The sequence below is a fragment of the Actinospineispora acaciae DSM 45401 genome (genome assembly GCF_000620785.1).
Classification (GTDB): Bacteria; Actinomycetota; Actinomycetes; order Mycobacteriales; family Pseudonocardiaceae; genus Pseudonocardia; species Pseudonocardia acaciae.
The window spans coordinates 55,559-101,225 of record NZ_JIAI01000019.1 but is presented as its reverse complement, the minus strand read 5'-3'; the positions used below and the strand labels follow the sequence as shown (position 1 = coordinate 101,225).

The window sequence follows — 45,667 nt, the reverse complement described above, 5'->3', positions numbered from 1 at the left end:
GGCGCACCCGTCGCCGAGGACGACGACGCATCGCTGGTGGCCGCCGCACCGACACCGGGGATCGAGGCGTTCGTGCCCGGAGCCTTCGACGTGGTCGTGCCGCTGCCGTTGCCGATGAACTCGCCCACCGCGCCGTTGATCGCCGACACCGTGCCCGCCACCGGGGCGTACAACACGGAGTTGTCGACATCCTTCTGCGCCAGCGCCACAGACGCCCGCGCCTGAGCGACCACCGCCGCCGCCGCGTCGGTGTCCGAGGGCTTGTCGTTCTCCGCGGTGTCCAGGTTGTTCTGCGCCTCCACCACCGCCTTGCGGGCGGTCTCGATATCGATGCGGCCCTTGCTGGCGTCCACGTCCTTCTGGTGCTTGGCCTTCTCGTACTCCGTACGCGAGACCACGGCCTGCCGCTTCGCGTTGATGCACGCCTGCTTCTTCTGGTCCCCGTTCGGGTCTTGCATCGCGGAGCCGGCGGCGCCACCCAGCGAACCGAGCAACCCGCCACCGCCGGACGACCCACCGTTGCCGAACCCGCCGCCGGAACCGGAGCCGAAGCCCGAGTCCGAACCTGAGCCGGAACCAGCGGAAGACGCGCCACCAGCGCCGGCCATGTCCTTATCGCTCATGCCGCCACAGATCTTCCGCGCGGCGCGAAGGTCGAACTCCAACTGCTTGCGAGCCCGGTCCACCAGCTCCTCGTCGAGGTGGATCTGCTCGTCCACGTTCGACTTGGTGGCGTCCAGGATCTCCTTCGCCTGGTTCAGCGAGTCCTTCGCACCGCCGATCGCGGGGTTACCCGAGGCCTTGTCCAACCGCGCCTGCGCCTCGTCCAGCTTCGCCTGCTCCTGGTTGAGCGCCTGCCGCCACGCGAAGTCATCGATCCGCGCCAACACCTGACCAGGCTGCACCCGGTCACCGACCTTGACGTTCACCTCTTTGAGCTGCGCGCCCTTCGAGAAGCCCAGGTTCTGCGAGGTCACCGCCGCCAACGCACCCGACGCGGACACCTTCGTAGCAACCATGCCGCGCTCGACCCGAGCGGTGGGCGCGGAGGGGGTACCGCCCCCACATCCCGCGGCCACCGCCGACACGACCAAGGCCAGTGACACCGCGGCGGCCATGCGCACCCCCGTACTGCCGCGGATCGTCGTTGTGGTCATCAACAGTCCTGCCTTTCACGTGCAGTGGTGAACCGGTGAGTTTCGGGGAGCACCGGTCCGCTCACTGTGTCGTCATTTCGGGGGAAGGGGTCCATCGCAACTGGTGTGCCGTGCCCACCTCATTCCTCGTGTCGGTCCGGACCCCCACTGGCGTGGGTTACTACTGGTATCTGAGCGCTTCGATCGGCCGCAGCCGGGATGCCCGGTTGGCGGGGTACCCACCGGCGACCACGCCGATCGCAAGGCTGACCACGAAGGCGATCACGATAGCCATCACGGACAGCTGCGGCGCGCCGAAGTCCGGCGCCACCTTCGGAATCACGATCGCGCCCGCGATCGTGATGCTGACTCCGATCAAGATGCCGACGCAGCCGCCCAGCCCGGCCAGCACCGTCGACTCGATCAAGAATTGTTTCATGATCGCACTACGCCTGGCCCCGATGGCCTTGCGGATGCCGATCTCCCTGGTCCGCTCGGTCACCGAGACCAGCATGATGTTCGCGACCCCGATGCCGCCGACGATCAGCGAGATCGCCGCCACCGCGACGGTGAACAGCGTCAGGAAGGTCAGGAACTGGTTGAACTGGTCGAGCAGGCTCTGCAGCGCGGTGACCTCGAAGTCCCGCTTGGACGGGTCGGTGATGTTGTGCCGCTCGGACAGGATCTTGGTGACCTGGTCCAGCGCGGGCTGAACCTGCGGCACGCTGGCCGCCTTCACGACGATCGTGTTCACCGTGTCGGCGCCGCCGCCGCCCTTCACGAACGCCCGGGCGGCACCCAGCGGCATGATCGCCACGTCATCGTCCTGGCCGTTGCTCTTGACCACGCCGATGACCCGGAACGTGCTCCGGTCGATGCGCACGTCCTTGCCGATCGCCGCGCCGGCGTCGCCACCGAACAGGTTGGCCACCGGGTTCGGGCCGAGCACGACCACCTTGGCCCTGGACTTCTCCTGGGAGTCGGTGAAGAACGACCCGACCACCAGCGAGCGGTTGTTCATGTCCAGGTACTCGGTGGTGGAGCCGGCCAGCGAGGCGCGGAACTGCGCCTGGTTGTACGTGATCAGCGAGTTGCCCGTGACCACCGGCATGACCTGGCCGACGTCCGGCGCCTGGTTCGGGTTGCGCAGCGCGGTGACGTCGGAGTCCTTGAGGTCCTTCGCCGCGCCGCCACCGGGCACGCTGCCGCTGGTCTTGGTGATGATGATCTGGGTGCCCAGCTTGCCGAACGACTCGTTGAAGCCGGCCTTCATGCCATCACCGAGACCGACCAGCACGATCACGGCGGACACGCCGATCACGATGCCCAGCGTGGTCAGCGCCGAGCGCAGGCGGTTCGCGCGCATGCTGCGCAGCGCGATGGTGAACGCCTCTTTCAGGTTCATGCTGTCCCCGACACAACTCTCATCCGCTGACCCCGCTCCTGTTCCGCTGGACCTCGTCCCGGATGACCTGGCCATCCCGGAGCGTGACCACGCGTTTCGCGAACGAAGCGACCTCATCCTCGTGCGTGATCAGCACGACGGTGCGGCCGGAGTCGTTCAGCTCGGTCAGCAGCTTCATGATCTCCACGGTGGAGGCGGTGTCTAGGTTTCCTGTCGGTTCGTCGGCCAGGATCATTACCGGATCGGTAACAATCGCCCTGGCGATCGCGACGCGCTGCTGCTGACCACCGGAGAGCTCGTTGGGCAGGTGCTTGGTCCGGGTGCCGAGGCCGACCTTCTCCAGCGCCTCGGTGGCCTTCGCCCTGCGGTTGCCGATCCCGGCGTAGACCATGGGGAGCTCGACGTTGCGCACCGCGCTGGTGCGGGGGATCAGGTTGAACGCCTGGAACACGAACCCGATCTTGCGGTTGCGGATCTCGGCGAGCTGGTTGTCCCGCAGCGTGCCGACGTCGATCCCGTCCAGCCGGTACGTGCCGTCGGTGGGAATGTCCAGACAGCCCAGGATGTTCATCATGGTGCTCTTGCCGGAACCCGAGGGACCCATGATCGCGACGAGGTCGCCTGTCTCGATGGTCAGGCTGACGTTGTTCAGGGCGCGCAGTTCGATGTCGCCCATCTGGTAGATCTTCGTGACGTTCTCGAGCTCGATCATCTTCCCCCCGGGTACGGGTTGGCCGCTGCCCAGGATGTCAGGAAGCGCCCTACTGACGGCACGTCAATTCCGACGTAATCCCTAGCAATGCGAACCACTTGGGTAACGACGTTCGTAGCAACCACGTTACGCGATGAGGTGATCGTCACCGAGACGGGTGTGACTTGGCCGTCTGGGGCCTCAATCGCCGAAAAGAGCTGGCAAAGTCGCACTCCATGCGGTAGCAAGCACCTCTTGCTCCAGGGTACCGACGCCGGCCACGGCCAGGCCGTTCTCCGCTGCGGTGACCGACCCGAGCTCGGTGCAGGGGACCGAGGCGTCGGCGCAGCGCGCGGTGAACTCCGCCAGGCGGTCGGGCGGTACCGAGACCAGGGCGCGCGCCGTCGACTCGGAGAAGAGGGCGACGAACGGGTCGTGGTTCTTTGGTAGTACTACGTCCGCGCCCCGGCCGCCGATCAGGCAGGCCTCGACCAGCGCCTGGGCCAGGCCGCCGTCGGAGAGGTCGTGGGCGGAGGACAGCTCGCCGGTGGGGGCGGCGGCAATGAGTACGGACGCGAGCGCCCGCTCGGCGGTGAGGTCGACCCGGGGCGGGCGTCCGCCGAGGTGACCGTGCACGACGTGCGCCCACTCGCCGCCGTCCAGTTCCTCGCGGGTATCGCCGAGGAGGAGTACGCGGTCGCCGAGGGTGGCGAAGCCGGTGGGGACGCGGTGGGCGACGTCGTCGATCACGCCGAGCACGCCGACGACCGGGGTGGGGTGGATCGCGGTGTCGCCGGTCTGGTTGTAGAAGCTGACGTTCCCGCCGGTGACCGGGATGCCGAGGGCGGCGCAACCGTCCGCGAGCCCGCGCACCGCCTGCTGGAACTGCCACATCACGCCCGGGTCCTCGGGGGAGCCGAAGTTCAGGCAGTCCGTGACCGCGACCGGCCGCGTCCCGCTGACCGCCACGTTGCGGTAGGCCTCGGCGAGCGCGAGCTGGGCGCCGGCGTAGGGGTCGAGGGCGCAGAACCGGGCGTTGCAGTCGGTGGCGACGGCGATGCCCCGGTCCGCTCGCGCGCGCGTTCCTTCTTTTTGGGGGGTCCCCCCCGCCCCCTCCCCCACCCCCGCCTCGATTCGGATCATGCCGGCGTCGGCGGGCTGCGCCGAGACCGTATTGCCGCGCACGTAGCGGTCGTACTGGTCGGTGACCCAGGCGCGGCTGCACAGGTTCGGGCTGGCCGCCATCGTCAGGATGGTCTCGCGCAGCTCGTCCGGCGTGTTCGGGCGGCGCAGCGTCTTGGTGCCGTTCGCGGCCAGCGCGTCCTGGGAGTCCGGGCGGGCGATCGGGCGCTGGTAGACCGGGCCCTCGTGCGCGACCGTGCGCGGTGGCACGTCCACCACCGTCTCGCCCCGCCAGGTGATCACCAGCCGGTCGCCGTCGGTCACCTCGCCGATCACGGTGGCCAGCACGCCCCACTTGCGGCACACGTCGAGGAACCGGTCCACGTTCGCGGGCGTGACCACCGCGCACATGCGCTCCTGCGACTCACTGGACAGGATCTCGGCCGGCGTCATGTCCCTGGCGCGCAGGGGGACCGCGTCCAGCTCGACTCGCATGCCACCGTCGCCGGCGCTGGCCAGCTCCGACGTCGCGCAGGACAGGCCGGCGCCGCCGAGGTCCTGGATGCCGACCACCAGGCCGGCGTTGAAGAGCTCGAGACAACATTCGATCAGTACCTTCTCGGTAAACGGGTCGCCTACCTGTACTGACGGAAGCTTCTTGCGTCCGGTTCCGCTCTCGTCGCCATCAAATGTTTCGGATGCCAGCACCGAGACGCCGCCGATGCCGTCCAGCCCGGTGCGGGCGCCGAATAAGATGATCTTGTTGCCGGCGCCGGAGGCGTGCGCGAGGTGCAGGTCCTCTTTCCTGAGCAGGCCCACGCACAGGGCGTTGACCAGTGGGTTTCCCGCGTAGCCTGGGTCGAAGACCAGCTCACCGCCGATGTTCGGCAGGCCGAGGCAGTTGCCGTAGGAGCCGATCCCGGACACCACGCCGGGCAGCACCCGCGCGGTGTCCGGCGCGTCCGCGGGGCCGAACCGCAGCGGGTCGGCGACCGCGATCGGCCGCGCGCCCATGGCCATGATGTCGCGCACGATGCCGCCGACGCCGGTGGCCGCGCCCTGGTGCGGCTCCACGTAGGACGGATGGTTGTGCGACTCCACCTTGAAGGTGACCGCCCAGCCGTCGCCGATGTCCACCACGCCGGCGTTCTCCCCGATGCCGGCCAGCATCTTCGCGCGCATCTCCGGCGTGGTGGTCTCGCCGAAGTAGCGCAGGTGCACCTTCGAGGACTTGTACGAGCAGTGCTCGCTCCACATCACGCTGTACATGGCGAGCTCGGCGTCGGTCGGCCGGCGGCCCAGGATCTCCCGGATCCGCCCGTACTCGGCGTCCCGCAGCCCCAGCTCCGCGTACGGCTGCGGCTGGTCCGGGGTGGCCGCCGCGTTCTCGGTCGTGTCGATGCTCGACCCCGCGAGCGGGTCTTCGGTGCCGACGCTCGCCTCGCGGCGCTGGTCCTCGGGCTCGATCACGGCTGCCAGCCTACGTGGCGGGCGCGTCGGTCACTGGTACCGCAGCGCCTCGATGGGTCGCAGCTTGGCGGCACGGAACGCCGGGTAACCGCCCGCGATGAGGCCGATGGCGAGGCTCACCACGAACGCCACGACGATCGCCGGGGCCGACACCTGGGGCGCGCCGAAGTCGGGCGCCACGTTCGGGATGACCGCCGCGCCGACCAGCGTGATCCCCACGCCGAGCACCACGCCGACCAGCCCGCCGAGCCCGGCCAGCACCGTCGACTCGATCAGGAACTGTTTCATGATCGCGCGGCGGGGGGCGCCGATGGCCTTGCGGATGCCGATCTCCCTGGTCCGCTCGGTCACCGAGACCAGCATGATGTTCGCGACCCCGACCCCGCCGACGACCAGCGAGATGCCGGCCACCGCGACGATGAACAGGCTCAGGAAGAAGATGAACTGGTTGATCTGGTCCAGCTGGCCCTGCAGCGCGGTGACGTCGAAGTCGCGCTTCGACTGGTCCTTGATGTTGTGCCGGTCGGACAGGATCTTGGTGATCTGGTCGACGGCGGCCGGGACGGTGGCCACGCTGGTCGCCTTGATGGCCATCGTCGTGATCGAGTCGCCGCCCTTGAGGTTCGCCCTGGCGGTCTGCAGCGGCATCAGCGCGATGTCGTCGTTGTTGCCGTCCGTCTTGAGCACCCCGATGACCTTGAACGTGGCCCGGTCCAGCCGTATGTCCGAGCCGATCGCCTTGCCGGCGTCGCCGCCGTAGAGGCTGGCCACCGGGTTCGGGCCGAGCAGCACCACCTTGGCGGAGGTGCGCGCCTGCTCCTCGGTGAACATCGAGCCGGCCACGATCTCGCGGTTGTTCACGCTGAGGTAGTCGGTGGTCGAGCCGGCCACGCTGGTCCGGAACGTGGTGGAGTCGCGGGTCGCCAGCGCGTCGCCGCCGATGACCGGGATGACGGTGGCCACGTCCGGGGCCTTGGTCTTGTCGCTGAGCGCGTTGACGTCGGCCATCTTGAGGTCGCGGGCCTTCCCGCCGCCAGGGACCGAGCCCTCCACCTTCTTGACGATGATCGCGGTGGCCAGCTCGCCGAAGCTCTTGTTGAACCCGGCCTTCATGCCGTCGCCCAGGCCGACGAGGACGATCACCGCCGTCACGCCGATCACGATGCCGAGCGTGGTGAGCGCGGACCGCAGGCGGTTCGCACGCAGGCCGCGCATGGCAATAGTGAGTGCTTCTTTGAGGTTCATCGGATCCGTCCGTCGAGTGTCGGCACCTCTAGCATCGGGGAGCCAGAGGGCCGCTAGCACGTGTAATTCGAGTTGCCTGCGCCACTTCGCGCCGGCGGACGGATACGTCCCCGGCTCAGCTGGCGACCAGCCCGGCGAGCACCGAGGTGAAGATCCCCAGGCCGTCGGCGGACGGCCCGGTCGCCGGGTCGATGGCGTGCTCCGGGTGCGGCATCAGGCCGACCACCCGCCCGTTCGCCGAGGCCACGCCGGCGATGTCCCGGCTCGCGCCGTTGGGCGCCCCCGCTTCGTAACGGAACACGACCCGCCGTTGTTCCTCCAGCTCGTCCAGGGTGCGCGGGTCGGCGACGTAGCGGCCCTCGCCGGACTTCAGCGGCACCAGGATGCGCTGGCCTTCGCGGTAGCCGCTGGTCCACGCGGTGTCCGCGCGCTCGACGCGCAGCCACAGGTCTTGGCAGATGAAGCGCAGCCGCGCGTTGCGGGTCAGCGCGCCGGGCAGCAGGCCGGCCTCGCAGAGGATCTGGAATCCGTTGCAGATGCCCAGCACCGGCATCCCGGTGCCCGCCGCGTCCAACACCGGACCCATGACCGGGGCGAACCGGGCGATCGCGCCGGCGCGCAGGTAGTCGCCGTAGGAGAAGCCGCCGGGCACGATCACCGCGTCCACCCCGCGCAGGTCGGCGTCGGCGTGCCACAGCGGCACCGGCTCCGCGCCGGCGTGGCGCACCGCGCGCGCGGCATCCACGTCGTCCAGCGTGCCAGGGAAGGTGATCACACCGACGCGGGCGGTCACGGGGTGACCCTGGTCACGCGCCAGTCCTCGATCACCGGGTTGGCCAGCAGCGTGCCGGCCAGCTTATGCAGTGTCTCGTCGTCGATGGAGTCGTCCACGTCGAGCTCGAAGTGCTTGCCCTGCCGCACCTCGCTCACCCCGGCGAAGCCGAGCCTGGCCAGCGCGCCGGCCACCGCCTGCCCCTGCGGATCGAGGATCTCCGGCTTGGGCATCACGTCCACCACCACACGAGCCATGCCCGCAGCCTAATGTCTCCGTCCGGGTCGGGTTGTCCCTCGAGGCCGGCCTGTGGACAACTTCCGCGCCGCGCGCCCCCGTTCTGGGACAGTTGGCTCATGAGAGTTCTGGTGCTGGGCGGCACTGTGTTCCTGTCCCGCGCGGTCGCGGCGGCGGCGCTGGCGCGCGGGCACGAGGTGTGGTGCGTGGCGCGCGGGGCCTCGGGCTCGGCGCCGGACGGAGCGCGGCTGGTGGTGGCCGACCGTGACCGACCCGGCGCGCTCGACGAGCTGCGCGGCGAGCGGTTCGACGCGGTGGTGGACGTGGCGACCATGTCGCTGCCCTGGGTCGCCGACGCGTTGGACGCGCTCGCCGAGAAGGCCGGGCACTGGACGTTCGTGTCCACCATCAACGTCTACGCGGACGCCGCCACCCGCGGCCAGCGCGCCGACGCGCCGCTGCTCGCGCCGCGCACCGAGCCCACCGAGCGGTCCGACACTCCGGATCCCGACGTCTACGGCGGGGTCAAGGTGGCCAGCGAGAACGCGGTGCGCGCTGCGCTGGGCGAGCGGGCGTTCGTGGTGCGGGGCGGGCTGCTCGCCGGCCCCGGCGACCCGCACGACAGGTTCGGCTACTGGCCGGCGCGGATGGCCACCGGCGGCCGGGTGGTCGTCCCGGACGTGCCCGACCAGCCGTTCCAGTACGCCGACGCGCGCGACCTGGCCGACTGGATCGTCTCCGCCGGCGAGCGCGGCCTGGCCGGCACGTTCGACGGCACCGGCCCGCGCGGCACGCTGGCCGCCGTGCTGGAGGGCATCGCCTCCTCGGTGGGCGCCGCCGACCTGTCGTTGGTCCCGGTGCCGCCGGAGGACCTGCTCGCCGCCGGAGTCAGACCGTGGGCCGGGCCGAAGTCGCTGCCGCTGTGGCTGCCGACCACCCACTACGGCATGGCCGACCGGGACACCGAGGCGTCGCTGGCCGCCGGCCTGGAGATCCGTCCGCTCGCCGACACCGCCGCCGACGTGCTGGCCGACGAACGCTCGCTCGGCCCGAACCGTCCCCGCAAGGCCGGCCTCACCCCCGAGGAGGAGGCGCCCCTGCTCCAGTAATCGGTGCCGGCGTCGGGCTCGGCTCGGGCGACCTGTAGGTGGCCGGCAGCGCGCCGGCGGCCAGCGCGGCGTCGACCGCGTCCATCAGCGCCGCGCGGGAGGCGGGACGGCGCAGGTCGGACGCCGTCGCCGCGATCCGCACCAGGCCGCCCCGGCGCGCGACCCGGGTGGCCGCGCCGACCAGCGAACCGGCCGGTGTGCGGTGCGCCTTAGCCTTGTCCGCTTCCAGGTCCGCTGCATGGTCCGTGCCCACCGCGCGCGCCGCACCCAGCCCGCGCGCCCGACCGCCGCGCAGAACACGACTCCGCGGCCCCAGCCCGCCGCCGCGCCCGCCGCTCACGTCGAGCACCCGCCCGCGTAACAGCCGGCCGCCATCCGCCCCGGCGTCCAGCAGCCGCACGCCCACGCTGTCCGCGCACACCCGGAACCCGCGCCGGCGCAGCGCCACCAGCGTGCCGGCCGAGGCCAGCCAGCGCGGCGGCGCGAACACCTCGGACGGCAGGCCTAGCTCGTCCATGGTCCGGGTGGCCGCGATCAGCCGCAGGGTGGCCTCGTGGCAGGGCAGCGAGGCGAACTCCGCGCGCCGGCCCATGCCGGCCACCGGGCTCGTGGCCCACCGGCCGATCGGGTCCACGGTGTGGTCGAAACCGTGCAGGACCAGCGCGTCGCCGACCCGGACCCGGCCCCGCAGCCAGCGGATCACCGGCGCGTCGGGAAGGTGCCGGCCGTCCCGGGGTCGGGGCGGGAGCAGCCAGGACGCCGGCACCAGGCGGGAGTCCAGCTCGGTGGCGAGGTCGGCGGCGTCCGACAGGGTTGGCGCGGACAGCCCGGACAGCGACACGATCAGCGTGGCGGTCACGTGTTCCATGACGCCGCACCGGCATGACGGCCCGCTGACCTCGACGTGGCGGCACCGTGACGATGCCGTGAAAGCGCAGGTGACGTCGCCGCCGTGGTCAGCCGACCCAGTGGTGGCCGGTGATCCGCTCGTACAGCTCGACGTACCGGGACCTGGCCAGCTGCACGATCTCGGCGGGCACCTCCGGCCCGGGCGGGCGCCGGTCCCAGCCGGTGCCGTTGGCCCAGTCCCGGACGATCTGCTTGTCGAACGAGCGCTGCGGGCGACCCGGCTCCCAGTCGACCGCCGGCCAGTACCGGGACGAGTCCGAGGTGAAGATCTCGTCGCCGAGCACCAGCGCCCCGTCCGCCGCCCGGCCGAACTCGAACTTGGTGTCCGCCATCAGGATCCCGTTGGCCGCCGCCAGCTCCGCGCCCCGCCGGTACAGCTCCAGGGTGGCCCGGCGCAGCTCGGCGGCGGTGTCCGCGCCCACGAGCGCGACCACGTCGTCGAAGGTCATGAACTCGTCGTGCTCGCCGACCGGCGCCTTGGTGGTCGGCGTGAAGATCGGCTCGGGCAGCTTCGAGCCCTCCACCAGCCCGTCCGGCAGCCGCACCCCGGAGACCGCGCCGTCGCGCTGGTACTCCTTGAGGCCCAGCCCGGTCAGGTAGCCGCGCGCGATGCACTCGACCGGGAGCATCTCCAGCCGCCGGCACCGGATCGCCCGGCCGGCCACCCCGTCGGGCACGTCCGTCCCGGAGATCACGTGGTTGTCCACCACGTCCGCCGACTTGCCGAACCACCACAGCGAGAGCTGGGTGAGCAGCGCCCCCTTGTCCGGGATCGGGGTGGGCAGCACCACGTCGTAGACCGACACCCGGTCGGAGGCGACCAGCACGATGTCGCCCCGGTCCAGGTAGACCTCGCGCACCTTGCCGGAGTGCAGCAGCTCCATGTTCGGCGTACCTCCCGCTACAGGATCGGTGACGGCGTGTAGCCGGCGGCGTCCGGGTTGGCCTTGGCGACCTCCGCCACGCGCGCGATCACCTCGTCGGTCTGGGCGCGCGCCGCGCCGGTGAACTCCAGCGGGTCGGCCGGCTTCAGCGCGCCGGGCGCCAGCCCGAGCCGGGGGTCGGCGGCCAGCCGGTCCAGCAGGTCGTTGCCGGCCTGGCCCCGCTCGCGCATGGCCAGCGCCACCGCCACCGCGTGCTCCTTGATCACCTCGTGCGCGGTCTCACGGCCGACGCCGGCGCGCACCGCGGCCATCAGCACGCTGGTGGTGGCCAGGAACGGCAGGTAGCGGTCCAGCTCGCGGGCGATCACCGCGGGGTAGGCGCCGAACTCGTCGAGCACCGTCAGGAACGTCTCGATCAGCCCGTCCACGGCGAAGAACGCGTCCGGCAACGCCACCCGGCGCACCACCGAGCAGGACACATCCCCCTCGTTCCACTGGCTGCCGGCCAGCTCGCCGGCCATGCTCGCGTACCCGCGCAGCACCACGGCCAGCCCGTTGACCCGCTCGCAGGAACGGGTGTTCATCTTGTGCGGCATCGCCGACGAGCCGACCTGGCCGGGCCGGAAACCCTCGGTGACCAGCTCCTGCCCGGCCATCAGCCGGATCGTGGTGGCCAGGCTGGACGGCCCGGCGGCCAGCTGCACCAGCGCGGTGATCACCTCGTAGTCCAGCGAGCGTGGGTAGACCTGCCCCACGCTGGTCAGCACGGTGGCGAAGCCGAGGTGGTCGGCCACCCGCCGCTCCAGCTCGGCCAGCTTCGCGGGATCGCCGCCGAGCAGGTCCAGCACGTCCTGCCCGGTGCCGACCGGCCCCTTGATGCCGCGCAGCGGGTACCGCTCGATCAGCTCGGTCAACCGGCCGCGCGCGACCAGCAGCTCGTCGGCCGCGCTGGCGAACCGCTTGCCCAGCGTGGTGGCCTGCGCGGCGACGTTGTGGCTGCGCCCGGCGATCACCAGCTCGCGGTACTCGCCGGCGCGGCGGGCCAGCCTGGCCAGCACCGCGACCGTCCGGTCGGCCAGGTGCACCAGCCCGGCCCGGACCTGCGACTGCTCCACGTTCTCGGTGAGGTCGCGGCTGGTCAGGCCCTTGTGCACGTGCTCGTGGCCGGCCAGCGCGTTGAACTCCTCGATGCGCGCCTTCACGTCGTGGCGGGTGACCCGCTCGCGGGCCGCGATCGAGTCCAGGTCGACGTCCTCGACCACCCGCTCGTAGTCCGCGATCGCCCGCTCCGGGACGTCCACCCCCAGCTCACGCTGTGCGCGCAGCACCGCCAGCCAGAGCCGTCGCTCCAGCACGATCTTGTACTCCGGGGAGAACAGCCGGGTCAGCTCTGGGCTGGCGTACCGGCTGGCCAGCACGTTCGGTATCACGGCTTGCAGCCTACGGCCGGTCGTGAGCGGCGTCCGGCCATAGCGGTGCTCGCCACTCACGACCGCCCGGTCAGTGCCGGCCGGCGAGGTCGGTGGCGATCCGGTTGAGCTGGCCGACGAACGGGGCCTGACCGGGACCGGCCGCGATCACGGTGACGCTCAGCTCGTCACCGGCCCGGGTCTTGCGCGCGGTCGCCAGCGCGTCCGAACCGCTCGCGCCCATGCCCGCCACGCCGGAGCCGGCCGGCGAGAGCACCACCCGCAACGTGCCCCGGACGCCGCCGTCGTCAACGTCCACCTCGACTCCCCTGGCCCCAGGCGGACACCCCTCGGAGTCGGACGGGGCGCGCGGGATGGCGTCCTTCACGGCCGGGAGCACGGCCGCGAGCTGGGCGAACAACTCCGGGTCCGGGCCGGCGCACCCGGCCGGGGCCTCCCGCTGCCTGGCGTCGAACGGCGTGGCCAGGTTCGGCGCCTCCTTCGGTGCGGGCGCCGGCGCGGGCGCTCCCGGCGCACCCGGTGACGCCGCCGCGCCCGGACCGGATCCGTACGGCACCGCCGCCTGCGGCGCTCCTGGCGGGGCGGCCTCGAGCGGGCGCGCGGACCTGGCGTCCGGCGCGAACCCGGGCCGGTCCGGCGCGCTGGCCGGGGCCGGACCCGCGAGCGTGCTGGACGTGCCGGTCGACGAGCCGAACACCCCGGCCCCGGCAAGGCCGACGGCCGCCACCGCGACGGCGGCCACCGCGACACCGCCGGCCACCCGCCGCTGGTGGCGCTGGTGCGCCCGCCGGGAGCCGGCCAGCACGTCGGCATGGTCGAAGGTGGCCGGCGGGGCCTGGCCGGCGGCGTCGTCGGCCGCGTCTCGGAACAGCTCGGCCAGCCTGCGCTCATCCATCTCCGGTCACCTCCCGTCCGGTGTGCGTCCGCGCGTTCATCCGGTCGGCCTCAGGTCGTCCAGCGCGGTGCCCAGCACCGACCGCAGCGCGGCCAGCCCGTGCGCCGTCTGGCTCTTCACCGTGCCCTGCCGACAGCCCAGCGCCCGCGCCGTGGCCGCCACGTCCAGCCCCTCCAGGAACCGCAGCACCAGCACCGCCCGCTGTCGCGGCGGCAGCTCGCGCAGCCCCGCCACCAGCGCGTGCCGGGTCGCCACCCCGTCCGCCGTGCCGTCCGCGACCGCCGACGGCTCCGGCGGCTCGGAGACCGCGCGTTCCCGCCGCCACGGCCGGCGCGTCTCGTCGATGAGCGCCCGTACCAGCGTCCGCCGCAGGTAGGCGTCCACGGCGGCCGGCTCGCGGATGCTGTTCCACTTGCGGTGCAGCGCCACGAACGCCGTCTGCGCCAGGTCGTCGGCGTGGTGCCAGTCGCCGCAGAGCAGGTAGGCGCTGCGGCGCACGGCATCGCGCCGTGTCCGGAAGAACTCCTCGAACGCCCGCTCGCCGGCCTGGTCCACCTCACCCCTTCCCTCGAGCCCGCGTGACACATGATGGGGCCTGCCGCCCGGACGCTCACACACCCGGACGGAACCGCCGCGCCTCCCGGTTGCATGGCTTCGGAAAAACCCGACTTCCGTAATGGATTTGTTACCCCGCCGAGACCTCGGAGCGGAGAGCTGCTTGAATGTCTCAGCGTGCGCCACTCCACACGCCCCGCCGCCCGATCCGGTCGTTCGGCCCGCTCCGGCGGCGACGCCCCGATCGATCTCCGGTCGGACACGGTCACCCAGCCGAGCAAGCAGATGCGCGCGGCGATGGCCACCGCCGAGGTCGGCGACGACGTGCTCGACGGCGACCCGACCATGGCCGAGCTGCAGGAACGCATCGCCGCGCTGCTCGGGGTGCAGGCCGCGCTGTGGGTGCCCAGCGGCTCGATGGGCAACCTGATCGCGCTCACCGCCCACCTACAGCGCGGTGACGCGTTCCTGGCGCCGGCCGGCTCGCACGTGCTGGATGCCGAGCTCGGCACGCCGGCCTGGCTGGCCGGGGGCATGCCGTCCCCGCTGCCGCACGACGCCGGCCCCGGCAAGATCAGCCCGGACGCGGTGATCCGGGCGGCCGGCACTCCGGGGCCGTACTACACGCTGCGCACCACGCTGCTCTGCCTGGAGAACACCCACATGTCCTCCGGCGGCGTGGTCACCGAGGTCGACGAGCACGCCGCACTGGCCGCCGCCGCCCGCCGCAGCGGCCTCAAGGTGCACCTCGACGGGGCCCGGCTGTGGCACGCCTCGGTCGCGCTCGGCCTGCCACCCGCCGCGCTGACCGTCGGCGTCGACACCGTGCAGGTGTGCCTGAGCAAGGGCCTCGGCGCGCCGGTCGGCTCGCTGGTGGCCGGCACGGCGGAGTTCGTCGAGGAGGCCCGCCGTTTGCGCAAGATGCTCGGCGGCGGCGTCCGCCAGGGTGGCGTGCTGGCCGCCGCCGGCCTGGTCGCACTGGACAACATCGACCGCCTCGCCGAGGACCACGACCGCGCCGCCCGACTGGCCGAAGGACTGGCCGAGCTCGGCTGGCCGGTCACCACCCCGGCGACCAACATCGTCTTGCTCACCCCCGCCGACCTGCCCAGCACGCTGCGCCGGCTGGCCCAGGCGAAGGTGCTCGCCGGCCCGATCGGCGGCCGGATCCGGTTCGTCACCCACGGCGACCTGACCGACGCCGACATCGACGCCGCGCTACACCGCATCGGCCCGGCCGAGGCGGACTACGGCCCCTCCCGCCGCCTCGCCTGACCCGGCCTACCGCGCGAGGAACCGCTCCAGCCGGGCGAGGGCCTCGGCGATGTCCTCGCTCGAACCGGCGAAGGACAACCGGATGAAGCGGTTGCCGTGCTCGGTGTCGAAGTCCAGCCCGGGCGCCACCGCGACGCCCGTCTCGGCGAGTACCGTGCGGCAGAACGCCATCGAGTCGTCGGTCAGGTGGCCCACGTCCGCGTACACGTAGAACGCGCCGTCCGCCGGGGCGAGCTTGTCGATCCCCAGCCGGGGCAGCCCGTCCAGCAGCAGCGACCGATTCACCGCGTACCGGGCGACGTGCGACTCGACCTCCGCAATGCTGGCCGGCTCGAACGCGGACAAGGCGGCGACCTGCGGCAACGCCGGCGGGCACACGGTGAAGTTGCCGGTCAGCCGCTCCGCCGCGCGCCGCAGCCGAGGCGGCACCAGCAGCCAGCCGAGCCGCCAGCCGGTCATGGAGAAGTACTTGGAGAACGAGTTGACCACGATCGCCTCGCGCGAGGTCTGCCAGGCGCAGGCGGTCGGCGGCGTGCCCGGGTAGGAGATGCCGTGGTAGATCTCGTCGCTGACCAGCTGGACGCCGTTGTGCTCGCACCAGGCCGCGATCCGGGCCAGCTCGCCGGGCTCCAGCACCGTGCCGGTCGGGTTGGCCGGGCTGGCCAGCACCAGCCCGCGCACCGGACCGCTCGCGGGCAGCCGCTCGAGCATCTCCACGGTCGGCTGGAACCGGGTCCCCGGCCCGCAGTCCAGCTCGACCACCTCGCAGCCCAGCGCGTGCAGGATGTTGCGGTAGCACGGGTAGCCCGGCCGGGCCATCGCAACCCGGTCGCCGGCGTCGAAGGCGGCCAGGAAGCCGAGCAGGAAACCCCCGGACGAACCCGTGGTGACCACCACGTCCTCGGCGGCCACCGAGACCCCGTAGCGCCGCCCGTAGTACGCGGCGATCGCGGTGCGCAGCTCGGGGATGCCCGCGCTCTCGGTGTAGCCGAGCAGGTCGGAGGCCAGCGCCTCGGCGGCCGCCGCCCGCACCGCCGCCGGCGCCGGGGTGGACGGCTGCCCGGCGGACAGGTTCACCAGGTCGCCGTGGCTGCGCTGCCGCTCGGCCGCCGCCGCCAGGACGTCCATGACGTGGAACGGTTCGACGACCGCCGCGCGCCGGGCGACCGCCAGCCTGGCTCCGGACGTGGCCGCTCCGTCGATCGTGCCGCTCATCAGTAGCCACGGTAGCCCTCCCCGGCGGCGAGGCTGACCACCCCGGGCACCCGCGACACCGAGCCGTACCGCGCGATCGCGTACCGCACCCCGGCGATGATGTTGTCCACCGGGTCGAGGATCTGGTCGTGCCCCGGCAGGTGCCAACGCTCGAACGTGGGCGGAATGGTTTGCATGAGCCCGGTGGACGGGATGCCCTTGGCGGCGTTCGAGTCCCAGTTGTTCACCGCCGCCGGGTTGCCGCTGGACTCGTGCTTGATGATCGTCGCAATCGCGTCCGGGTCCATCTGCTCGGGCCGATAGCCGTGCTCGCGCAGGATCGCCGTCGCCCGCTCGATCCAGTCGCGCACCGAGCCGGCCGGCGCGTGTGTCGGCGCCGGCACGGCATGTCGCCTGGGTTCTCGCGGCCGCTCCTTGCGACGCGGCGGCTTCGACCTCGAACTCGGCGCTCGCGCGGGCGGCCGCGCCGGCTCGGGCGGTGGCGGTCTCGCCGGCCGCTCGCCCGGTACCGGGACGTCCGCGATCGCCCGCGTCCCGGCTCGCACCGCGTCCAGGTCGGCCTCCAGGCACCGCTCGGGCCAGGTACCGGCGAACACCCGAGCCGAGTCGGCGGCCGCCCGCAACGCCCGCGCCGCCCGCTCACTGGCCTGGCCGAGCGCCCCGGCCCACTCCTCGTACGCCCGCGCCGCGCTACCGCTCCACGCCGGCCCGAGCCAGGCCTGCCCGGCCGCCGGTCCGCGCCCCACCCGAGCGAGCAACGCGGCCGCCTCGGTCCACCGCCGAACCGCCGACTCCAGCACTCCGCTCACCCCGACCACCGACAGATCCGCTCGGCCAGCGCGGCGTCCGCCGAACGCATGCCCTCCGCACAGGCCACCACCGACTCCGCCGCCGACGCCAACCGTGTCGCCACCGCCGAAAGCGCCTGGTAACACGCCAGGTCAACCTGCGCCACCGCCCCGGCCAACGCCGCGTCCTCACCCGCATCGACCCGTTCCGAAGCCGCCGCCGAACCACCATCGGCCGCCGAATCGAGCCACCCGGCGACCTCGGCCGCCCACCGGCCCAACTCGGCGCCGACCTGCTCCAGGTCGGCCAGCACATAACGCGTCACACTGATGCAGACGGCTCCCGGACCGTCCCGGTTCCACTCGATCTTCGCCGGGATCGCGCGGCCCCGAGCCCGCGGGCAGGTAGGCTGACCCTCCGCACGGGCCTCTAGCTCAATTGGCAGAGCAGCGGACTTTTAATCCGCGGGTTGTGGGTTCGAGTCCCACGGGGCCCACCCTCTGGGCAGCCGTGTCCGCGGAGAGCGCAGACCGGGTCGGGTGGCGATGATGTTGGGGGGTCGACCCCCCCCAAGCCCCCCACGGCGCGAGCTTCTTCCGACCCGGCGTGGTTGCGTTGGGTTTTGACCAGCGCCGGTCTGCGGTTCGTATTGTGGGACCTTTGGCCCACCCTCTGGGCAGCCGTGTCCGCGGAGAGCGCACACCGGCGTGTCATCGGGGTAGCTCGTCGTGGCTGGGCACCTGGCTGGCGTCGATGCGGGCTCGTTCCTCGGCGCTCAGGCCGGCGGCGGCGAGGATCTTCTGGACCATGCCGTTCTTGCCGTGCCCGTATTCGTCGATGTTCGCCGCGTGCGCCCCGACTTGTTTCTTGATCGCGCCGTATTCTGCTCGCAGTGCGCTGTCGGCGCGAAGGGTATCTCGGACGGCCAGGTGATTACGGAGTGACAGGGATCCGGCCACGATTACGTAGGTGTTGGTGCCGGCCAGTCGCGCGGGTTCCTTGAATGCCCACCGCTGGGGAATTCCCAGCTCACCGACGGGGGTGAAACCGAGATCAGTCAGGACGTCGCTGGCCGCGATGACATCGGGTTCAGCAACCACTATGTCGGCATCGATAATTGGCTTCGCGGCAAGGCCTGGAACCGATGTGCTACCAACGTGCTCGATACCGATGATCGGAACACCGGCGGCCTCCAGGGCGCTCGAATACTCGGCTCGGAGCGCTTCGAATCGATCAGGCCAACCTGGGTCATAGTCGACGACGGTGATCACCGGATCGAAGCTACACGGTGCCATGCCCGATCGGCATTTCCTTTGGTGGTGTGAGGCCGGTTAGCTGGTCACGACATGTCGGGCGAACGCGAGGACCCTATGCCCATACCTGATCTGATCGCCGCGAGCTGGACCACCGCGGGTGCCTGCGATCCGTTGTCGGGCGACGACCGTAGTCCGGTGCCGATCCGGGAACGGGTCGAGGCGGCGGCGTGGGCGGGTTTCCGAGGGTTCGGGATCCGGCACGGTGACCTGCTCGCGGTGGAGAACACGATCGGGCTGCACGAGTTCAGGGTGATGCTGGACGCCAACGGGGTTCGGTTCGTCGAGTTGGAGTGCCTCGACGGGTGGTACGGGACGGGGCGGAACGGGCGAGCTCGGATCGGCAGCGGGGCGATCTGCTGCGGGCCGCCGAAGCGCTGGGGGCGCGGAGTATCAAGGCCGGCGGGAACTATTTCGGCGCGGAGTTCGACAGCGACCGAATCGCAGCCGAACTGGCCATGCTCGGCCGGCAGGCGGCCGATGCCGGAACGCGGATCGGTCTGGAACCGGTGCCGTTCGCGGACATTCGGACACCGGAGATGGCCCTCGAAGTCGTCCAGAAAGCGGGCAATCCCGCGGTGGGGGTGTACCTCGACATCTGGCACGTCGCACGGGCCGGTTTCGACTTCGAGAGCCTGAGCGCGATACCGGTCACCGCCATTGTGGGCGTCGAGTTGGACGATGCCGCGCGCGAGGTGCGGGGCAACCTCGTGGAGGACACCGTCAACCGGCGCAGGTTTCCCGGCGAAGGAGAGCTCGACGTTCAGGGGTTTGTCGACGCCGTGCGGCGGGGCGGCTATGCCGGGCCGTGGGGCGTCGAAATGCTGTCCGTCGAGTATCGACAACTGCCGGTGCAGACGGCCGTTCGGGCCGCGTACACGAGCGCCGCGCAGTTCCTGGCGAGGTAGGTCGGGCTCGGGCGCGGCGTCCGCGGGGACGGGCGGGTCGACCGTGCGCCATGCACGCAGGCCGCCGGCGTGCACCCGGTTCGCGTGACGAGCCGCCGTCACCGGACGGACCTCGGTGGCCGCCTTCGCCCGGGGGCCGCGCGAGGTCCTCGCCGGAGCGGGCTGACCAGGCGGTGCCGTCCGGGCGGCCGGGGCACGCCAGATAGGGTGCTGCCGTGACCGCCACCGAAAATATCCGGCGCTGGGCTACTGCGCTGCCCGAGGTCGAAGAGACCAGCCATTTCCGGTTCCATGTTCCTATCTTCAAGGTCCGGGGCCGAACCTTCCTCGGCATGGGGAAGAACGGGACGACGGCAGTGTTCTGCATTAGCGAACAGCAGGCGGAGAATACGGCGGCCGCCGACCCGTCCGCCTGTGAGCCGGTCCGGCGCCGCGACGCGGGGCGGAGCTTTCTCGGGCTTCAGGTCGAGCTCGGCAACATTTCCGAAGATCGAATCCGGTCGCTCGTCGAGGACGCGTGGCGGAACCAGGCGCCGAAACAGCTGGTGGCCGAGCACGATCGCAACGGAGCGACGCCGGCGTAGAAAACCGCCGACAACGGCTCACGGCCCGCGGCATACTCGTTTCATGCGGCTCGCGAGGCTCTGGGCCACCGTGATCGGCTGTGGGTTCGTGGTGGTCGGCGTGCTGAGGTTCGTGCGGCTCGAGGGCGTGTCGGGGTGGGACGTTCCGGAGCCGGTGCACGGGCTGCTGCACCTCGTGTCCGGCGCGCTGTGGCTGGCGGCGGCGTGGGCGTACCGGGGGCGCTACGTCGGCCCGGTGAACCGGTGGTTGGGGTTGTTCTGGCTGGTCATTGGGGTGGTCGGCAACCTCGGGATGCTCGAGAGGGTCGAGGCGCTCTCGTTCGACGACAACGGGGTGCACCTGGTTGTCGGCGTCGTCGGCACGGCGGTGGGATGGGCCGGGTGGGTCATGCGCAGGGTGGGCCGGCCATCGCCGCGGTGAACGGCCCGATTCAGGTCGATGTCGCGGCGACGGCTTCCATTTCCAGTTTCCACGCCGGGTCGAGCAGTTGGCAGCACACGACGGTCAAGGATGGGCGGTGCTCGCCCAGGTACTTGGCGCGCAGCGCGGTATTGGCCGCGCGGTATTTCGGGTCGGCGAGATAGGTACGGGTGGAGATCAGGTCGGTGTAGGTCAGGCCGGCGGCGTTCAGGATCGTGCCCAGGTGTTGCCAGATCTGCTCGGCCTGGTCCTCGAACGACTCCGGCATGGTGGTTCCGTCCGAGCGGTAGCCGTTCAGACCGCTGATGAACAACAGCCGCGAGTCACCGCTCACCTCGATGGCGTGGCTGTAGTTGGTGTACGGCGGGAAGACGTCGTCCGGGTTGAAGCTGGTGATCGGCATGGCACATAACCCTGCCGCACGGGCGGCGGCGAGTCACGACGGTTTCACCGGCCGGTGGCGACCAGGAACCCGACGACGATCGCGGCCAGCAGGAACCAGGCGCCGATGCTGGCCTTCTCGGCTCCGCCGCCCTTCCCGCCGATGCGACGGCGGAAGAACCGCAGCACCAGGTACGCCATGCCGAGCAAGAACACCAACGCCAGGAACGTCCCGGCCCCGTCCCCTCCGGCGCCGACAGCGAGAACCGTCATGGTTCGGCACGATCGCGATGCGCACGGACGCTCGGACCCGGATTGCGCCGAATCGTTCGCGATCGCGAACGTCAGTGTCAGGCAGACTCGTAGCCGTGAGCGACACTTCGACCCACGCGGCCGGCGTCGACAACCAGGACGACCTGGCCAAGGCGCGCAACGGCGACGATGCCGCCTTCACCCGGCTGGTGGAGCCGCTGCGGCGCGAGCTGCACGCGCACTGCTACCGGATGCTCGGCTCCGTGCACGACGCCGACGACGCGCTGCAGGACGCGCTGCTGCGGGCGTGGCGGGGGCTGGCCCGGTTCGAGGGGCGCAGCTCGCTGCGGTCGTGGTTGTACACGGTGGCCACCCGCACCTGCCTGGACACGGTGGAACGCCGGGGCAGGCGCGCGCTGCCGGTCGACCTCGGCCCGGCCAGCGAGCGGGCGGTGCTCGACGACGCGGTGCGCAACGAGGTCGCCTGGCTCGGCCCGTACCCGGACACCGCCCTTGGCGGCGGCCAAGCCGGCCCGGACGCCCGCTACGAGCAGCGTGAGGCCGTCGAGCTCGCGTTCGTGGCCAGCCTGCAGCACCTGCCGGGCAACCAGCGCGCCGCGCTGCTGCTGTTCGAGGTGCTCGGGTTCTCGGTGGCCGAGATCGCCGCCACCATGGACACCTCGACGGCCTCGGTGAACAGCGCCCTGCAGCGGGCGCGCCGGATCGTGTCCGAGAAGGTGCCCGCCCGCACCCAGCAGCGCACGCTGCGTGAGATCGGCGACGCGCGCCTGCGCGAGATCGTCACCGGCTACACCACGGCGCTGGAACGAGGCGACGCCGACGCCCTGATCGCGCTGCTCACCGAGGACGTCACCTGGTCGATGCCGCCGATGCCGCACTGGTACCACGGCCTGGACGCGGTCACCGACTTCGCGCTCAGGGTGCCGCTGAACGACTGCGGCTCATGGCGACACCTCCGAACCGGGGCGAACGGCCAGCCCGCCGTGGCGTCCTACCTGCGCGGCGAGGACGACGCCGGCCCGTACCGAGCCTGGTCGATCAACGTCTTCACGCTGCTCGGCGACCGGATCGCCGAGATCACCTCGTTCCTCGGCCGCGAGCACTTCGCCCGCTTCGACCTGCCCACCGAGCTGTCCGCGGAGCCGAGCGATCAGCCCGGCACGTAGTTCAGCGCCACCACGCCGTTGCCGAACGTCTTCGTCTCGACCAGCTCCAGCTTCAGCCGGCCGGCTTCGACCCCCTCGAACAACCGCCCACCCGAGCCACCCACCACCACCGGGAAGATCAGGAACTGGAACCTGTCGATCAGGTTGTGCTCGATCAGCGTGCGGTCCAGCCCGCTGGTGCCGTACTTGATGAGCGCCTTGCCCGGCTGGGCCTTGAGCTTGGCCACCTCCTCGGCGAGGTCGCCGTCGAGCAGCGTGGCGTTCCAGGTGGTCTCGCGCAGCGTCGTCGACGCGACGTACTTCGACATGCTGTTGATCTTGTCGAGGTACGGGTCCCCCTGGATCGCACCCCACGACGACGCGAACTTCTCGTACGTCACCCGCCCGAGCAGGAACGCGTCGTACTCGTCCAGCTGGGCCAGCGAGTAGTCCTTCACCTCACCGTCGAAGTACCCGCCGGTCCACTCCCAGGGCGCCCCGACGACCCCGTCCAGCGACACCAACGTCGATTCGATCAGCTTCCTCATCACGGTCTCCTTCCGTCTCGCCGGTACAGACCCCTGACGAGACGGAAAGGAATCGCCGCGAGCGCGGCCGATCGGGTGACCCCGATGACGAAGGACACCAGGACCGCGCCGCCCGCGATCCAGACCATGGCATGCAGCGAGAGATGGTCGACCGCGGTACCCCCGACGAGCGCACCGAGCCCGATCGAGAGGTTCCACACCGCCACCCACAGCGCGGTCGCCGCCTCGACGGCCTTCGGTGCGGCGGTGATCATCCAGGTCTGCATGCTGACCGACAGCCCGCCGAAGAACAGGCCCCACAGCAGGATCAGCGCGATGCCCGAGATCGGTTGGAAACCGACGATCGGCAGCACCCCCAACGCCAGCGTGATCACCCCGAGCATGGTGACGACGACGCGCGAGACGCCACGGGCGAGCAGGGCGCCGGCGACGAGGTTCCCGGCCAGGCCGACGAGCCCGTAGGCGAGCAGGGTCGGGCCGACCGAGGAGACCGACATGCCGACGATGTCCCGCAGCATCGGGCCGATGAAGGTGAACGCGGCGAAGTGACCCGCGACGGCGAACAGGGTGACGACAAGCCCGACCGCGACCGTCCGGTTACGAACCTGGGCGACGAGCAGCCGAGGCCGAACCGGCGCCTGCGCGGTCAGCGGCGGCAGCGCCACCAGCAGCGCCACCAGCGACACGACCGCCGAGGCCCCCAGGGCGGCGAACGCCAGCCGCCACCCGAGGGCATCGCCAAGGACCGTGCCCAGCGGAACACCCAGCACGTTGGCCGCGGCGACCCCGGCGAAGATGATCGAGGTCGCCCGAGGCACCTTCGCCGGCGAGACCAGGCTCACCGCCAGCCCGCCGCCGATCGCCCAGAAGCCCCCGATGGCGATGCCGACGAACACCCGCGACACCAGCAGCACGCCGAAGGTCGGCGCCAGCCACGACACCGCGTTCGCCGCGGTCATGATGACCATCAACCCGACCAGCACGACCCTCCGGTCGAGCCGGCCGACCAGCAGCGGAACCACCGGTGCCGCCAGCCCCGCGACGATGCTCGGGACCGTCACGCTCAGCCCGGCGAGGCCCTCGGTCACCTCCAGGGTCGAGCTCAGCGAGGTCAGCAGGCCGACGGGCAACTGTTCGGCGACCACCAGCACGAACACACCCAGCATCGCCGCCCACGCCGCACCCCACCGCTCTGCCTTGACCTCCGTCGACGCCACCCGCGGGCCCCTTTTCCTAGATTTGGTAGCGATCGCTCCCAAATTCCACGCAGGCTAGCATTGGGAGCGATCGCTCCACAACACGTCCCGGAGGGGAGGCCCGATGGCGAGGCCGCGCGAGTTCGACGAGGAGGCCGCCGTCGCCGACGCCGTCACGGTCTTCTGGCGCCTGGGTTACAACGCGACGAGCGTGCGAGACCTCGGCGAGGCGCTCCGGCTCAGCCCCAGCAGCCTGTACCGCACCTTCGGTGACAAGCACCGGCTGTTCCTACGGGCTCTCGACCACTACCGGGATCACGAGAGCACCGAGGGCCTCACCCGATTCCAGGCCGCCGCCCCGACCGTCGACGATCTCGTCGAGTCCCTGATCGCCATCGCCATCGGGGCGGACGCCCAGGCCGACGAGCCGGCCGGCTGCTTCGCGGTCAACACCGCCGCCGAGATCGGCTACACGGACCCCGAGGTCGCCACCCGCACCGAGGCGGCGTTCGACCTCACCCGCACCGGACTGCGCGATCTGCTGTGCAGGCTCCGCGACACCGGGCAGCTGCCGGCCACCGCCGACCCCGACACGCTCACCGACGCGCTGTTCACCCTCATCATCGGCTGGCGGGTCCGCATCCGCGCGGGGCACAGCGCGGCCGAGCTCACCTCGTCGATACAACGAACCGTCGCCGCCTTGACCGGCCGCCCCACCACGGACGTGCGTTAGAACAGCGAGCCGCCCGCCGGGCCCATCATCTGGGCACGGACCAGCGGGATCGGCGGCCCGCCGTAGGACAGGAACCGGTCGTGGAACTCCTTCCACGCCGCCCGGCCGCCCCGGCTCGCCGTCCAGTCCTCGCGCAGCTTGCGGATCATCAGCTTGCCCATCGTGTAGTTCAGGTACGCGGGGTCGTAGGTGCCGCGCGCGGCCTGCTGGCGGGCGTTGCCGGGATCCTGGAAGGCCTGCTCGCGGAACATGGTCTCGCAGCTGGCCTGGCTCATGCCCTGGGTGTGCAGCCCGATCGAGCACAGGAACCGCACGTTGCGCAGCAGCGCCTCGGTGAGCTGGCCGACGTGCGTGGCCGGCGAGCCGTTGCCGAGGCCGGCCTCCCACATCATCTCCTCGGTGTAGTGCGCCCAGCCCTCGGAGTAGGCGTAACCGACGAACAGCTGCCCGAACTCGGATTTCGACCGGTTGGCGTGCAGGAACTGCAGGAAGTGGCCGGGCCAGACCTCGTGCGCGGAGGTGAACAACAGCGACGACTCACCCGGGATGTACGCCTCCTGCTCCTCCTTCGGCCACGACGGATCCGGCGGCGCGATGTAGTAGACCGACGGCATGCCCTTGTCGTAGGGGCCGGGGATGTTGATGAACGCAAAGTTCGAGCGCTGGTACGGCGGGGCCTCGTCGACCTTGGCCTCCTCCGGGCCGGGAATGGTCACCACGTTGTGGTCGACGATGAACTGGCGCAGCGAGACCAGCTGGGTGCGGGCGGCCTCCACCGAGCTGCCCGCCGGCTTGACGGCGGCGTCGGCCGCGACGCAGTCCTGGATCGTCGCGCCCGGCCGGAACTGGGCGCAGGCCTGGCGCAGCGCGTCGAGGTTGCGTGCCAGGTCGGCGCGCCCGACTCGTTCCAGCTCGGGGATCGGGGTGGTCACCCGCTCGGTCTTGTTGAGCATGTCGGCGAACTTCTCCGGGCCGAGCACGAAGTTCTCGCCGGCCTGGGGCATGGCGGCGTTGAGCCAGTCGGCGAGCTCGCGCATGGCGCGGGCGGCCGGCTCGACCGCGGCGGTCAGCTCGCCCCGCAACGCCTGGTCGGTGACGCTCGCGAACACCTTCGGCACGTCGTTTCGGTAGAAGTCCGGATAGCCGCCGAACCCGTCCACGCCGTACTTGATGAAGCTCTTGGGCAACGGCATCCGCAGGTTCGCCCGGATCTGCGCGACGGCGGTCGGAATGGCGCGCGCATAGGTGACGAACGCCTTGAGCCGCGCCTCGGGCGAGGCGTACGGGCGGGTCAGGTAGACGCTCGGGTCCAGCCCGCCGTCCAGGTAGTAGGCCGGGTTCGTGAACGGCTGCTCGACCTCTTCACGCCAGAACAGGTCGGTGTCGATCCGGGACAGCAGGTACTGCCGCTCGAAACGCTGGTCGTCGTTCAGCGAGCGGTCCTCGAACTTCTCGGCCGCCGCGCGCCGCTCGTGCAGCCACTGCGTGTTCGCCCGGATCCCCTCCGGGGTCCAGTCCGGCAGCCGCCCGTCGTACTCGTGGCGGCCCTGCGAGACCGCGAACGGTGGGTTGCGCGCGAAGTAGCCCTCCTGGAAGTCGCGCAGGAAACCGGCCCAGTCCCCGCCGGCCGGCGGCGCGGGCGATGGCGCGGGCGCCGTCGCGCAGCCGGTGACGATCATCAACGGGACGACGACGAAAACAGCGACACGGCCCAACCACCGGTTCATGGATCCCCCCGAGAATCGATGTGCCAGGCGTCACATGGTTCCACCTAGATCGATTCAAGGTCGAGCACCACGCACGACTGTGGACGAAACCGGTCAGCGGCGGAGTATTTCGGTCACGGACGCCGGGGTGGGGGGTGGCGCGGCGGTCGGTTCGCCCACCTCGGTCACCGCCTCCGGCTCCACCCGGTGCGGACGCAGCTCGCCGGACCGGATCACCTCGGCGTAGTGGCAGGCCACGGTGTGCGCCTCCAGCCCGGGATCGGCCCCCGGCAACCGGCGCAACACCGGGCGCTCGTCGGCGCACCGGGTGGGCTGGCGCCACGGGCAGCGGGTGTGGAACCGACAGCCGCTCGGCGGCGCGGCCGGCGAGGGCAGGTCGCCGCTGAGCAGGATCCGCTCCCGGCGGTCCTCCACCTCAGGGTCGGGCACCGGCACCGCGGACAGCAGCGCGCGGGTGTACGGGTGCAGCGGCGTGTCGTACAGCGACCCCGCCGGCCCCTCCTCGACGATGCCGCCCAGGTACATCACGCCGACCCGGTCGGCCACGTGCCGCACCACCGCCAGGTCGTGCGCGATCACCAGGTAGGTCAGCCCGAACTCGTCCTGCAGGTCGTCGAGCAGGTTCAGCACCTGAGCCTGCACCGAGACGTCCAGCGCGGACACCGGCTCGTCGGCCACTATCAGGTCCGGCCGGACCGCGAGCGCCCGCGCGATGCCCAGCCGCTGGCGCTGCCCGCCGGAGAACTCGTGCGGATACCGCCGCAGCGCCCCGGACGGCAGCCCGACCGCGTCCAGCAGCTCGCGCATCCGCGCGTCCGTCGCCTCCTCGCTGGACTCCTCCAGCGCATGCGCGCGCAGCGCCTCCAGCAGCATCGAGCGCACCGACTGGCGCGGGTCCAGGCTGGCCAGCGAGTCCTGGAACACCATCTGCAGCCGCCGACGGATCCGGCGCAGCGCCTCGCCGCGCAGCCCGGCCAGGTCCACCCCGTCGAACACCACCCGCCCCTCGGACGGCTCGGTCAGCCGCAGCAGTGCCCGCCCGAGCGTGGACTTCCCGCACCCGGACTCGCCGACCAGCCCGTACGTCTCGCCGGCGCGGATGCGCAGCGACACCCCGTCCACCGCGTGCACGTGCCCGACCGTGCGGTCCACGAACAGCCCGCGCTTGATCGGGTAGCGCACCGCGAGGTCGTCCACCTCGACCAGCAGCCGATGGGTGGTCATGACGCCGGCACCGGGTTGTGGCAGCGCAACAGCCGGTCCTCCCCGCCCCGCTCCACCGGCGGCGTGACCTCCCGGCAGGAGTCCAGCACCCGCTCGCACCGTGGCGCGAACGCGCACGCGTGCGCCCACGGCAGGTTGTCCGCCACCGAGCCCTTGATCGCGTCCAGCCGCCCGCCGGGGGCGGCGTCCAGCCGAGGGATCGAACCGAGCAGCCCGTGCGTGTACGGGTGCCGAGGCGTGGCGAACAACTCGCGCCGCTCCGAGCGCTCCACCACCCGCCCGCCGTAGAGCACGTTCACCTGGTCACACAGGCCGGCCACCACCCCTAGGTCGTGCGTGATCATGATCAGCGCGGTCTCGGTGTCGGCGACCAGCTCGGCGAGCAGCGCCAGGATCTGCGCCTGGATCGTGACGTCCAGCGCGGTGGTCGGCTCGTCGGCGATGAGCAGCCGGGGCCGGCACGCCAGCGCGATGGCGATCAGCGCGCGCTGGCGCATGCCGCCGGAGAGCTGGTGCGGGTACTCCCGCAGCCGCCGCGCCGGGTCCGGGATGCCGACCCGGTTGAGCAGCGCGACCGCCTCCTCCCGCGCGGCGCCGGCGGACATCGAGCGGTGCCGGCGCAGCACCTCGGTGACCTGGATCCCGATCGGGACCACCGGGTTCAGCGCGGACAGCGGGTCCTGGAACACCATGCTCAGGTCGCACCCGCGCCGGTCGCGCATCTCCGGCTCGGGCAGCGCGAGCAGGTCGGTGCCGTCGAACACCGCCCGCCCGCTGACCCGCACGCCCCGGCGCGGCAGCAGGCCCATCACCGCCAGCGCGGTCACCGACTTGCCGCAGCCGGACTCGCCGACCAGCCCGACCACCTGCCCGGGCTCGACGTCGAAGCTCACGCCGTCCACCGCGACCGTCTCCCGCGCCCCCCGGCGGTGCCCGGAGAAGGCCACCCCCAGCTCGCGCACCTCGAGAAGGGCCATCACGTCACCGCCGGTTCTTCGGGTCGAGTGCCTCGCGCATCGCCTCGCCGAGCAGCGTGAAGCCGAGCGCCACCAGGATGATCGCCACCGCCGGGTAGAACGCCAGCTCGGGGCGGACGTCCAGGTAGGCCTGCGCGTTGGCCAGCATCAGCCCCCACTCCGCCCGCCCCGGGTCGGCGTCGCCGAGGCCCAGGAAGGACAGCGCGGCCGCCTCCAGGATCGAGCTGGCCAGCACCAGGGTGGCCTGCACGATCACCGGGCCGACCGCGTTGGGCAGCATGTGGCGCAGCACGATGTCCTTGCGGCGCACCCCGAGCGCGGTGGCCGCCAGCACGTAGTCGCTGTGCCGCTGCGCGAGCATGCCCGCGCGCAGCAGCCTGGCGAACACCGGCAGGCACACCATGGACACCGCGATGATCACGGTGGTCTGGCTGGGGCGGGCGGCCAGCGCCGCGATGGAGATCGCCAGCAGCAGGCTGGGGAACGCCAGCAGCACGTCGGTGACCCGCATCAGCAGCGCGTCCACCCAGCCGCCGAACGCCCCGGCCAGCACCCCGATCACCGATCCGGCGGACAGCCCGATCAACGTGGCCAGCACGCCGACCAGCAGGGTCTGCTGGGACGCCAGGATCATCCGGGACAGCTCGTCGCGCCCGTTCTGGTCGCTGCCCAGCGGGAACCCCGGGCGCGGGCCGGGTATCGAGTCCGGCCGCAGCGCCGCGCGCAGCTCGTCGAAGCTCTGCGCCCCGTCGTGCGGCGCGAGCAGCGGCGCGAACAGCGCGATCAGCACGAACACCGCGATGATCGCGGCGCCGCTGATCGCCACCGGGTCGCGCCGCAGCCTGACCAGCGCCTCGGCGAGCAGGCTGCGCCCCTCCTGGCCGGCGCCCGCCTCGGCCAGCGAGTCCAGCCGGTCGCGCCGGCGCCGCAGCAACACGTTCATGACACCCGCACCCGGGGGTCGATGACCGCGTACGAGACGTCGACCAGCAGGTTGACCACCACGTACACCAGGGCGCCCATCAGCAGCAGCGCCTGCAGCCGGGGATAGTCATGCCGGTAGATGCCCTCCGAGAGCAGCGTGCCGACCCCGCCCCAGACGTACACCGTCTCGGTGAGCACCGCGCCGGCCAGCAACAACCCGGTCTGCAGCCCGATCACCGTGGACACCGGCAGCAGCGCGTTGCGCAGCACGTGCCGACCCCGGATGGTGACCGGCGCCAGCCCCTTGGCCCGCGCGGTGCGGATGTAGTCCGAGCCGAGCACGTCCAGCACGGACGCCCTGGTGATCCGGACGATCACCGCCAGCGGAATGGTGGCCACCGTGACCGCCGGCAGGATCAGGTGCGCGAACGCGTCCCATGCCGCGTCGAACTCCCTGGTGATCAGCCCGTCGAACACGGCGAACCCGGTGACCCGGGTGGCGTCCAGCCCGATCGACTGCCGGCCGGAGGGCGGCAGCCAACCGAGCTTGACCGCGAACACCGCCTTGAGCAGGTAACCGAGGAAGAACACCGGCACCGCCACCCCGACCAGGCTGGCGATGATGGTGGCGCTGTCCAGCGGCCGCCCGCGCCGGGTCGCCGCCAGGTAGCCCATCGGGATGCCCACCGCTATCGCGATGAGCAGCGCCATCACCGCCAGCTCGATGGTGGCCGGCATCGCCCTGCCGATCTCGGTCATCACCTTGTCCCCGCTGACCAGCGAGCTGCCGAAATCGCCGGTCAGCGCGCGGCCCAGGAACCGCACGTACTGGGTCCAGATCGGCTGGTCCAGGCCCATCACGTGGTTCAGTGAAGCGACCTTCTCCGGGGTCGCCTTGTCCCCGAGCAGCGCGGCCGCCGGCCCGCCCGGCAGCGAGCGCAGCCAGGCGAACACCAACACGGACAGCAACAACAGCGTCGGCACCACCTGGAGGAGCCGCCGCACCACGAACCGCAGCATCGGACTACTCGGCCGCGCCCTTGCTGACCGGCCCGAACACCTCGTAGGTGAGCGGGCTGGGGATCAGCCCGTGCACGTTGTCCCGCACCACGATGAACGCCGGCGCGCTGGCCAGCGGCACCGAGGGCAGGAACTTGGCCATCAGGTCCCTGTTGGCCTGCTGGTAGGCCGCCGTGTGCCCGGCCGGGTCGAGGGTGCCGTCGGCCTTGGTCAGCTCGTCGAACATGGCCGGGTCGTTGACGCCGAACTCCGGCTTCTGGCGGCCGAAGAAGGTGCCCACGAAGTTGCCGGCGTCGTTGTAGTCGCCGGTCCAGCCCAGCAGGTGGATGTCGTGCTTGCCGAGCTTCTGCACGTCGTCCTTGTAGCCGCTGTTCCACGGCTTGGGCACCGGGTTGACGGTCACGCCGATCTGGCGCAGGTCCTCGGCGATCACCGCGAAGATGTCCGTCGGGTTCGGCATGTACGGGCGGGTGACCTCGGTCGGGTAGTAGAAGGTCAGCGTCAGGTTGGACGCGCCCGCCTCGGCGAGCAGCGCCTTGGCCTTGGCCGGGTCGTACGGGTACTGCTGGACGTCCTTGGTCCACCCGGCCATCGCCTCCGGCATGAACTGGGAGGCCACCACCCCGCCCTCCGGGAACTTGTTGCGGACCAGCGCCTCCCGGTTCACCCCGTAGGCCAGCGCCTGGCGCACCCTGATGTCGCGCAGCGCCGGGTTGTTCTTCTGGTTGATGCCCAGGTACAGCAGGTTGAACGGCTTGCGGGCCAGCACCTGGAAGCCGTCCTTGCGCAGGCTGGCCAGGTCGGCGGGCGACGGGTAGTCGTAGCCGTCGATGGTGCCGGCGCGCAGCTCCTGCTTGCGCGCGTTCTCGTCCGGGATGATCTTGAAGATGAGGCGCGCGACCTTGGCCTTCTCGCCCCAGTAGTCGTCGTTGCGGACCATGGTGATGGTGTTGTTGGCCTTGTCGTAGGCCTCGAACTTGAACGGCCCGGTGCCGGTCGGGTGCGCGGTGGCGTACTCGCCGTAGCTGAACGAGTCGCCGCTCTGGGTCACCGCGTCGGCGTTGTACTTCTTCAGCGCCGTCGGGCTGGAGATGGACAGCGAGGTCAGCCCGAACGCGGCCGGCAGCGCGCCCTTCGGGCGGTTCAGCTTGAGCACGGCGGTGTGCGCGTCCGGGGCCTCGCAGGACTGGTAGAGCGGCTGGCCGCCGGCGTCGCCCTGGTTGTGCGCGAAGCCCTCGAAGATGTCCCCGTAGTAGATCATCTGGGACTGGGCGGCCGCGCCGGGCATGTTGTACCAGCGGTCGAAGTTGGCGCACACCGCGGCGCCGTCCACCGGGGTGCCGTCGTGGAACTTCACCCCGTCGCGAATGGTGAACGTCCAGGTCTTGCCGTCGGCGGAGTTCTGCCAGGCGGTGGCGAGGCCCGGGGTCAGCTCGGCGGTGCCCGGCTTGTACGTGATCAGCGTTTCGTACATCTGCCGGATCGGACGGAAGCTTTCGCCTTCATCGGTGAAGACCGGGTCGAACATCTTGGGCGCGCCGGCGGCGCCGAACACCAGGGTGTCGCCGTTGCCGCCACCCTGGCCGCGCTGCGAGGTGGCGCAGGCGGTCAGTGAGGCCAGCAGCAGTCCGGCGGACAGCGCCGCGAGCATCTTTGCGCGCGACGGCAGGAAAGGACGCATGTGAACGCTCCCCCTCGGAGTAGTCACGATCGAGTGACCCTATTAGTGAGCGGTACCACATGGGTAGACCCGAGCACCAGAAACTGGTGCTCGCGGCATGGTGTTATGCCGTTGTCACATCACAGTCACATCGCTCGGCGGCCGGACAGTGCCCGGCCCAGGGTGAGCTCGTCGGCGAACTCCAGGTCGCCGCCCATCGGCAGGCCGGACGCCAGCCGGGACACGGTGAGACCGGGGAAGTCGCGCAGCAGGCGCAGCAGGTAGGTGGCCGTCGCCTCACCCTCGGTGTTCGGGTCGGTGGCGATGATGATCTCCGCGATGGCCGTCTCGTCCTCGGCGGGGCCGGTGCCGCCGATCCTGGACACCAGCTGGCGGATCCGCAGCTGGTCGGGGCCGACGCCGGCCAGCGGGTCGAGGGCGCCGCCGAGCACGTGGTAGCGGCCCCGGAACTCGCGGGTGCGCTCCACCGCGAGCACGTCCTTGGGCTCCTCGACCACGCACACCAGGGTGGCGTCGCGGCGGGCGTCGGCGCAGTAGCGGCACCTGTCCTTCTCCGAGACGTTGCCGCAGACCTCGCAGAACCGCACGCCCTGCTTGACCCGTTCCAGCACCTCCACCAGCCGGCCGACGTCGGCCGGGTCGGCGGCCAGCAGGTGGAACGCGATGCGCTGCGCGCTCTTCGGGCCGATGCCGGGCAGCCGGCCCAGCTCGTCGATCAGGTCTTGGACCGGTCCTTCGAACACCGTGTGTGTCGTCCCCCGCGTGAAGGCCGGTCAGGCGTTGCCGCCGGGGCCGCCCGGGCCGATGCCGGGTAGCCCGAGGCCGCCGGCCAGCTGGCCGAGGCCGCCCGCGACGCCGCCGAGCTTCTCCTCCTGCAGCTCCTTGGCGGCCCGGTCGGCGTCCTGGATGGCGCCGACGATCAGGTCCTGCAGCGTCTCCACGTCCTGCGGGTCGACCACCTTCGGGTCGATGCTCACCGAGCGGATCTCGCCGGCCGCGGTGCGGGTGACCTTGACCAGGCCACCGCCGGCCTGGCCGGTGACCTCGGCCTCGGCGAGCTCGTCCTGCGCGGCGGCCAGCTGCTGCTGCATGCGCTGGGCCTGCTGGAGGATCATGTTCATATCGGGCTGACCCATGGTCATGGGACTGGTCTCCTCCGTGCCTCGGCCGTGCTTGCCGACCAGCGTAGTCCCGTGGCGGCGGTCGGAGGCGGCGACGCGGCCGGTCAGCGGCGGACTCGGGCGGCGAAGCCGTCCAAGATCACGGCGAGCTTGTCGTCGAACCGGCCTCGGCCGCTCCAGGCCGCCTCTTCGAGTACCGAGTCGTCCAGCTCGGCCCACACCCTGGTGAGCAGCTCGCGCAGCCGGCGCGGGCCGTCGGCGGTCTGGTGCACGCGGTCCAGCCCGCGCATCGCTATGTCGCTGCACAGCGTGAGGTCGACGATCATGTCCACGGCAACCAGGGCGTCCCTCGGGGAGAACCCGGCGGCGCGCAGGGCGGTCCCGTAGCCGACCAGGACGCGGACGAACGGCTTCGGCGCGTTGGGCAGGGCGTAGAGCACCTCGGCCATGCCCGGGTAGCGGTTCAGGAACGTCCACAGCGCCTCGGCGAACGCGGTCAGCAGCGGGCGCCAGTCCTGGTCGGCGGGCGGCCATTCGAACTCGGAGGTAGCCAGCTCGACGGCGGCGAAGACCACCTCGCCCCGGTCGCGCACGTAGCCGTACAGGGTGGAGTGGCTGACGCCGAGCACCCTGGCCGCCGCGAGCACGGACACCGCCTCCATGCCCCGCTCCCGACCGGCCTCCAGCGCGGCCCTGGCGATGTCTTCTCTGGTCAGGGAGGGTGGGCGCCCGGGCCGTTTGCCTTCCCCGGACGCCTCGTTCATGGCGGCGGACCTTACCCGGCACGGGGTGAGTGCACCGTCAACCACCACGTGGTACGGGTGTCGGCGTCGGGTCCTGGAGTGGGCCATGCGATCGTGAGGGGCGTGATGTCCGCGCGAGTCGCCCCGGCACGGTCGGGCGTGCGGGCGGCCGCCGCGGCCGCCCTGCTTGCGCTGTCGCTGGTCGCCGGCTGCGGCGGCAGCTCCGTGCAGCCCACGCCCGCCGCGTCCACCGCCGGCTCCGCGCCCGACCCCACCGACCCCGCCGCTCACATGCGCACCGTCCTGCTCGACCCGGGCCACAACGGCGGCAACGACCCCAAGGCGATGGCCAAGAAGGTGCCGGACGGCCGGGGCAAGACCAAGGAGTGCAACACCACGGGCACCTCCACCGACGACGGCTTCCCCGAGCACAAGTTCACCTGGGACGTGGCGTTGCGGGTGCGCCAGCTGCTCATCGACAACGGCGTGAACGTCGTGCTGACCAGGGAGAACGACAAGGGCGTCGGGCCCTGCGTTGACGAGAGGGGCAAGAAGGCGGCCGAGGTGAACGCGGACATCGCGGTGTCCATCCACGCCGACGGCGCGCCGCCGAACGGCAAGGGGTTCCACGTCATCTACCCCAAGCCCCCGCTCAACACCGCCCAGGGCGCGCCCTCGCTAGCCCTGGCCACCGCGCTGCGGGACTCGTTGCGCGGCGCCGGGCTGCCGGTGTCCAGCTACGCGGGCGTGAACGGCCTGTCGGGGCGCTCGGACCTGGCCGGGCTGAACTTCTCCAAGCGGCCCGTCGCCATGGTCGAGTGCGCGAACATGCGCAACGCCGAGGAGGCCGTCACGGTGTCCAACGGCGTCGGGCGCGCCCGGTACGCGCAGGCCATCGTGGTCGGGATCCTGGCCTGGCTGGGCCGCAACCCGCCGGCCAGCGCGAAGCCCTCGGCCGCCGCGGACCCCAGCCGTTCAGCGAACAGCCGCGCCGAGGGCTCGGAGTCCGACGGGGAGCGGTCCGGCTCGTCCGCGTCCAGCTCACCATCCGCAACCCCGTCCGCCAGGGCTCGGACGGCCAACTAGTCAGCGGGGTGGATCCTCGACGGCGCGGGCGCCAAGTTGGGCGGTGAGCAGCTCGATGGCGACCTCTTCGGGGTCACGGCGGGCGCTCTGCTCGCCGCCGTCCGCGCTGGAGTGGGCGGCCTCGGCGAGCATCTCCTCCTCGTCGTCCGGCGGCGGCTCGGGCGGCGGGGGTGGGTCCTGCGCGGACGTGCGGGCGGCGGGCGGCCGGCGGGACGGTGCCGGGGGCGGGGTTGGCGCGCCACCGCCGTTGCCCCCGTTGCCGCCGTGACCACCGTTGCCACCGCTCGGGCCGGAGTTGCGGGCGGCCGGCGGGGCGCCGTCGTGCTCGCAGCGGACCCGCCAGGCCACCCCCAGCTCGGCCCGCAGCGCGGCGGAGATCACGTCGGTGTTGCGCTGCTCGGAGAGCCTCCTGGCCAGTGGCGCGGCGGCGATGGCCAGCACGAGCGTGTCGCCTTCGACCGCCTTGACGGTGGCGTTCATCAGCAGCGCGCCGGTGCTGCGGCTGCCCTGCTTGGCGCGTTCCAGGATCCCCGGCCAGCTTCGGCGAACGGCCGCCGCGTCGATCGTCCCCGCCCCGGCGGGGGCGGCGGGCTCGGCCGGTTCGGGCTCCGGCTCTGGCGATGGCGCGGCCGCCGGTGGTGGTGGTTGTGGTGCGGCGCGTTCGGGGGCGGCGGGTGGTTGCTCGGGGGCGGGCTGTTCGGTGGCCTGGGACCGGCGCTGGAAGGTACGGCCCGCGTGTGCGGCACCCTCGGGAGCGGCGGCGCGCGGTGCCTCGGGCTGCGGTGATTCGGGGCGCGGTGCCTCGGTGGGCTCGGGGCGCGACTCGCCGTCGGTGTCGGTGCGCGGCTCGGGCGCGATGGACACCCGCCGCTCCATGCGCTCCAACCGCTGCAGCAGCGCGGCGTCGCCGGTGGTCGCGGCGGGCAGCAGCATCCGCCCGCAGAGCAGCTCCAGCAGCAGCCGGGGCGCGGTGGCGCCGCGCATCTCGGTCAGCCCGGTGTGCAGGATCTCGGCGAACCGGCTCAGCGTGGCCGGGCCGAGCCTGGCGGCCTGGTCGGCCATCCGGTTCAGCTCGTCGCCCGGCGCATCGACCAGCCCGCGCGCGGCCGCGTCCGGAACCGCGTCGAGCAGCATCAGGTCGCGCAGCCGGTCCAGCAGGTCGGCGGCGAACCGCCGGGGGTCGTGCCCGGCCTCGACCAGCCGGTCCACCGTCTGGAACACCGCGGCGCCGTCGCCGGCGGCCAGCGCGTCGACCGCGTCGTCGATCAGCGCCACGTCGGTGACGCCGAGCAGCGCGACCGCCCGCTCATAGGTCACGCCCTCCTCGCCCGCACCGGCGATCAGCTGGTCCATCACCGACAGGGTGTCCCGCGCCGAACCCCCGCCCGCGCGAATGACCAGCGGGAACACCGCGGGCGCCAGCACCGCGCCCTCGTCGGCGCAGATCCGCTCCAGCAGCGCGCGCAGCGTGCCCGGCGGGATCAGCCGGAACGGGTAGTGGTGCGTGCGGGACCGGATGGTCGGCAGCACCTTGTCCGGCTCGGTGGTGGCGAACACGAAGACGAGGTGCTCCGGCGGTTCCTCGACGATCTTGAGCAGGGCGTTGAAGCCCTGCGTGGTGACCATGTGCGCCTCGTCGATGATGAACACCCGGTAGCGCGACTCGGCGGGCGCGTAGAACGCCCTGTCGCGCAGCTCGCGGGCGTCGTCCACACCGCCGTGCGATGCCGCGTCCATCTCGATCACGTCGATGTTGCCGGGACCCTCCGGCGCGAGCGCGACACAGGACGCGCACACCCCGCACGGGTCCGGCGTCGGCCCCTGCTCGCAGTTCAGCGACCGGGCCAGGATGCGCGCGCTCGACGTCTTCCCACAGCCGCGCGGCCCGGAGAACAGGTATGCATGGTTCACCCGCCCGGCGGCCAGCGCGGTCCGCAGGGGCTCGGTGACATGCTCCTGGCCGACCACGTCGGCAAAGGTCGCCGGGCGGTACTTGCGGTACAGAGCCAGCGCCACGACCGCGAGGCTACCGGTCGCCCCCGACGCCCCGACCCGGCAGGGGGCCGCTAACAGAAGGGGACCCCGCGCACCCGCCAGAGCCCGTTGACCCTTGCTGCCTTCCGGCCCTGGGGGAGTTCACAGGATGGACGCCGCGCGGGGTCCACCGCCCAGTGTAGCCACCACCCACCCCCCACCGGCGAGTCGGGCGTCTCGGCACAGCGAGTCGGGCGTTCTGGCACAACCATGTGTGCTGGCACGCCCGACTCGGTGTGCTCAGGCCCCCGACTCGCCGGTGGGAAGAACGCCCGTCGAGGTCGGCCCCGTACCCGCTGGTCAGGACCCGCTCTGCTAACCTTCGTAACGGAGGATTCGCCTAGTGGCCTAGGGCGCACGATTGGAAATCGTGTTGGGGTTGATAGCCCCTCAGGGGTTCAAATCCCCTATCCTCCGCCACCTGACCAGGCACTACGCCGGTCACCCACGATCATCGGTGACCGGCGTTCGTGCCCGTCTCAGAACGGCGGCCGCTCACGGGCGACCTCGTACGCCATGACCTCGCCGCCGCGCATCGCTACTCCCGTCTCGGGAGCCATCGCCACCTTCCGCCATGCCTCGAGAGCGTCCCAGGACTCCCAGCGCTCGAAGTTGTTGACCCGCTCCGGGTCCAGCGGGTCGGCGGTGATCGCCACGTCGAGACACCCCGGCGCCCGGCGTGCCCGGCTGATCAGGTCGTGGTGTGCGGCCACCCACGCGTCTCGCCTGTCGGCGTCGACCTTGACATGGCCCGCGATGATCCACATAGCTGTCACTCCTCGATGGACGTCGTCTACCAGGTAGACCGTCCGGGGCACCGGAAACTCATCGGCACGCGAGGTCGATCGACTTGTCCATCACCACGCAGGGCAGCCGGACACCGTCCGGGAGGGTGATCTCCACGTCGTCGCGCGCCCGGAAACCGTAGGCCCGGTACAACGGCACGCCGGGCAACGTCGCCATCAGCGTCATCTGGCCGAACCCGGCCTCGTGCGCGGCCCGCTCGCAGGCGACCAGGATCGCCCTGCCCAGCCCGCGCCGGGTCCACTCCGGGTGGACGAACATGGCGCGCACCCGCGCCGGCTCCGACGCCGGATCGAGGTCGCGCACGTCGCCGGTCGCGTCGCCGGACCCGGTGTAGAGCTTGTCCCGCCTGCTCCAACCGCCACAGGCCACGACCATCCCGTCCGCCTCGGCGACGAAGTAGGTGCCGTCGGCGAGCAACTGGAGATCGACGACCGGAACGTGCCGGATCGCGCTCGCCGCCAGCCGCTCCGGATAGAAGCGCGGAAACAACTCCTCCGCCGACCGCCGCATCAGAACCGAGCACGCCTCGGCGTCGTCAACCGTGCCGACCCGAAGCTCCGTCAACGCCACCAGCCCATGATGCCGGGCGTCGCTGTTGAGCCGGGCGCGCGCTGCCGCCGCGGGTTAGCATCGCGTTCGTGCCCGAACCGGTCACCAGCTCCGAGGCGCACGGCATCCCGGCGGACGGCCTGGTCGCCGTGGTCAAGCGGGACTGCCCCACGTGTCAGCTGGTCGAGCCGGTGCTGGCCGCGCTCCCGGTCACGGTGTACACCCAGGACGACCCGACGTTCCCGGAGTCGGTGGCAGGCGTCCGCGACGACACCGCGCTGGACGTCAGCCTCGCGCTGGACATCGAGACCGTACCCACCCTGCTGCGGTTCGAGAACGGCACGGAGACCGCGCGCACCGTGGGCTGGCTGCGCCCGGACTGGGAGGAGCTGGCCGGCGTCACCGGCCTCGGCACCGAGCTGCCCGAGTACCGGCCCGGCTGCGGCTCGCGCACCGCCGACCCCGAGCTGGCCGACGAGATCCTGGTCCGCACCCGGGGCGCGGCGCTGCGCTCCCGGCCGCTCGAGCTCAGCGCGCTGGAGGACGAGGCCGAGGCGCTGTTCGACAGGGGCTGGTCGGACGGGTTGCCGGTGGTGCCACCGACCCCGGCGCGGGTGCTGCGGATGCTGGCCGGGACGTCCCGCGCGCCCGACGACGTGGTGGCCACCGTGCCGCCGAACCTGGTCGAGGCGACCGTGGAGAAGGTCGCGATCAATGCCGTGATGGCCGGCTGCCGCCCGGAGTACCTGCCGGTGGTGCTGGCCGCCGTGCACGCCGCCTGCACCGACGAGTTCAACGCGCACGGACTGCTGGCCACCACCTGGCCCGCCGCGCCGGCGATCGTGGTGAACGGGCCGATCGCGCGCTCGATCGGGATGAACGCCAAGGGCAACGCGCTCGGCCAGGGCAACCGCGCCAACCTCACCATCGGGCGGGCGCTGCAGCTGGTCATCCGCAACGTCGGCGGCGGGCGCCCCGGCCAGGTCGACCAGGCCACCCTGGGCCACCCCGGCAAGCTCGGGTTCTGCTTCGCCGAGGACGAGCGCGGCTCGCCGTGGGAGCCGCTGTCGGTGTCGCGGGGGATCGCGCCGGGGGCATCGGCGGTCACCGTGTTCGCGGCCGAGGGCCCGCGCGGGCTGGCCGACCAGATCTCCCGCACCCCGGAGTCGCTGGCCCGCTCGCTGGCGGCCGGGCTGCGCGCGGTGTTCCATCCCAAGGTGCCGATGGGCTTCGACGCCACCCTGGTGGTGTGCCCGGAGCACGGGCGGACGTTCGCCCAGGCCGGCTGGTCGCGGGCACGCCTGGAGAGCGAGCTGGCCGAGGCGCTGAGGCTGGACCCCACCGAGCTGGAGCGCGGCGCCGGCGGCATCGAGCTGGGCATCCCGCCCGGCGCGGCGAGTGGCCCGCTGCCCAAGTTCCGCGACGGCGGGCTGATGATCGTGCACGCCGGCGGCGACGCCGGGATGTTCTCGGCGGTGATCGGCGGCTGGGTCGGCGGGCCCGGCGGCAGCGAACCGGTGACCAGGGAGGTTGACCCATGGACCTGACCGGGCGGATCGTCCTCGACCCCACCGACGAGCGCGCCTCCACGCACCGCGAGCCGCTGGCGCGCCCTGCCACGCTGGACGGGCTGCGGGTGGGGCTGCTGGACATCTCCAAGCCGCGCGGCGACGTCTTCCTCGACCGGCTGGCCGAGCTGCTCGCCGAGCGCGGCGTCGCGGTCCGCCGCTACCGCAAGCCGACGTTCGCCAAGCCCGCCCCGATGGACCTGCGCCGGGAGATCGGCGCCGAATGCGACGTGGTGATCGAAGCGCTCGCCGATTGAGGCTCGTGCACGTCGTGCAGTGTGCACGACTTCGTTTCCCTCGAGGCCCAGGGCGTGGTCACGGCGTTCATCGCGTCCGCCGTGTTCGAGCCGGCCTCCGAGGCACAGGCCGCCGCGCTCGGCTACCGCGCGGTCCCGTCCGTCTTCGTCCCCCACCCCATCCAGGACCGCACCGACGACGAACTCCGCGCCCTGGCCGAACACGCCCTGAAGCAGGTGCTCGCCGCCGTCACCGGCTGACGAACTACGCGCTGGACACCAGCTCGCGCACCTCACGCAGGGCGCGCAGCCGCGCGGCCTGTGCCGGCACCTTGTTGAGGGCGAACATGGCGGACGTGCTCATGTGGCCATTGCGGTGTCCGGGGGCCAGCGACTCGTACACCTCGGCGACGTGGTGGGTTCCCTGTACGACGTCTCCCGAGACGATCATGCAGGCCGCTTGGTGGAACTTGACCTGGGCGACCGCCAGCGAGCGCGGCGAGCACAGGGCCAACGCGGCGTCCTGCGCGGGGCCGGCGTCGCGGGTGTTCCCCAGGTATGAGTGCACAAAGCTTCGCGTGTGGTGCAGGCGGTGCTCCGACCAACCCCACATGGTCGGATCCGAGCGGATGGCATCGCCAAGCTCGTCGAAGACGTGTTCGAGTTCGGACAGGGTGCTGTGCGCGCCCGCTCGGTCGCCTTCCAGGGCCAAGACCTGAGCGCGAGCACCCAGCGCCGAGGCCGTGCCCGACGACGGTTTGCCACCGGTCTCGGCAAGCACGTCATCGGCGATCCGCAGGGTGGACGCCGTGCCTCCCGGACCGTAGAGGCTGAAGATCGCCCGCCGGCCCCCGATGTGGCCGCTCAGGTCGCGGTCATCGCTCGACCTGGCCGCCCGCTGTGCGGTGCGCCAGTACCGTGCCGCCTCACTCCAGTACCCGGCACTCACCAGTGCGACGGCGGCAAGGCCACTCAGCCGTGCGCACACGCCGGCCAGCGCCGGCCGCAAGCTCCCATCGGCGGCGGCGAGATGAGTGCGCACCTCGTCCAGGTCGGCCAGGAGATGCGGGAGCAACTGATCCCGGCTCACCCGAGCCTGCGCGGAGAGACGTGCGTATTCGTCGACGGTGCGCTCCCAGTCGGCCACGTCTCGCACCGTCGTATGGAGGGCCAGGGCTGCGTCAAGACTGCGGCGGACCGGCTCCGCGCCGGCGACCATGCCACTCACCACCGCACCGAGCAGGAGGGTGCGTCTGCGCATGTCGTCATCCTCCCCGGAGGCCCAGTCTGCGCCCGCATCGACGGATTGGCCATGGCTGCCCAGTGGACCGAGCAACTCCGCGACCGGGTGGCCGAACTGCCGCTGGAGCACCCGCGAGGTCGCCTTGTGCGGATTCGTCGCCTGACCGGACGCAAGACGCTGCAGATGGCGCGCGGTCATCGACGCGACCGCCAGCCCCGTCTCACGGTGGAACTCCCGCGCATGCCGTTCGAACTCGTGTACGACCCTTCGGCGACCAACTGCTCCAGCAGGGTGCGCGGCTGTTCGAGCGACATGACCTGTCCCCTCTCGAAAGGGGGAGCATCATCCCACCTCATCCCGAGGCGACGGTCGTCCTCCCGGCGATCAGGGCTCCCACCACGCCCAGCCCGGCCAGCACCGCGTACAAGACCGGCAGCGCGACCGACGGCGTCCCGAGCACCGCCAGCAACCCACCACCCACGGCGATCATGGTCGCGGAGCCGAGCTGGTCGGACATCTGCGCGGCCGAGGTGTGGAAGCCGACCTCGGCGGGGTCGGACAACCGCAGCAGCAGGAACGCCACGGACGGGAAGCACAGCCCCATGCCCAGCCCGGCCATCGCCCACACCGGCACCGCCAGCCACGCCACCCCCCAGCTCGGCGCCACCAGCAGCAACGCGCCCGCCCCCGCGGCCAGCAGGCAGAACCCGATCCGCAGCAGCCGTGCCCTGGGCAGGTCGGGATGGCGCCCCTGCCAGATGGACGCCGCCGACCAGCCCAGCGAGCCGACCACCAGCGGGATCCCGGCGGCGGCCAACGACCAGCGGTGCGTGCTGGTCAGCGCCAGCGGGATGTAGGAGTTGCTGGTGAAGAACAGCGCGGCGCACAGCCCGCGCGCGGCCACCACGGTGGGCACCCCGCGCCGCGCCCGGAACACCCCGGCGGGCAGCAGCCGGCGGATCGAGGGCACCAGCACCACCAGCGCCCCGACGGCGATCAGCGCCCCGCCCACCCCGATCCGTTCGGACGCGGCGCTGATCCCGGACACCCCGGCCGCCGCGCCGAACGCCGCCAGCACCAGCCCGCGCCGCCTCGGCGCCCGCTCCCGGGAAGGATCCGGCCCATCGAGCCGGCGCACGGCCGGAACCACCAGCGCGAGCGCCAGCACCACCACCGGGACCAGCCCGAAGAACACCCACCGCCAGGACAGCCGCTCGGTCACCAGGCCGGCCACCGGCGGCCCGACCAGCGACGGCAGCACCCACGCCGAGGACATCGAGCCGAACATCGCCGGCCGGATCCGCTCCGGGTAGAGCAGCGCGATCAGCACGTAGATCGCCACCGTGACGCTGCCCGCGCCGAGCCCCTGCAGCACCCGCCCCACCAGCAACTGCGCCATCGAGCCCGCGGTCCCCGCCGTCACCAGCCCGGCGCCGAACAGCACCGGCGCCAGCACCAGCGGCACCCTCGGCCCGGACAGGTCGCACCACCGGCCGCCGACCACGGTGCCGAACACCGCCGCCGCCATGAACGCCACGAACGGCAGCGCGTACAGCGACACCGTGCCCAGCTCCGCGACCAGCGCGGGCATCGCCGTGCCCACGCCCATCGCCTCGAAGGCCACCATCAGGATCAGCAGCAGCACGCCGACCGTGGTGGCTCTTCGCCGAGGGCCGAACAGCTCGCCGCGCATGGTCATACCTCATACCCTGCAACCTCGACCACGCTGCAGGTCAAGGCGGTTACCCCGGAACTGTCGGCCCCCGCTGGTAGCACTGTGCCCGAAAGGGGGAACCTGTGATGATCAAGACATTGGTGGCCACCGGTCGGTCCCAGGGCCGGAGGTTGAACGACTTCAACTGGTGCATCGAGGGCGAGCTGGTCTGCCTGGGTGCGATCTGCGACGACGCCGAGGTGGATGTGGAAAGCGAGTGCGGCTGCGGCCGCGCCTTCTACGGGCTGAACTCCCACGAGGGCACCACCACCGCGGTCGTCGCCGAGGTGCCGCTGACCAGGGAGGAGTACATCGAGGCCCACCGGTCCAGCTTCGAGGCGCAGTACAAGCCCACCGCCTCGGCCACCGTCGAGGCGGACGGAATGATCGAGATGGTGGAGGACTGGAGCCCCGGCACGGTGGTGGAGCGCCAGGGGTGGGACGTAGTGGTCCGCTACCCGCCGCGCATCAGGTGGCTGCAGGTGGCCCTGGAGGACGACTGAGCCTCAGCGCGACTGCAGCGCGTCCAGCGCCACCGCCATCGCCGCGGCCAGCCGGAAGTCAAGCCGAGGGTCCGAGACCGTCACCGTGTACCGGTCCCTGATCGACTTGCGGCGCTCGCTGGTGAGCACCGGCCGCCCGGTGGCCTTGTCGGTGAAGTCGAAGTGGAACACGAACGGCACCCAGACGTCACCGAGGTACGGGATGAAGTCCCACACCCGGCGCAGGATCGCGATCCCGAGCCGGCGCTCCTGGCCGACGGCATCCAGGCCGCCGGGTCCGGACAGGTGCCAGGTGGAGCGGAGCAGGCTGGCGCCGAAGTCCTTGCGGAAATAGCCCAGCGGCGCGCCGGACTCGTCGTACACGTCGTGCTCGGCGTGCACGTCCAGCCGCTGCCGGGCCTTGAACGAGAACACCGCGCGGGACTTCGACTCGTCGGAGTAGAACGTCACCTGCTCCTTGAACGCCATCCGCTTCTGCTGGGCGAACGCCAGCAGCGGCCCCTCGCTGCCGTCCGGGTTGGCGCCGAACACCTGGTAGCGGTTGACCATCAGGGTGATCTTCTGGGTGACGAAGAAGCGCGGCACGTGCATCGGCGCTGTCATGGCTCCGAGTCTCTCAGGCGGACCCACAGCTCGCGAGGGCCCCGGAACGAGACGTTGGCCGGGAAGTCCCACCGCTGGCCGGGCACCAGCTCCAGGTCCGGCGCCCGCCTGGTGAGCTCCTCCAGCACCACCCGCACCTCCATCCGGGCCAACGGCGCGCCCAGGCAGAAGTGGATGCCCTTGCCGAAGCCGAGGTGGCGCGCCGCGTCCGCCCTGCGCACGTCGAACCGCCCGGGCTGGTCGAACCGCTCCGGGTCGTGGTCCGCGCTGGCCAGCAACAACAGCAGCTTCGCCCCGGCCGGGACGTCCACACCGGCCACCGTCACCGGCCGGGTGGTGACCCGCCGCCAGGCGATCACGCTGTTGTCGTAGCGCAGCACCTCCTCCACCGCGTTCGGGATCAGGCCCGGGTCGGCGCACAGCGCGCGCCACTGCTCGGGGTGCTCCAGCAACCGGCGGATCGCGTTCGCGCCCAGGTTGGCGGTCGTCTCGTGGCCGGCGAAGCTCAGCCCGTACACCACGCTCACGATCTCGTCCACGGTCAGCGCCTCCGGGTCCGCCCGGTGCACCGCCAGGTGGTCGCTGGTGAAGTCGTCGGCCGGTTCGTCCATCCGCCGCCGCACGAACCGCCGGCAGTACTCCCAGTACCTGACCATCCCCTCCGCGATGGCGACCTGCTCGTCGACGCTCGGCCGCCCCCAGGAGAACGCCAGCCGGTCCACGCCCCAGCTCTTGAGCGTCTCGGTGTCCTCCGGCGGGAAGCCGATCAACGTGAAGATCATGTACGCCGGGAGCGGGAAGGTGAGGTCGGCCACCGCGTCCGCGCGCGGCTTGGCCAGCATGGCGTCGATCAGCTCGCCGGCGCGCGCCCTGACCATCGGCTCCAGCCCCGCGATCCGGCGCGCGGAGAACGCCCGCAGGTTGTGCCGGCGGATCCGGGCGTGCTCGGGCGGGTCGCAGTTGGACATCGTCTTCGCGGGCGCGAACCCGCCGGCGCGCAGCACCTCCCGCGCCGCCTCGGCGAGCGGGAACATCGGGTCCTGCGCGATCGCCGCCGAGAACGTCGCCGGATCCCGGAACACCGCCTCGATGTCCGCGTACCGGCTCAACACCCACATGTCCAGCGCAGGCTCGTAGAACACCGCCGGCAACCCACCGAACCTCCGATACGGATCCGCCAGGTACTCCTGCTCAAACGGGTCAAACCCCACTGCCATAGCCCGAGCATCACCCACCGCCCCCACCCCCGTAAAACGCGCATCACTC

At 71.7% G+C, this 45,667-nt stretch carries 47 protein-coding genes, 2 tRNA genes and 1 other RNA gene; 13 read left to right on the top strand and 37 right to left on the bottom strand.

What is annotated here, in order from left to right; genetic code table 11:
* The 7 genes from N912_RS0143520 to purS form a co-directional block, all read right to left on the bottom strand.
* Positions 1-1,019, bottom strand: a 1,019-nt coding sequence (locus N912_RS0143520; RefSeq protein ID WP_169748053.1) for an efflux RND transporter periplasmic adaptor subunit, incomplete at its 3' end; no start/stop codon positions are given.
* Positions 1,020-1,317: 298 nt separating this feature from the next.
* The gene (locus tag N912_RS0143515; RefSeq protein ID WP_028927382.1) at positions 1,318-2,541 is read right to left on the bottom strand and encodes an ABC transporter permease; all 1,224 of its coding nucleotides are present in this window, start codon (positions 2,539-2,541) and stop codon (positions 1,318-1,320) included.
* A gap of 19 nt (positions 2,542-2,560) precedes the next feature.
* On the bottom strand, positions 2,561-3,253 hold the full coding sequence (locus tag N912_RS0143510; RefSeq protein WP_028927381.1) for an ABC transporter ATP-binding protein: 693 nt from the start codon (positions 3,251-3,253) through the stop codon (positions 2,561-2,563).
* A gap of 180 nt (positions 3,254-3,433) precedes the next feature.
* Entirely contained in the window at positions 3,434-5,755 is a 2,322-nt protein-coding gene (gene purL / locus N912_RS0143505; RefSeq protein ID WP_028927380.1) for a phosphoribosylformylglycinamidine synthase subunit PurL, read from the bottom strand.
* Between the two features lie 99 nt (positions 5,756-5,854).
* Positions 5,855-7,039 (bottom strand): ABC transporter permease, encoded by a 1,185-nt coding sequence (locus tag N912_RS0143500; RefSeq protein ID WP_051581612.1) that lies wholly within the window; start codon positions 7,037-7,039, stop codon positions 5,855-5,857.
* A gap of 145 nt (positions 7,040-7,184) precedes the next feature.
* Positions 7,185-7,862, bottom strand: coding sequence for a phosphoribosylformylglycinamidine synthase subunit PurQ (gene purQ, locus N912_RS0143495; protein ID WP_028927378.1), 678 nt, complete (start codon positions 7,860-7,862; stop codon positions 7,185-7,187).
* The gene (gene purS, locus N912_RS0143490; protein WP_028927377.1) at positions 7,859-8,098 is read right to left on the bottom strand and encodes a phosphoribosylformylglycinamidine synthase subunit PurS; all 240 of its coding nucleotides are present in this window, start codon (positions 8,096-8,098) and stop codon (positions 7,859-7,861) included. The genes purQ and purS overlap by 4 nt, the downstream gene beginning before the upstream one ends.
* Positions 8,099-8,197: 99 nt before the next feature.
* On the opposite strand from purS, the gene N912_RS0143485 reads away from it, so the two are divergent.
* Entirely contained in the window at positions 8,198-9,187 is a 990-nt protein-coding gene (locus N912_RS0143485; protein WP_028927376.1) for an NAD-dependent epimerase/dehydratase family protein, read from the top strand.
* Here the strand turns inward: N912_RS0143485 and N912_RS58375 are convergent.
* The 5 genes from N912_RS58375 to N912_RS0143460 form a co-directional block, all read right to left on the bottom strand.
* The gene (locus tag N912_RS58375) at positions 9,153-10,055 is read right to left on the bottom strand and encodes a DUF2334 domain-containing protein (protein WP_051581611.1); all 903 of its coding nucleotides are present in this window, start codon (positions 10,053-10,055) and stop codon (positions 9,153-9,155) included. The genes N912_RS0143485 and N912_RS58375 overlap by 35 nt on opposite strands.
* Positions 10,056-10,143: 88 nt before the next feature.
* Complete coding sequence (locus N912_RS0143475; protein WP_028927375.1) at positions 10,144-10,980, bottom strand: phosphoribosylaminoimidazolesuccinocarboxamide synthase; 837 nt, start codon at positions 10,978-10,980, stop codon at positions 10,144-10,146.
* Between the two features lie 17 nt (positions 10,981-10,997).
* The gene (gene purB / locus N912_RS0143470) at positions 10,998-12,410 is read right to left on the bottom strand and encodes an adenylosuccinate lyase (RefSeq protein WP_028927374.1); all 1,413 of its coding nucleotides are present in this window, start codon (positions 12,408-12,410) and stop codon (positions 10,998-11,000) included.
* 70 nt (positions 12,411-12,480) lie between these two features.
* Complete coding sequence (locus N912_RS0143465) at positions 12,481-13,305, bottom strand: hypothetical protein (RefSeq protein ID WP_028927373.1); 825 nt, start codon at positions 13,303-13,305, stop codon at positions 12,481-12,483.
* A gap of 36 nt (positions 13,306-13,341) precedes the next feature.
* On the bottom strand, positions 13,342-13,860 hold the full coding sequence (locus N912_RS0143460) for a SigE family RNA polymerase sigma factor (protein WP_028927372.1): 519 nt from the start codon (positions 13,858-13,860) through the stop codon (positions 13,342-13,344).
* Positions 13,861-14,145: 285 nt separating this feature from the next.
* Here N912_RS0143460 and N912_RS58370 point away from each other — a divergent pair, with 285 nt between their 5' ends.
* The gene (locus N912_RS58370) at positions 14,146-15,135 is read left to right on the top strand and encodes a threonine aldolase family protein (protein ID WP_245645886.1); all 990 of its coding nucleotides are present in this window, start codon (positions 14,146-14,148) and stop codon (positions 15,133-15,135) included.
* A gap of 6 nt (positions 15,136-15,141) precedes the next feature.
* Here N912_RS58370 and N912_RS0143450 read toward each other — a convergent pair whose 3' ends face one another.
* Genes N912_RS0143450 through N912_RS0143440 form a run of 3 tightly spaced genes read right to left on the bottom strand, consistent with a single transcriptional unit; the run spans position 15,142 to position 17,464 of the window.
* A complete protein-coding gene (locus tag N912_RS0143450) occupies positions 15,142-16,350 on the bottom strand; it encodes a pyridoxal phosphate-dependent aminotransferase (protein WP_051581610.1) in 1,209 nt (402 codons plus the stop codon).
* Positions 16,350-17,159, bottom strand: coding sequence for a transglycosylase SLT domain-containing protein (locus N912_RS66665; RefSeq protein WP_281176386.1), 810 nt, complete (start codon positions 17,157-17,159; stop codon positions 16,350-16,352). The genes N912_RS0143450 and N912_RS66665 overlap by 1 nt, the downstream gene beginning before the upstream one ends.
* The gene (locus tag N912_RS0143440) at positions 17,156-17,464 is read right to left on the bottom strand and encodes a hypothetical protein (RefSeq protein WP_156994368.1); all 309 of its coding nucleotides are present in this window, start codon (positions 17,462-17,464) and stop codon (positions 17,156-17,158) included. Before N912_RS0143440 ends, N912_RS66665 begins: the two co-directional genes overlap by 4 nt.
* 98 nt (positions 17,465-17,562) lie before the next feature.
* On the opposite strand from N912_RS0143440, the gene N912_RS0143435 reads away from it, so the two are divergent.
* A tRNA-Lys gene (locus tag N912_RS0143435) sits at positions 17,563-17,635 on the top strand.
* Between the two features lie 214 nt (positions 17,636-17,849).
* Here the strand turns inward: N912_RS0143435 and N912_RS0143430 are convergent.
* Positions 17,850-18,410 (bottom strand): GrpB family protein, encoded by a 561-nt coding sequence (locus N912_RS0143430; RefSeq protein WP_028927369.1) that lies wholly within the window; start codon positions 18,408-18,410, stop codon positions 17,850-17,852.
* Between the two features lie 347 nt (positions 18,411-18,757).
* On the opposite strand from N912_RS0143430, the gene N912_RS58360 reads away from it, so the two are divergent.
* The 3 genes from N912_RS58360 to N912_RS0143415 all read left to right on the top strand — a co-directional run bounded on the left by N912_RS58360 (position 18,758) and on the right by N912_RS0143415 (position 20,365).
* Positions 18,758-19,360, top strand: a complete 603-nt coding sequence (locus N912_RS58360) for a sugar phosphate isomerase/epimerase family protein (protein WP_051581608.1) — start codon at positions 18,758-18,760, stop codon at positions 19,358-19,360.
* Between the two features lie 215 nt (positions 19,361-19,575).
* Positions 19,576-19,944 carry an MmcQ/YjbR family DNA-binding protein gene (locus tag N912_RS0143420; protein ID WP_028927368.1) on the top strand — a complete coding sequence of 123 codons (369 nt, stop codon included), beginning with the start codon at positions 19,576-19,578 and terminating at the stop codon, positions 19,942-19,944.
* Positions 19,945-19,987: 43 nt separating this feature from the next.
* Positions 19,988-20,365, top strand: a complete 378-nt coding sequence (locus N912_RS0143415; protein WP_028927367.1) for a hypothetical protein — start codon at positions 19,988-19,990, stop codon at positions 20,363-20,365.
* Positions 20,366-20,375: 10 nt separating this feature from the next.
* Here the strand turns inward: N912_RS0143415 and N912_RS0143410 are convergent, their stop codons facing one another.
* Both N912_RS0143410 and N912_RS0143405 read right to left on the bottom strand, forming a co-directional pair.
* Positions 20,376-20,768 (bottom strand): RidA family protein, encoded by a 393-nt coding sequence (locus N912_RS0143410; protein ID WP_028927366.1) that lies wholly within the window; start codon positions 20,766-20,768, stop codon positions 20,376-20,378.
* A 44-nt stretch (positions 20,769-20,812) separates the two neighbouring features.
* Complete coding sequence (locus tag N912_RS0143405) at positions 20,813-21,019, bottom strand: hypothetical protein (protein ID WP_028927365.1); 207 nt, start codon at positions 21,017-21,019, stop codon at positions 20,813-20,815.
* A gap of 95 nt (positions 21,020-21,114) precedes the next feature.
* Between N912_RS0143405 and N912_RS58355 the strand changes: the two genes are divergently transcribed.
* Positions 21,115-22,185 (top strand): sigma-70 family RNA polymerase sigma factor, encoded by a 1,071-nt coding sequence (locus N912_RS58355; RefSeq protein WP_051581607.1) that lies wholly within the window; start codon positions 21,115-21,117, stop codon positions 22,183-22,185.
* Here N912_RS58355 and N912_RS0143395 read toward each other — a convergent pair.
* Both N912_RS0143395 and N912_RS58350 read right to left on the bottom strand, forming a co-directional pair.
* Positions 22,170-22,712 carry a dihydrofolate reductase family protein gene (locus N912_RS0143395; protein ID WP_028927364.1) on the bottom strand — a complete coding sequence of 181 codons (543 nt, stop codon included), beginning with the start codon at positions 22,710-22,712 and terminating at the stop codon, positions 22,170-22,172. The genes N912_RS58355 and N912_RS0143395 overlap by 16 nt on opposite strands.
* Complete coding sequence (locus N912_RS58350) at positions 22,712-23,929, bottom strand: MFS transporter (RefSeq protein ID WP_245645884.1); 1,218 nt, start codon at positions 23,927-23,929, stop codon at positions 22,712-22,714. Before N912_RS58350 ends, N912_RS0143395 begins: the two co-directional genes overlap by 1 nt.
* Positions 23,930-24,032: 103 nt before the next feature.
* Here N912_RS58350 and N912_RS0143385 point away from each other — a divergent pair, with 103 nt between their 5' ends.
* Positions 24,033-24,641, top strand: a complete 609-nt coding sequence (locus tag N912_RS0143385) for a TetR/AcrR family transcriptional regulator (protein WP_028927363.1) — start codon at positions 24,033-24,035, stop codon at positions 24,639-24,641.
* On the opposite strand, the gene N912_RS0143380 is transcribed toward N912_RS0143385, so the two are convergent.
* The 9 genes from N912_RS0143380 to N912_RS0143340 all read right to left on the bottom strand — a co-directional run bounded on the left by N912_RS0143380 (position 24,638) and on the right by N912_RS0143340 (position 34,079).
* Entirely contained in the window at positions 24,638-26,368 is a 1,731-nt protein-coding gene (locus N912_RS0143380; RefSeq protein WP_028927362.1) for a DUF885 domain-containing protein, read from the bottom strand. The two genes, N912_RS0143385 and N912_RS0143380, sit on opposite strands and share 4 nt — an antisense overlap.
* Before the next feature lie 93 nt (positions 26,369-26,461).
* The gene (locus N912_RS0143375) at positions 26,462-27,592 is read right to left on the bottom strand and encodes an ABC transporter ATP-binding protein (protein ID WP_028927361.1); all 1,131 of its coding nucleotides are present in this window, start codon (positions 27,590-27,592) and stop codon (positions 26,462-26,464) included.
* Positions 27,589-28,569 (bottom strand): ABC transporter ATP-binding protein, encoded by a 981-nt coding sequence (locus N912_RS0143370; protein WP_028927360.1) that lies wholly within the window; start codon positions 28,567-28,569, stop codon positions 27,589-27,591. Before N912_RS0143370 ends, N912_RS0143375 begins: the two co-directional genes overlap by 4 nt.
* A 4-nt stretch (positions 28,570-28,573) precedes the next feature.
* Entirely contained in the window at positions 28,574-29,512 is a 939-nt protein-coding gene (locus tag N912_RS0143365; protein WP_028927359.1) for an ABC transporter permease, read from the bottom strand.
* Entirely contained in the window at positions 29,509-30,513 is a 1,005-nt protein-coding gene (locus N912_RS0143360) for an ABC transporter permease (RefSeq protein ID WP_028927358.1), read from the bottom strand. The genes N912_RS0143365 and N912_RS0143360 overlap by 4 nt, the downstream gene beginning before the upstream one ends.
* Positions 30,514-30,517: 4 nt before the next feature.
* Positions 30,518-32,194 carry an ABC transporter substrate-binding protein gene (locus N912_RS0143355; RefSeq protein WP_156994367.1) on the bottom strand — a complete coding sequence of 559 codons (1,677 nt, stop codon included), beginning with the start codon at positions 32,192-32,194 and terminating at the stop codon, positions 30,518-30,520.
* Positions 32,195-32,319: 125 nt separating this feature from the next.
* Positions 32,320-32,937 carry a recombination mediator RecR gene (gene recR / locus N912_RS0143350; protein ID WP_028927356.1) on the bottom strand — a complete coding sequence of 206 codons (618 nt, stop codon included), beginning with the start codon at positions 32,935-32,937 and terminating at the stop codon, positions 32,320-32,322.
* 30 nt (positions 32,938-32,967) lie between these two features.
* Positions 32,968-33,336 (bottom strand): YbaB/EbfC family nucleoid-associated protein, encoded by a 369-nt coding sequence (locus N912_RS0143345; RefSeq protein WP_084211839.1) that lies wholly within the window; start codon positions 33,334-33,336, stop codon positions 32,968-32,970.
* Positions 33,337-33,419: 83 nt separating this feature from the next.
* Complete coding sequence (locus N912_RS0143340; RefSeq protein WP_028927354.1) at positions 33,420-34,079, bottom strand: TetR/AcrR family transcriptional regulator; 660 nt, start codon at positions 34,077-34,079, stop codon at positions 33,420-33,422.
* 105 nt (positions 34,080-34,184) lie between these two features.
* Between N912_RS0143340 and N912_RS58345 the strand changes: the two genes are divergently transcribed.
* Positions 34,185-35,144 carry an N-acetylmuramoyl-L-alanine amidase gene (locus tag N912_RS58345; RefSeq protein ID WP_084211859.1) on the top strand — a complete coding sequence of 320 codons (960 nt, stop codon included), beginning with the start codon at positions 34,185-34,187 and terminating at the stop codon, positions 35,142-35,144.
* Here the strand turns inward: N912_RS58345 and N912_RS0143330 are convergent, their stop codons facing one another.
* Complete coding sequence (locus N912_RS0143330; protein WP_211261603.1) at positions 35,145-37,160, bottom strand: DNA polymerase III subunit gamma and tau; 2,016 nt, start codon at positions 37,158-37,160, stop codon at positions 35,145-35,147.
* 55 nt (positions 37,161-37,215) lie between these two features.
* Positions 37,216-37,310, bottom strand: an RNA gene (ffs, locus tag N912_RS61670) — signal recognition particle sRNA small type.
* A gap of 197 nt (positions 37,311-37,507) precedes the next feature.
* Between ffs and N912_RS0143325 the strand changes: the two genes are divergently transcribed.
* Positions 37,508-37,598, top strand: a tRNA-Ser gene (locus tag N912_RS0143325).
* A gap of 59 nt (positions 37,599-37,657) precedes the next feature.
* On the opposite strand, the gene N912_RS0143320 is transcribed toward N912_RS0143325, so the two are convergent.
* Positions 37,658-37,945, bottom strand: a complete 288-nt coding sequence (locus tag N912_RS0143320; RefSeq protein ID WP_028927352.1) for a putative quinol monooxygenase — start codon at positions 37,943-37,945, stop codon at positions 37,658-37,660.
* A 58-nt stretch (positions 37,946-38,003) separates the two neighbouring features.
* Positions 38,004-38,555: a GNAT family N-acetyltransferase gene (locus tag N912_RS0143315; RefSeq protein WP_028927351.1), complete on the bottom strand. Its 552-nt coding sequence runs from the start codon at positions 38,553-38,555 to the stop codon at positions 38,004-38,006.
* A 68-nt stretch (positions 38,556-38,623) separates the two neighbouring features.
* Between N912_RS0143315 and N912_RS58340 the strand changes: the two genes are divergently transcribed.
* Both N912_RS58340 and N912_RS66660 read left to right on the top strand, forming a co-directional pair.
* Positions 38,624-40,081 carry a thioredoxin family protein gene (locus tag N912_RS58340; protein ID WP_051581605.1) on the top strand — a complete coding sequence of 486 codons (1,458 nt, stop codon included), beginning with the start codon at positions 38,624-38,626 and terminating at the stop codon, positions 40,079-40,081.
* A complete protein-coding gene (locus N912_RS66660) occupies positions 40,072-40,599 on the top strand; it encodes a UGSC family (seleno)protein (protein ID WP_273701363.1) in 528 nt (175 codons plus the stop codon). The genes N912_RS58340 and N912_RS66660 overlap by 10 nt, the downstream gene beginning before the upstream one ends.
* A 4-nt stretch (positions 40,600-40,603) precedes the next feature.
* Here the strand turns inward: N912_RS66660 and N912_RS0143295 are convergent, their stop codons facing one another.
* Both N912_RS0143295 and N912_RS58335 read right to left on the bottom strand, forming a co-directional pair.
* Entirely contained in the window at positions 40,604-41,779 is a 1,176-nt protein-coding gene (locus N912_RS0143295) for a hypothetical protein (protein ID WP_156994366.1), read from the bottom strand.
* Between the two features lie 154 nt (positions 41,780-41,933).
* The gene (locus N912_RS58335; RefSeq protein WP_037069710.1) at positions 41,934-43,280 is read right to left on the bottom strand and encodes an MFS transporter; all 1,347 of its coding nucleotides are present in this window, start codon (positions 43,278-43,280) and stop codon (positions 41,934-41,936) included.
* 101 nt (positions 43,281-43,381) lie between these two features.
* Here N912_RS58335 and N912_RS58330 point away from each other — a divergent pair, with 101 nt between their 5' ends.
* A complete protein-coding gene (locus N912_RS58330) occupies positions 43,382-43,798 on the top strand; it encodes a DUF7715 family protein (RefSeq protein ID WP_064745548.1) in 417 nt (138 codons plus the stop codon).
* Positions 43,799-43,801: 3 nt separating this feature from the next.
* On the opposite strand, the gene N912_RS0143280 is transcribed toward N912_RS58330, so the two are convergent.
* Positions 43,802-44,401: an LURP-one-related family protein gene (locus tag N912_RS0143280; RefSeq protein WP_028927347.1), complete on the bottom strand. Its 600-nt coding sequence runs from the start codon at positions 44,399-44,401 to the stop codon at positions 43,802-43,804.
* The gene (locus tag N912_RS0143275) at positions 44,398-45,618 is read right to left on the bottom strand and encodes a cytochrome P450 (protein WP_037069707.1); all 1,221 of its coding nucleotides are present in this window, start codon (positions 45,616-45,618) and stop codon (positions 44,398-44,400) included. The genes N912_RS0143280 and N912_RS0143275 overlap by 4 nt, the downstream gene beginning before the upstream one ends.
* Positions 45,619-45,667 lie beyond the last annotated feature (49 nt).

What these genes read in the sequence shown, in the direction of transcription:
- N912_RS58330 (WP_064745548.1), top strand. Translation starts at nt 43,382, where the DNA reads ATGATCAAGACATTGGTGGCCACCGGTCGGTCCCAGGGCCGGAGGTTG.
- N912_RS0143465 (WP_028927373.1), bottom strand. Translation starts at nt 13,305, where the DNA reads ATGGATGAGCGCAGGCTGGCCGAGCTGTTCCGAGACGCGGCCGACGAC.
- N912_RS0143360 (WP_028927358.1), bottom strand. Translation starts at nt 30,513, where the DNA reads ATGCTGCGGTTCGTGGTGCGGCGGCTCCTCCAGGTGGTGCCGACGCTG.
- N912_RS0143485 (WP_028927376.1), top strand. Translation starts at nt 8,198, where the DNA reads ATGAGAGTTCTGGTGCTGGGCGGCACTGTGTTCCTGTCCCGCGCGGTC.
- N912_RS58375 (WP_051581611.1), bottom strand. Translation starts at nt 10,055, where the DNA reads ATGGAACACGTGACCGCCACGCTGATCGTGTCGCTGTCCGGGCTGTCC.
- N912_RS0143365 (WP_028927359.1), bottom strand. Translation starts at nt 29,512, where the DNA reads ATGAACGTGTTGCTGCGGCGCCGGCGCGACCGGCTGGACTCGCTGGCC.
- N912_RS0143370 (WP_028927360.1), bottom strand. Translation starts at nt 28,569, where the DNA reads ATGGCCCTTCTCGAGGTGCGCGAGCTGGGGGTGGCCTTCTCCGGGCAC.
- N912_RS0143355 (WP_156994367.1), bottom strand. Translation starts at nt 32,194, where the DNA reads ATGCGTCCTTTCCTGCCGTCGCGCGCAAAGATGCTCGCGGCGCTGTCC.
- N912_RS0143515 (WP_028927382.1), bottom strand. Translation starts at nt 2,541, where the DNA reads ATGAACCTGAAAGAGGCGTTCACCATCGCGCTGCGCAGCATGCGCGCG.
- N912_RS0143345 (WP_084211839.1), bottom strand. Translation starts at nt 33,336, where the DNA reads ATGACCATGGGTCAGCCCGATATGAACATGATCCTCCAGCAGGCCCAG.
- N912_RS0143385 (WP_028927363.1), top strand. Translation starts at nt 24,033, where the DNA reads ATGGCGAGGCCGCGCGAGTTCGACGAGGAGGCCGCCGTCGCCGACGCC.
- N912_RS58335 (WP_037069710.1), bottom strand. Translation starts at nt 43,280, where the DNA reads ATGACCATGCGCGGCGAGCTGTTCGGCCCTCGGCGAAGAGCCACCACG.
- N912_RS0143500 (WP_051581612.1), bottom strand. Translation starts at nt 7,039, where the DNA reads ATGCGCGGCCTGCGTGCGAACCGCCTGCGGTCCGCGCTCACCACGCTC.
- N912_RS0143295 (WP_156994366.1), bottom strand. Translation starts at nt 41,779, where the DNA reads ATGACCGCGCGCCATCTGCAGCGTCTTGCGTCCGGTCAGGCGACGAAT.
- N912_RS0143275 (WP_037069707.1), bottom strand. Translation starts at nt 45,618, where the DNA reads ATGGCAGTGGGGTTTGACCCGTTTGAGCAGGAGTACCTGGCGGATCCG.
- N912_RS0143395 (WP_028927364.1), bottom strand. Translation starts at nt 22,712, where the DNA reads ATGAGGAAGCTGATCGAATCGACGTTGGTGTCGCTGGACGGGGTCGTC.
- N912_RS0143410 (WP_028927366.1), bottom strand. Translation starts at nt 20,768, where the DNA reads ATGCCGATCACCAGCTTCAACCCGGACGACGTCTTCCCGCCGTACACC.
- N912_RS0143380 (WP_028927362.1), bottom strand. Translation starts at nt 26,368, where the DNA reads ATGAACCGGTGGTTGGGCCGTGTCGCTGTTTTCGTCGTCGTCCCGTTG.
- N912_RS0143405 (WP_028927365.1), bottom strand. Translation starts at nt 21,019, where the DNA reads ATGACGGTTCTCGCTGTCGGCGCCGGAGGGGACGGGGCCGGGACGTTC.
- N912_RS0143320 (WP_028927352.1), bottom strand. Translation starts at nt 37,945, where the DNA reads ATGTGGATCATCGCGGGCCATGTCAAGGTCGACGCCGACAGGCGAGAC.
- purS (WP_028927377.1), bottom strand. Translation starts at nt 8,098, where the DNA reads ATGGCTCGTGTGGTGGTGGACGTGATGCCCAAGCCGGAGATCCTCGAT.
- N912_RS58370 (WP_245645886.1), top strand. Translation starts at nt 14,146, where the DNA reads ATGCGCGCGGCGATGGCCACCGCCGAGGTCGGCGACGACGTGCTCGAC.
- N912_RS0143340 (WP_028927354.1), bottom strand. Translation starts at nt 34,079, where the DNA reads ATGAACGAGGCGTCCGGGGAAGGCAAACGGCCCGGGCGCCCACCCTCC.
- N912_RS0143280 (WP_028927347.1), bottom strand. Translation starts at nt 44,401, where the DNA reads ATGACAGCGCCGATGCACGTGCCGCGCTTCTTCGTCACCCAGAAGATC.
- N912_RS0143415 (WP_028927367.1), top strand. Translation starts at nt 19,988, where the DNA reads ATGCGGCTCGCGAGGCTCTGGGCCACCGTGATCGGCTGTGGGTTCGTG.
- N912_RS0143375 (WP_028927361.1), bottom strand. Translation starts at nt 27,592, where the DNA reads ATGACCACCCATCGGCTGCTGGTCGAGGTGGACGACCTCGCGGTGCGC.
- N912_RS0143475 (WP_028927375.1), bottom strand. Translation starts at nt 10,980, where the DNA reads ATGGAGCTGCTGCACTCCGGCAAGGTGCGCGAGGTCTACCTGGACCGG.
- N912_RS58345 (WP_084211859.1), top strand. Translation starts at nt 34,185, where the DNA reads ATGTCCGCGCGAGTCGCCCCGGCACGGTCGGGCGTGCGGGCGGCCGCC.
- N912_RS0143450 (WP_051581610.1), bottom strand. Translation starts at nt 16,350, where the DNA reads ATGAGCGGCACGATCGACGGAGCGGCCACGTCCGGAGCCAGGCTGGCG.
- N912_RS0143510 (WP_028927381.1), bottom strand. Translation starts at nt 3,253, where the DNA reads ATGATCGAGCTCGAGAACGTCACGAAGATCTACCAGATGGGCGACATC.